The 57,671-nt window shown below is 40.0% G+C and carries 62 protein-coding genes (1 of these 62 running past the window's edge); 28 read left to right on the forward strand and 34 right to left on the reverse strand.

The annotated features are described in order from the left end of the window. Positions 1 to 159 precede the first annotated feature (159 nt). The 5 genes from AC1DSL_RS03870 (at position 160) to AC1DSL_RS03890 (ending at position 3,903) form a co-directional block, all read left to right on the forward strand. Positions 160 to 306: a hypothetical protein gene (locus AC1DSL_RS03870; RefSeq protein WP_477531230.1), complete on the forward strand. Its 147-nt coding sequence runs from the start codon at positions 160 to 162 to the stop codon at positions 304 to 306. Between the two features lie 148 nt (positions 307 to 454). After that, positions 455 to 1,381: a DUF1835 domain-containing protein gene (locus AC1DSL_RS03875; RefSeq protein ID WP_477531231.1), complete on the forward strand. Its 927-nt coding sequence runs from the start codon at positions 455 to 457 to the stop codon at positions 1,379 to 1,381. 214 nt (positions 1,382 to 1,595) lie between these two features. Further along, entirely contained in the window at positions 1,596 to 2,054 is a 459-nt protein-coding gene (locus AC1DSL_RS03880) for a putative iron-sulfur cluster-binding metallochaperone (RefSeq protein ID WP_477531232.1), read from the forward strand. 469 nt (positions 2,055 to 2,523) lie between these two features. Then, positions 2,524 to 2,646 carry a hypothetical protein gene (locus tag AC1DSL_RS03885; protein WP_477531233.1) on the forward strand — a complete coding sequence of 41 codons (123 nt, stop codon included), beginning with the start codon at positions 2,524 to 2,526 and terminating at the stop codon, positions 2,644 to 2,646. 12 nt (positions 2,647 to 2,658) lie between these two features. After that, on the forward strand, positions 2,659 to 3,903 hold the full coding sequence (locus AC1DSL_RS03890; RefSeq protein WP_477531234.1) for a helix-turn-helix domain-containing protein: 1,245 nt from the start codon (positions 2,659 to 2,661) through the stop codon (positions 3,901 to 3,903). Between the two features lie 268 nt (positions 3,904 to 4,171). Here AC1DSL_RS03890 and AC1DSL_RS03895 read toward each other — a convergent pair whose 3' ends face one another. Next, the gene (locus AC1DSL_RS03895; protein WP_477531235.1) at positions 4,172 to 7,900 is read right to left on the reverse strand and encodes a S8 family serine peptidase; all 3,729 of its coding nucleotides are present in this window, start codon (positions 7,898 to 7,900) and stop codon (positions 4,172 to 4,174) included. A 626-nt stretch (positions 7,901 to 8,526) separates the two neighbouring features. Here AC1DSL_RS03895 and AC1DSL_RS03900 point away from each other — a divergent pair. After that, positions 8,527 to 8,952 (forward strand): GNAT family N-acetyltransferase, encoded by a 426-nt coding sequence (locus tag AC1DSL_RS03900; RefSeq protein ID WP_477531236.1) that lies wholly within the window; start codon positions 8,527 to 8,529, stop codon positions 8,950 to 8,952. 119 nt (positions 8,953 to 9,071) lie between these two features. Here the strand turns inward: AC1DSL_RS03900 and AC1DSL_RS03905 are convergent, their stop codons facing one another. Further along, complete coding sequence (locus tag AC1DSL_RS03905; RefSeq protein ID WP_477531237.1) at positions 9,072 to 9,350, reverse strand: hypothetical protein; 279 nt, start codon at positions 9,348 to 9,350, stop codon at positions 9,072 to 9,074. 184 nt (positions 9,351 to 9,534) lie between these two features. Continuing rightward, complete coding sequence (locus AC1DSL_RS03910) at positions 9,535 to 10,068, reverse strand: helix-turn-helix domain-containing protein (RefSeq protein ID WP_477531238.1); 534 nt, start codon at positions 10,066 to 10,068, stop codon at positions 9,535 to 9,537. A 113-nt stretch (positions 10,069 to 10,181) separates the two neighbouring features. On the opposite strand from AC1DSL_RS03910, the gene AC1DSL_RS03915 reads away from it, so the two are divergent. The 9 genes from AC1DSL_RS03915 (at position 10,182) to AC1DSL_RS03955 (ending at position 17,581) form a co-directional block, all read left to right on the forward strand. Then, positions 10,182 to 10,508 (forward strand): TIGR04104 family putative zinc finger protein, encoded by a 327-nt coding sequence (locus AC1DSL_RS03915; RefSeq protein ID WP_477531239.1) that lies wholly within the window; start codon positions 10,182 to 10,184, stop codon positions 10,506 to 10,508. A gap of 130 nt (positions 10,509 to 10,638) precedes the next feature. After that, the gene (locus AC1DSL_RS03920; RefSeq protein ID WP_477531240.1) at positions 10,639 to 10,959 is read left to right on the forward strand and encodes a hypothetical protein; all 321 of its coding nucleotides are present in this window, start codon (positions 10,639 to 10,641) and stop codon (positions 10,957 to 10,959) included. Next, complete coding sequence (locus AC1DSL_RS03925) at positions 10,952 to 11,791, forward strand: lysostaphin resistance A-like protein (RefSeq protein ID WP_477531241.1); 840 nt, start codon at positions 10,952 to 10,954, stop codon at positions 11,789 to 11,791. The genes AC1DSL_RS03920 and AC1DSL_RS03925 overlap by 8 nt, the downstream gene beginning before the upstream one ends. A gap of 60 nt (positions 11,792 to 11,851) precedes the next feature. Beyond that, entirely contained in the window at positions 11,852 to 12,682 is an 831-nt protein-coding gene (locus AC1DSL_RS03930) for a lysostaphin resistance A-like protein (RefSeq protein ID WP_477531242.1), read from the forward strand. A 199-nt stretch (positions 12,683 to 12,881) separates the two neighbouring features. Further along, entirely contained in the window at positions 12,882 to 13,145 is a 264-nt protein-coding gene (locus AC1DSL_RS03935) for a hypothetical protein (protein WP_477531243.1), read from the forward strand. A gap of 397 nt (positions 13,146 to 13,542) precedes the next feature. Continuing rightward, complete coding sequence (locus tag AC1DSL_RS03940) at positions 13,543 to 15,051, forward strand: FTR1 family iron permease (protein ID WP_477531244.1); 1,509 nt, start codon at positions 13,543 to 13,545, stop codon at positions 15,049 to 15,051. Beyond that, the gene (locus AC1DSL_RS03945) at positions 15,041 to 15,460 is read left to right on the forward strand and encodes a hypothetical protein (protein WP_477531245.1); all 420 of its coding nucleotides are present in this window, start codon (positions 15,041 to 15,043) and stop codon (positions 15,458 to 15,460) included. The genes AC1DSL_RS03940 and AC1DSL_RS03945 overlap by 11 nt, the downstream gene beginning before the upstream one ends. Before the next feature lie 243 nt (positions 15,461 to 15,703). Next, entirely contained in the window at positions 15,704 to 16,918 is a 1,215-nt protein-coding gene (locus AC1DSL_RS03950) for an MFS transporter (RefSeq protein ID WP_477531246.1), read from the forward strand. A 66-nt stretch (positions 16,919 to 16,984) separates the two neighbouring features. Then, entirely contained in the window at positions 16,985 to 17,581 is a 597-nt protein-coding gene (locus AC1DSL_RS03955; RefSeq protein WP_477531247.1) for a tubby C-terminal domain-like protein, read from the forward strand. A gap of 250 nt (positions 17,582 to 17,831) precedes the next feature. Here AC1DSL_RS03955 and AC1DSL_RS03960 read toward each other — a convergent pair whose 3' ends face one another. The 4 genes from AC1DSL_RS03960 to AC1DSL_RS03975 form a co-directional block, all read right to left on the reverse strand. Beyond that, complete coding sequence (locus tag AC1DSL_RS03960) at positions 17,832 to 18,272, reverse strand: NUDIX hydrolase (RefSeq protein WP_477531248.1); 441 nt, start codon at positions 18,270 to 18,272, stop codon at positions 17,832 to 17,834. 257 nt (positions 18,273 to 18,529) lie between these two features. Further along, positions 18,530 to 18,814: a YiaA/YiaB family inner membrane protein gene (locus AC1DSL_RS03965; RefSeq protein WP_016428722.1), complete on the reverse strand. Its 285-nt coding sequence runs from the start codon at positions 18,812 to 18,814 to the stop codon at positions 18,530 to 18,532. A gap of 326 nt (positions 18,815 to 19,140) precedes the next feature. After that, positions 19,141 to 19,326, reverse strand: a complete 186-nt coding sequence (locus tag AC1DSL_RS03970; RefSeq protein WP_016428723.1) for an aspartyl-phosphate phosphatase Spo0E family protein — start codon at positions 19,324 to 19,326, stop codon at positions 19,141 to 19,143. Positions 19,327 to 19,631: 305 nt separating this feature from the next. After that, a complete protein-coding gene (locus AC1DSL_RS03975; protein ID WP_477531249.1) occupies positions 19,632 to 21,566 on the reverse strand; it encodes an endonuclease MutS2 in 1,935 nt (644 codons plus the stop codon). 608 nt (positions 21,567 to 22,174) lie between these two features. Here AC1DSL_RS03975 and AC1DSL_RS03980 point away from each other — a divergent pair. Together AC1DSL_RS03980 and AC1DSL_RS03985 are read left to right on the forward strand one after the other, a co-directional pair. Beyond that, the gene (locus AC1DSL_RS03980) at positions 22,175 to 23,362 is read left to right on the forward strand and encodes a CapA family protein (protein ID WP_477531250.1); all 1,188 of its coding nucleotides are present in this window, start codon (positions 22,175 to 22,177) and stop codon (positions 23,360 to 23,362) included. Between the two features lie 205 nt (positions 23,363 to 23,567). Further along, the gene (locus AC1DSL_RS03985) at positions 23,568 to 24,374 is read left to right on the forward strand and encodes a DUF2935 domain-containing protein (RefSeq protein ID WP_477531251.1); all 807 of its coding nucleotides are present in this window, start codon (positions 23,568 to 23,570) and stop codon (positions 24,372 to 24,374) included. 83 nt (positions 24,375 to 24,457) lie between these two features. Here the strand turns inward: AC1DSL_RS03985 and AC1DSL_RS03990 are convergent, their stop codons facing one another. Beyond that, entirely contained in the window at positions 24,458 to 24,745 is a 288-nt protein-coding gene (locus AC1DSL_RS03990) for a hypothetical protein (protein ID WP_477531301.1), read from the reverse strand. An 84-nt stretch (positions 24,746 to 24,829) separates the two neighbouring features. Further along, positions 24,830 to 25,654, reverse strand: coding sequence for a non-homologous end joining protein Ku (gene ku / locus AC1DSL_RS03995; RefSeq protein ID WP_477531252.1), 825 nt, complete (start codon positions 25,652 to 25,654; stop codon positions 24,830 to 24,832). 114 nt (positions 25,655 to 25,768) lie between these two features. Here ku and AC1DSL_RS04000 point away from each other — a divergent pair, with 114 nt between their 5' ends. Then, positions 25,769 to 27,613, forward strand: coding sequence for a DNA ligase D (locus tag AC1DSL_RS04000; protein ID WP_477531253.1), 1,845 nt, complete (start codon positions 25,769 to 25,771; stop codon positions 27,611 to 27,613). Between the two features lie 56 nt (positions 27,614 to 27,669). After that, on the forward strand, positions 27,670 to 27,894 hold the full coding sequence (locus AC1DSL_RS04005) for a hypothetical protein (RefSeq protein WP_016428730.1): 225 nt from the start codon (positions 27,670 to 27,672) through the stop codon (positions 27,892 to 27,894). 55 nt (positions 27,895 to 27,949) lie between these two features. On the opposite strand, the gene AC1DSL_RS04010 is transcribed toward AC1DSL_RS04005, so the two are convergent. Further along, positions 27,950 to 28,933 carry an ornithine cyclodeaminase family protein gene (locus AC1DSL_RS04010; RefSeq protein WP_477531254.1) on the reverse strand — a complete coding sequence of 328 codons (984 nt, stop codon included), beginning with the start codon at positions 28,931 to 28,933 and terminating at the stop codon, positions 27,950 to 27,952. Positions 28,934 to 29,020: 87 nt separating this feature from the next. Then, complete coding sequence (locus AC1DSL_RS04015; protein WP_477531255.1) at positions 29,021 to 30,325, reverse strand: MFS transporter; 1,305 nt, start codon at positions 30,323 to 30,325, stop codon at positions 29,021 to 29,023. A gap of 173 nt (positions 30,326 to 30,498) precedes the next feature. On the opposite strand from AC1DSL_RS04015, the gene AC1DSL_RS04020 reads away from it, so the two are divergent. After that, positions 30,499 to 31,014: a helix-turn-helix domain-containing protein gene (locus AC1DSL_RS04020; protein ID WP_477531256.1), complete on the forward strand. Its 516-nt coding sequence runs from the start codon at positions 30,499 to 30,501 to the stop codon at positions 31,012 to 31,014. A 144-nt stretch (positions 31,015 to 31,158) separates the two neighbouring features. Beyond that, complete coding sequence (locus AC1DSL_RS04025) at positions 31,159 to 32,073, forward strand: thermonuclease family protein (protein ID WP_477531257.1); 915 nt, start codon at positions 31,159 to 31,161, stop codon at positions 32,071 to 32,073. Positions 32,074 to 32,317: 244 nt separating this feature from the next. On the opposite strand, the gene AC1DSL_RS04030 is transcribed toward AC1DSL_RS04025, so the two are convergent. Continuing rightward, positions 32,318 to 33,505 carry a hypothetical protein gene (locus AC1DSL_RS04030; RefSeq protein WP_477531258.1) on the reverse strand — a complete coding sequence of 396 codons (1,188 nt, stop codon included), beginning with the start codon at positions 33,503 to 33,505 and terminating at the stop codon, positions 32,318 to 32,320. Positions 33,506 to 33,923: 418 nt separating this feature from the next. On the opposite strand from AC1DSL_RS04030, the gene AC1DSL_RS04035 reads away from it, so the two are divergent. Further along, positions 33,924 to 35,021 carry an MBL fold metallo-hydrolase gene (locus AC1DSL_RS04035; protein WP_477531259.1) on the forward strand — a complete coding sequence of 366 codons (1,098 nt, stop codon included), beginning with the start codon at positions 33,924 to 33,926 and terminating at the stop codon, positions 35,019 to 35,021. A 122-nt stretch (positions 35,022 to 35,143) separates the two neighbouring features. On the opposite strand, the gene AC1DSL_RS04040 is transcribed toward AC1DSL_RS04035, so the two are convergent. The 4 genes from AC1DSL_RS04040 to AC1DSL_RS04055 all read right to left on the reverse strand — a co-directional run bounded on the left by AC1DSL_RS04040 (position 35,144) and on the right by AC1DSL_RS04055 (position 36,616). After that, positions 35,144 to 35,425: a DUF6509 family protein gene (locus AC1DSL_RS04040; protein WP_016428737.1), complete on the reverse strand. Its 282-nt coding sequence runs from the start codon at positions 35,423 to 35,425 to the stop codon at positions 35,144 to 35,146. Positions 35,426 to 35,494: 69 nt separating this feature from the next. Beyond that, complete coding sequence (locus tag AC1DSL_RS04045; protein ID WP_477531260.1) at positions 35,495 to 35,806, reverse strand: VOC family protein; 312 nt, start codon at positions 35,804 to 35,806, stop codon at positions 35,495 to 35,497. 61 nt (positions 35,807 to 35,867) lie between these two features. After that, complete coding sequence (locus tag AC1DSL_RS04050) at positions 35,868 to 36,215, reverse strand: hypothetical protein (protein ID WP_477531261.1); 348 nt, start codon at positions 36,213 to 36,215, stop codon at positions 35,868 to 35,870. Between the two features lie 215 nt (positions 36,216 to 36,430). Further along, entirely contained in the window at positions 36,431 to 36,616 is a 186-nt protein-coding gene (locus tag AC1DSL_RS04055) for a hypothetical protein (RefSeq protein WP_477531262.1), read from the reverse strand. A gap of 135 nt (positions 36,617 to 36,751) precedes the next feature. On the opposite strand from AC1DSL_RS04055, the gene AC1DSL_RS04060 reads away from it, so the two are divergent. Beyond that, a complete protein-coding gene (locus AC1DSL_RS04060; RefSeq protein WP_477531263.1) occupies positions 36,752 to 37,048 on the forward strand; it encodes an MGMT family protein in 297 nt (98 codons plus the stop codon). Between the two features lie 46 nt (positions 37,049 to 37,094). Continuing rightward, a complete protein-coding gene (locus AC1DSL_RS04065) occupies positions 37,095 to 37,619 on the forward strand; it encodes a GrpB family protein (protein ID WP_477531264.1) in 525 nt (174 codons plus the stop codon). A gap of 176 nt (positions 37,620 to 37,795) precedes the next feature. Here AC1DSL_RS04065 and AC1DSL_RS04070 read toward each other — a convergent pair whose 3' ends face one another. From AC1DSL_RS04070 to AC1DSL_RS04080, 3 genes are all read right to left on the reverse strand, one after another. Beyond that, a complete protein-coding gene (locus AC1DSL_RS04070; protein ID WP_477531265.1) occupies positions 37,796 to 38,353 on the reverse strand; it encodes a M15 family metallopeptidase in 558 nt (185 codons plus the stop codon). A gap of 131 nt (positions 38,354 to 38,484) precedes the next feature. After that, complete coding sequence (locus tag AC1DSL_RS04075; RefSeq protein WP_477531266.1) at positions 38,485 to 39,432, reverse strand: ABC transporter permease; 948 nt, start codon at positions 39,430 to 39,432, stop codon at positions 38,485 to 38,487. After that, entirely contained in the window at positions 39,410 to 40,333 is a 924-nt protein-coding gene (locus AC1DSL_RS04080; RefSeq protein WP_477531267.1) for an ABC transporter ATP-binding protein, read from the reverse strand. The genes AC1DSL_RS04075 and AC1DSL_RS04080 overlap by 23 nt, the downstream gene beginning before the upstream one ends. A 191-nt stretch (positions 40,334 to 40,524) precedes the next feature. Between AC1DSL_RS04080 and AC1DSL_RS04085 the strand changes: the two genes are divergently transcribed. Beyond that, the gene (locus AC1DSL_RS04085; RefSeq protein WP_477531268.1) at positions 40,525 to 41,241 is read left to right on the forward strand and encodes a serine hydrolase; all 717 of its coding nucleotides are present in this window, start codon (positions 40,525 to 40,527) and stop codon (positions 41,239 to 41,241) included. A 29-nt stretch (positions 41,242 to 41,270) separates the two neighbouring features. Here AC1DSL_RS04085 and AC1DSL_RS04090 read toward each other — a convergent pair whose 3' ends face one another. After that, the gene (locus AC1DSL_RS04090; RefSeq protein WP_016428744.1) at positions 41,271 to 41,702 is read right to left on the reverse strand and encodes a YkvA family protein; all 432 of its coding nucleotides are present in this window, start codon (positions 41,700 to 41,702) and stop codon (positions 41,271 to 41,273) included. Between the two features lie 53 nt (positions 41,703 to 41,755). Continuing rightward, positions 41,756 to 42,490 (reverse strand): sulfite exporter TauE/SafE family protein, encoded by a 735-nt coding sequence (locus tag AC1DSL_RS04095; RefSeq protein WP_477531269.1) that lies wholly within the window; start codon positions 42,488 to 42,490, stop codon positions 41,756 to 41,758. A 113-nt stretch (positions 42,491 to 42,603) separates the two neighbouring features. Here AC1DSL_RS04095 and AC1DSL_RS04100 point away from each other — a divergent pair, with 113 nt between their 5' ends. Then, positions 42,604 to 43,119, forward strand: coding sequence for a GNAT family N-acetyltransferase (locus AC1DSL_RS04100; RefSeq protein WP_016428746.1), 516 nt, complete (start codon positions 42,604 to 42,606; stop codon positions 43,117 to 43,119). Between the two features lie 95 nt (positions 43,120 to 43,214). Here the strand turns inward: AC1DSL_RS04100 and AC1DSL_RS04105 are convergent, their stop codons facing one another. Next, complete coding sequence (locus tag AC1DSL_RS04105; protein WP_477531270.1) at positions 43,215 to 43,601, reverse strand: hypothetical protein; 387 nt, start codon at positions 43,599 to 43,601, stop codon at positions 43,215 to 43,217. A gap of 100 nt (positions 43,602 to 43,701) precedes the next feature. Here AC1DSL_RS04105 and AC1DSL_RS04110 point away from each other — a divergent pair, with 100 nt between their 5' ends. After that, the gene (locus tag AC1DSL_RS04110; protein ID WP_477531271.1) at positions 43,702 to 44,337 is read left to right on the forward strand and encodes a histidine phosphatase family protein; all 636 of its coding nucleotides are present in this window, start codon (positions 43,702 to 43,704) and stop codon (positions 44,335 to 44,337) included. Between the two features lie 191 nt (positions 44,338 to 44,528). Here AC1DSL_RS04110 and AC1DSL_RS04115 read toward each other — a convergent pair whose 3' ends face one another. From AC1DSL_RS04115 to AC1DSL_RS04125, 3 genes are all read right to left on the reverse strand, one after another. Beyond that, the gene (locus AC1DSL_RS04115; protein WP_477531272.1) at positions 44,529 to 44,981 is read right to left on the reverse strand and encodes a GNAT family N-acetyltransferase; all 453 of its coding nucleotides are present in this window, start codon (positions 44,979 to 44,981) and stop codon (positions 44,529 to 44,531) included. Between the two features lie 243 nt (positions 44,982 to 45,224). Then, a complete protein-coding gene (locus AC1DSL_RS04120; protein WP_477531273.1) occupies positions 45,225 to 45,689 on the reverse strand; it encodes a GNAT family N-acetyltransferase in 465 nt (154 codons plus the stop codon). After that, positions 45,690 to 45,941 (reverse strand): hypothetical protein, encoded by a 252-nt coding sequence (locus AC1DSL_RS04125; RefSeq protein WP_477531274.1) that lies wholly within the window; start codon positions 45,939 to 45,941, stop codon positions 45,690 to 45,692. 429 nt (positions 45,942 to 46,370) lie between these two features. Here AC1DSL_RS04125 and AC1DSL_RS04130 point away from each other — a divergent pair, with 429 nt between their 5' ends. Further along, positions 46,371 to 48,194, forward strand: a complete 1,824-nt coding sequence (locus tag AC1DSL_RS04130; protein WP_477531275.1) for a M28 family metallopeptidase — start codon at positions 46,371 to 46,373, stop codon at positions 48,192 to 48,194. Between the two features lie 264 nt (positions 48,195 to 48,458). On the opposite strand, the gene AC1DSL_RS04135 is transcribed toward AC1DSL_RS04130, so the two are convergent. The 9 genes from AC1DSL_RS04135 to AC1DSL_RS04175 form a co-directional block, all read right to left on the reverse strand. After that, on the reverse strand, positions 48,459 to 48,932 hold the full coding sequence (locus AC1DSL_RS04135) for an acyl-CoA thioesterase (protein ID WP_477531276.1): 474 nt from the start codon (positions 48,930 to 48,932) through the stop codon (positions 48,459 to 48,461). An 84-nt stretch (positions 48,933 to 49,016) separates the two neighbouring features. Then, positions 49,017 to 49,979: an ABC transporter ATP-binding protein gene (locus tag AC1DSL_RS04140; RefSeq protein ID WP_477531277.1), complete on the reverse strand. Its 963-nt coding sequence runs from the start codon at positions 49,977 to 49,979 to the stop codon at positions 49,017 to 49,019. Then, on the reverse strand, positions 49,976 to 50,917 hold the full coding sequence (locus AC1DSL_RS04145; protein ID WP_477531278.1) for a C40 family peptidase: 942 nt from the start codon (positions 50,915 to 50,917) through the stop codon (positions 49,976 to 49,978). The genes AC1DSL_RS04140 and AC1DSL_RS04145 overlap by 4 nt, the downstream gene beginning before the upstream one ends. A gap of 13 nt (positions 50,918 to 50,930) precedes the next feature. Beyond that, positions 50,931 to 52,034: a mandelate racemase/muconate lactonizing enzyme family protein gene (locus AC1DSL_RS04150; RefSeq protein WP_477531279.1), complete on the reverse strand. Its 1,104-nt coding sequence runs from the start codon at positions 52,032 to 52,034 to the stop codon at positions 50,931 to 50,933. Between the two features lie 18 nt (positions 52,035 to 52,052). Beyond that, positions 52,053 to 52,976 carry a S66 peptidase family protein gene (locus AC1DSL_RS04155; protein ID WP_477531280.1) on the reverse strand — a complete coding sequence of 308 codons (924 nt, stop codon included), beginning with the start codon at positions 52,974 to 52,976 and terminating at the stop codon, positions 52,053 to 52,055. Positions 52,977 to 53,259: 283 nt separating this feature from the next. Continuing rightward, positions 53,260 to 54,903: a peptide ABC transporter substrate-binding protein gene (locus AC1DSL_RS04160; RefSeq protein WP_477531281.1), complete on the reverse strand. Its 1,644-nt coding sequence runs from the start codon at positions 54,901 to 54,903 to the stop codon at positions 53,260 to 53,262. A 62-nt stretch (positions 54,904 to 54,965) separates the two neighbouring features. Beyond that, the gene (locus AC1DSL_RS04165) at positions 54,966 to 55,991 is read right to left on the reverse strand and encodes an ABC transporter ATP-binding protein (RefSeq protein ID WP_477531302.1); all 1,026 of its coding nucleotides are present in this window, start codon (positions 55,989 to 55,991) and stop codon (positions 54,966 to 54,968) included. A gap of 107 nt (positions 55,992 to 56,098) precedes the next feature. Beyond that, on the reverse strand, positions 56,099 to 57,052 hold the full coding sequence (locus tag AC1DSL_RS04170) for an ABC transporter permease (protein WP_477531282.1): 954 nt from the start codon (positions 57,050 to 57,052) through the stop codon (positions 56,099 to 56,101). Further along, positions 57,052 to 57,671 carry the 3' portion of an ABC transporter permease gene (locus AC1DSL_RS04175; RefSeq protein ID WP_477531283.1) on the reverse strand. 316 nt of this gene lie beyond the right edge of the window, so 620 of the gene's 936 nt are visible here — the last part of the coding sequence; its start codon lies off the right edge, out of view; it ends in the stop codon at positions 57,052 to 57,054. Before AC1DSL_RS04175 ends, AC1DSL_RS04170 begins: the two co-directional genes overlap by 1 nt.

Here is a 57,671-nt window from a genome sequence, read left to right on the forward strand (position 1 = left end):
TTTCTATTTTCACTGAAATATTGTGAAAAATTACACTTAAACTAACGGGTGCTTTACTTCAAGAAGGAGTAAAGCACTTTTTCTTATTGAACTAAAACGGGGCAGGTTCGTCCAATAAGTATATATATTAAGGATTGAAATATGAGGAAGTGAAATTCTGTGAATATTAATTGGTTAATTGAAGATATAGTTTTTGAAACAATGCTTGAAGCTGATGTATGGGCAGATTCATTGGTGAATGAAATTTATGGTAGAAACTTTAATGGTTATATTACAACGGATTATAAAATTGCTTTGAAATGGTGAATTTTTTAAAAGCAAATTAATCTAACTGAAGTCTTATACTGGTGCTTTACTTCAATAAGAAGGTTTGAGTAAAAATTTTAGAAGAAGATAAAATAAATTGAGTAATCAAGTGAAGGTCTAGTTACTATAAAGTACAGGGGTGCGGATATTGAAGAAGATAGAAGAATTGCAGAGATCGTTAATGACGGATGGAAATAAGAAAATAGATAAGATTCAAGCACAAACGGTACATATTATATTTGGTGAATCATCAGCTGGGAGCTTACGTGCTGCGTTTCGAAATACACCTTATGAAAAGACAGAGGAAATCATTGTATTACCAGATATTTTATCTGTTGGTCCAGTGAAAAATATACATACAAAAGAAGGAATGCAGGCACGTTTTCATTGGTTTAAAGAGCGTTACCGGGATGAGGGCAATGAGCGTGATGTTACTATGCTAAGAATGATTGATTCAGTGGATAGAATCAAAGCCATTCCACAAGTTCAGGATATTGTTATTTGGACTTGTAATAATGCACATGAACAAGCAGGCTTACGGATAGTCCTTGCACTGCTAAAAGGAAAGTTGAACACAATCTTTGTAATAAATACTTATACGGCTTTTCATAAATTGTATGATTTGCATCCATATGAAGAAGATTACCCGAAAGCAACTGGCGAACTTCCGAGTGAGAAATTATCCTTTATTTATGAACAATATAAGCAACATCCCCTAAAAGACATTGGACGAACAAGTTTATGCGAAGAAGGCAAGAACCTTCTTAATAATGACCAATCTTTACTTCGCACATGGGCAGACCACCAATTATGGCATTATAATGTGCTAACCAGAGATGATGACTTAATCATTACTTGTGCAAAAAGACTAAATGAAGAACTTGAGTACTCTGGTTTTATAAAGGCTGCACGTGTTATTGGCGAAGTTTTAGGGCAGATGGAGCAATATACAGGGGACGAATGGCTCGAATACCGCTTGCGTTGTTTAATCGAACTAGAAACTTTTGAATATGAAGGAAATTTGAAAGCAATGCGGTATTACGGAGTAAAGTTAAAAGAGGAATTTTCAGCATAATGTTTATAAAGAAACCTGAACAATAGGAGGATTACTGGAAATGTGGTTATGTCCTTCCTATCTTCAACTCCCATGAAAATTAAAATTACCGACAGCCAAAAAAAGACAACGAAAGTAGACGCAGCTCATTTGATTTTTTAAAAAGTGCAGCGCTTAAACTTGGATGTGCATTAGGATGCATTTGGTTTAGAGAGTTAAAAGGGAAGGTGTAGAAATGACTGATTGTTGTGCTTCAAAAGAACGAATTACTGAAAGTAATGATACTGAGTTTTGTCCATCTTGTAATACCAAAGGGAAAAAGCTGAAAATTATTACGTTGAAATCAATGCTTAAACCCTCAGTTTTAGATTCTTTGAATCCGAGTTTGACTCATTACTTTTGTTCAACGAAAGATTGTGATGTTGTCTATTTTGATACAGAGAAAAAATTGTACCTTAAGTCAGATGTAAAGGTATCTGTGCATCAAAAAGATGATTCTCCCACAGTACCAGTTTGCTATTGCTTTAGTTGGACAAAAGAGAAAATTAAGAAATATGAAGAACAAGAACTTTCTCCTAAACCTTTAGAACACATCCGAGTAAATGTAAAAGCAGACAGATGCGGGTGTGAGGTAAATAATCCTCAAGGAAGTTGCTGTATGGGGAATGTTACGAAATATATAAAAAGTCTTTAACTAGAGCAATATATTTTTTTACTATCGGGTGCTTTACTTCAAGTAGGAGTAAAGCATTTTTTGCATTTTTTCTTATTAAACTAATGGGCAGTTTAGTTGAAGAAAATGAGCAGAAAAACTGAATGGAAAAAGGGAAATAAGAGTGAAAATGTTGAGATATTAAAAAAAGCCAACAGATACTGTTGGCTTTTTGTCTGTCAATTTATGGTTGTATATCGCTACCGAAGTTATTGCTAAATGCTGTAATCTTTAAAACTAAAGATTTTCTGGTTGTAAAAAGAATAATAAACGATAAAAATATAGAGCCTACTACATATACTACTTCAATGCTAAAACGTTGTCCTAAGTTTCTTCATCAACTAATAATACAAGTTAAGTTAAAGAAGGACTATCCCCCTTTAATAGAGAATTGAAAAAGGAGAAAAACTAAATAGAAAAAGATGCCGTCATGGCTTAAGGAGCATTTAATTTGAACACACAAACTCATGCAACTTCACATGGAATGGCACATGAAAACATTTCTATATATACAAAATTGAGTGGACCTAATCCTAATCAAATTGTGTTAATAGATTGGGATGGAGACGCTTAGGGGATGGGAATCATGCTGGAAGGAAAGATAATCAAATTCTATCGCGAACAACAAGAAATGAAGCAAAAGGACCTAGGGGAAGGAATTTCCTCCAGTACTCATATCAGTAAAATAGAACGGGGGCTTACAGAAGTATCGGATGAAACTATTCTATTATTATCTCAAAGACTAGGAATTGATATGGAAAGGGAAGTGTTAAATTACAGGAGGGTGGAATCCTTATTAAAGGAGTGGCATGATGCCATTGTGAAGGAACTGCAGACAAAGGCGGATAGTATAAAAAGGCAGCTTGATGGAATTAACCTTTTATATATTCAGGATTTTTATCGATCCTACACCCTTGTGCTCACCAGATACTACTTGTCTATTAGCGAGTTTACATCAGCGCAGGCTCTAATAGAGGAGATGGATGTTTGGACAGGCTTATCTAATTATGAGGAAAATATGTTGTTGCACATAAAGGGGATTTTCCATCTGACCGTGAAGTATGACTATGTCAGTGCCATCTCTTTTCTAGGTCAAATCAGTCTGGAGCAATACTCCAATCAGGAATATTATTACGACTTAGCTGTTGCTTATAGTTCGCTCAATTCTCGCGTCCTAGCTTTTTTCAATGCGAATAAGGCACTGGCCTTCTTCACCAAAATTCGCAGCTTCTCCCGTATTATTAAAGCTGAAATGCTGATGCTCATCCAGCTCGAGCAATCGAATGATTACCGTTTTCTAAGCAGTGAATATCATAGATTGATAGATATGACAGGGGATTATGGGCTCGATCATCAAAAAGCGATGCTGCATCATAACCTAGGCTATCTGAATTTGCGGCACGGCTATTTCAAGCAGGCTGCTGAATATTACAAAAAGTCGATGGATGCACGCAATTCCTCCAATCCCAAGTATGTCGCCTCGCTGGAGGGGTACATAAACGCTTTGACGAAAGAAGGGAAGACGCCAAAGGAAAAGCTTCTAAAGCTTGTAGAAGAGGGACTTGTGTTATGCAGGAATTTATCGGCCCCCACCTTTCATCATCTCTTTACGATGCATTATCACTCCATTCTAGGTGAGGATGACCAGTATTATCACTATCTGGAGAACAAGGCATTTCCCCACTTTGACAAAATGGGCTATGTAATGGCGAAAGAGTTTTATGCGGTAAAATTATTTGACTACTACATGTCCAACAATGATATGGTCAATGCTAATCGTTATGCTGGAGCAATTGTGGAGAAGTTCAGAATAAATAATCAGTTTGTTTGATGGAGAGGTTACGTTTTTGTGGCTGAAGCTTTAAGTTTTGGTCAGAAAATGGGCTTGTAAAGAGGAAAAAACGCTCTGTTTTTATGTTTTTTGCATCGTTCGGGGGTGAAAAGAATGTTTGTGCTTCCTTCTGAGCTAGGATGGAGTGCTCAAAATATCTTATTCTAACAACCCTAATCATTTATCTTTTTCACATCGGGTCACACCTAACTAACCAAAAGAAAAGATGCCTGCTTTCTCTATATAAAGCAGGCATCTTCCACTAAAATTATCTTAATCCGTAAGCCTTGATGATCTCTTGGGTAATTTTGTTTCCTTCATCATCCCAAGCGCTTGCTCTGAGTGAAACGGATTTTGCGTTTATCGGATTTTGGATGGTTGCGGCATAAGCCTCGCCATCTTTTGTAAGCTTCACTTTTTTCCACGATTCGCCTTCATTGAATGAAACTTCCAAATTGGCATCCTTCACGTTTCCGTATCCTACTGCACCTTCTACTTTACCGACAGACAGCTCAAGGTTAGTAGGACGGTTTGCCAATGCATCCCCATTTACATCGGTGTCCACCTTGTAATCCAGAGTTAGGAATGGAAGATCGTATCTCCAATCCTCTGATGCTTCCGTCCAGAAGGTCCATTCAGTATGAGTGCGGACCGACGTATTCCAGCGATCTGCGTCACGTTTTGCGTCCGTAACAAAGCGGAATTGCGTACGTTCTTTTGGTGCGACATCTGTTGCATAGAGCGCTTGGCTTTTACCTTCCTTCACTAATGTATCACCCTTGTACAATTTAGATGTCTGATTTTTTACAGATATATTATAATCGTTAATACCGCCTGTGTTTCCTGTTCCTGCATCGGCCCAAGCAGGAACATTGATCATTAGATGATTGCCTTGGCGCTCAGGAGCCCAGTAACCTTCACCCAAGCTTGGACGGACAACTGGAGAGAACCAGTTCTCTGTTAATTTTTGTCCTTTTGTGTAAGTGGCCAATGGCTGACGGATCTGCCATTTCGAATCTAAGACAGTTGCCTCGTGATACCAGCCTGTGTCCTCTATTGCCGAAACATACTCAGTTCGGGCTCTTGGTAATGATATCTTTTGCAGGAAACCTACAGCTCCAAATGTATGCGGTCGCAAGTCGTATCGGAATTCTCCACCTGCTGTTTCAATGTGGGAATTATAGCGACTGTCGATTGTCGCTAGGTCTTTATTCTTCGGTGCATAGGTTAAATCCTTTGGTATAGAACCTTTATGGACATCCATAAGATCATATACATATGGAGAATCGATTGTTCCTTCTACTTGCAGTTTTACATCTCCTGAACGTACAGCTTTTACAAGCTTGTCGCCTTCTTTTTTGCTGATACCAGCAACGGCAATCGGGTTGACTGTGTACTCTGGAGTACCAGCAAATTTACTAAATTCTTTATCTTCATTGTTGACGATGATCAGTAGCTTTGCCCCGGCAGCAGCAGCAGCAGTAGCTTGTTGAGAAGGGGTTACTTCATCATTTCGATCGACCACAACAGCTTTACCTTTTGCTTTTAGGCGGTCGAAGTCAGCTGAACTTCCTTTTCCGGCATAGACAGTGGATAAGTTATACTTTCCATCCAATAATGCACTTCCGGCAAATGGAATATCATCCAGTTCCTTTCCATTAAAGTTAATGGTCAGAAGTGGTTTTGTTAGGCGCCAGCGAGTAAGCTGCTCAAAATATCCTTTTTTGACTTCTTTTGTTGGAACAGCGTACATCTTATCAATCCAAACCGGCATCAAATAGAGACTAGTCAGGGGCATATCACCAATTGTTCGGTGATATTCCATACGTTGGTAATTTGCCTCTGTTTTCTTCGGTACCTCTACAGATATTTCTTTTGCTTTTCTTGCATCGAGCTCCACTGTTTTTGGTCCATTCAGTTCCACTTCCGGGTCACCTACAAGGGCTACACCAGCGTGGTCTGTGTTCACGTCCACATCCATTAGGGACATGGCCGAATAGGTGCCTGGCGGCAGGCGAAGTTCTGATGAACCATTGACAGCATAAACAAACGGCTCCATTTTCTCGCTGGATATTGCCACATATGCAAGTCCAGCAGAGCCGTCACGGTCAGTTGCATTTAGAGTAAGAGTATAACGTTCCTCTTCCTTGACCATCGCCATAGTTGTGTGTACAACGGCTTTTCCGTTTGCTTTTGCTGTTAAAAATCCTTGATAACGGGAGCCTGTTTCACCAAGGGTGGAATCAAGTGTTACGTTCACGTCCGCTGTGCCATTGGCTGGAACAGTGATGGTATTTTCAGAAAGGTTTAACATACCAGATGGAGCTTCTTCACCCTTTGCATTTGTAAATGTCGCTTCCAACTCTACTGTGATGTCCTCGGCACTATCATTTGTATAGGTAACGACTTTTTCAACAGGGGCTGCTTGATCATGAGGCCATTTAAAGAAGCCGAATGATACGGAGCTAGTTGCTCTCAGCTGTGTTTCCAAGACTGCAGCTATATCAACTCGTCCTGTTCCCACCTGGTAAGGCTGGTAACCTTCAAGCTTCGTTGTTGTGTTCATCAATGCTTCTTTTAAAGCTTTTCCGTCCCATTCTGGATGTTTTTCGGCAAGGATAGCTGCTGCACCTGCGACATGTGGTGAAGCCATGGATGTACCATCTTTTCTAGAGTAATATCCACTGCCAGATGTAAATTGGGAACGGGCTGCAACAATACCTACACCAGGGGCAGATAAGTCAGGTTTTAGACCCATATCGCCATAGCGAGGCCCCATTGAAGAGAACCATGCAAGCCGATCCGATTTGTCCACAGCCCCGATAGTTAAAGCGGATTCTGCAGCACCAGGAGAGCCGATAGAGCCTTCTGCTCCATTATTACCGGCAGCGATAACAAATAGTGTTCCATTCTCTTCACTAAGTCTATTTACAGCTTGAGACATAGGGTCTGTGCCATCACCTGGCTCGCTGGTTCCAAGACTCATATTGACAATCTTTGCATTTTCAGATGCCCATTCCATTCCATCAATAATCCAAGAATCTTGTCCAAATCCTTGATCACTCAATACTTTCCCTACCAGTAAGCGTGCATCAGGAGCAACGCCTTTGGATTTCCCATCAGCTGCACCTGTTCCAAGCACAGTGGAGGCAACGTGTGTTCCGTGACCATTTCCGTCATTCACTTCTTCGCCAGGTACAAAGCTCACCGCTTCGTCCAATTGATCGACAAGGTCCGGGTGGCCAGGGTCAATTCCGGAGTCAAGCACGGCAACCTTGACGCCTTCACCTGTAAAGCCTGCTTCCCATGCTGTGTGTGCTCCAATTTGAGGGACACTTTGATGAAGGGCTGCTTCTACACGGCCATCCAGCCAAATTTTTTCTACTCCATATTTAAAGAGTGATGATTTTTCAGGTTCTTTATTGTCCCTTTGAACTGTGACATCTTCCCAGAATGTATCCGCTTTCATTTTGTCGGTAGTAAGTGCGGCACCATTAATACTTTCCAAATCCCGAACCTTCTTCGCTCCTTTTGGAGCAATGTTTTTGGAGAAAGATTTAGCCTTTGTCTCTTCGTATTCGACGATAACCGGCAATCCTGCCTGATTCTTGTCATCATACCCATATTCAATCAATTTCGTAATATTAAATAAGTCCTTATCCAGTTTTCCTGCTGCCAGGTAAGGCATGGTAGAGTTCGGGAATACGAAAGTATCCTCACCAAAGGTCAGGACCCTGACTCCATCCCCATCCTTATTAGCTGGCTCTACATTGATGATATATTTCCCGTTTTTAAGGGTAGAAACTTTTACGACATCACCAGTAATGAGCGTAATTACGTGATCACCGGTCCCATTATTACTCATTGCAACAGTTGATTTATCCAATACCGTCCCATTCCTAGATGCTCCAAGTGCGTTCACTTGAAAAATGGAGCCTGATAGCATAGAAGCGGCAATCGATCCAACTAGAAGCGTCTTCATGGTTAGCTTTTTCATTTACATTCTCCTATTCCATAAGGTAATTAGCGGATAATTCTAAGCTGAGAAAAATCATGGTGAGGTAAAAATAAGAAGTTATTCAGTCCCAAAAAGATTACTGAAAGAAGTAGACTGCTAGAATCAAAGCTTGTCTTCACCTCCTTAAAGGTTTGGTTCTATTTCTGAGGAAGCTCCTAATGGTAGTAAGTTCTCTAGATGAGGTAAATAAATAGGAAGGATTAGTTGAATTGTATAGTCATACAATATTATTGACAAATGGGGTTTTGAGAGGGACCTAAGAACTATATTAGAAGAAGGAAATCTGCAAATATTAGCTGAAATAACCGAAGGGATAAACCGAAATGTCTAAAAAAGGGGAAAAGAATTGGGGTTTTAATTAGTATAATCTAAGGTAATGAATTACATAAACGAATAAACTAAATTATCCATATTCAACTAACGGGTGCTTTAGTTGAATAGCATAATTCAAGTCAACAGTGATCTGTTGGCTTTTTCTGATGCATTCCGGACCATAATTCGCAGCATAATCTAGCGCTTTTTTATTGTCTGTGATAGCTTGTTAAACGGTGATACAATTGAATTATAAACACTAATTAATTGGTTTATAGGAGGTAATATTACAGATGGAAAACTTAAAACTTCATGTTGGATATGATAAAAAGGAAGCATTATATGTTAGAGAAAGTCTAATCAATTACAATAAGAAACAAGTTGCTTATACTGAAGAAGAAAAAATAAATATTATTATTAAAGATGACAATCACAACATATTAGGTGGAATATTAGGGAATATAGATTGGAAATGCTTTCACATTGAGATTCTTTGGATTGATGACGTGTTACGCGGAAAAGGTCAAGGAAAAGAGTTAATGAAGGAAGCAGAGAAAGTAGCTATAGAAAAAGGGTGTAATTTAATTAGATTGGAGACTTATAGTTTTCAAGCCCCTGATTTTTATAAAAAACTTGGTTATGAAGTTTTAGGTAAACTTGAAAACTATCCAGAAGGTTTTGACCATTATTATTTATTTAAAAGATTGAACAGTCTTTGATCTGAAAGTTAAATTCAACTTTCTTTTTAGGACCATGATGCGCATGAACTAACGGATGCTTTAGTAAATAAAGACAGTCAAAAAAATGCGCTTAGAGATACATTTCCAAGCGCATTTTTCTATACAACATCAACCAATATGAATGTCCATCGGTCCTCTTCAAGTTCTTCATCTTCGTAAGGGATAATCCCTTTTTCCATGGCAAGATGTTGATCCAACACTTCTTCCACTCCCCATTGTGTGCTGTGCCAAAAACTACCGAATTCGTCGATGTCACGGTATAGCATTGCCGCTTGTAAGTAAGAGAATGGCGAACCATCTCCTTGAATTAGACTCATCGGTTCAACTTGGTTGGTATCTTCGATGTTCCAGCCTTCCACTTTTCCGTATCCATCCATGCCCTCACAAAAGGATTCCCCTTTGAATGTCCATCCTCTTTTATTTGTAGTTGATAGTAGGGCTTCACGAGCACATTTTCCAAGTGATTGTGTTTTGTTAAGCCAAGTTCAGGATTTAGATTATAAGATGAAGGTGCTACAATATTTGGTTTTGTGTCATCTACTGTAAATTCGATTCGTTTGATTATCGTTTAATCCTTGCTTTCACTTCTGCCAATGTATACAGTTCCATTAAATCCTGTGTGGTGAGTTTAGAATATAGGGATGTAAGTTGGTCCAGGTATCGTTTTTTTTGTGATTTCCCTGGAAATAAATCTTCTATTGAAAGGTCATCTTGAGATGATGTCCCGTTCATGATATCTTCCCATTCAACATCTGTTCTACTTGAACTGGCGAAAGAGTTTAACTGAGAGTGAACTTGCTCTTCAGGATCATTCACGAAATTAAAAGGTGTGGCTGATTCGCTTATTTTGTACATTTCTTCTGACCATTCCAATTGCTTTAAAGGACTATTTATTAGTAATAAATCAGTTGAAATGTTGAATCGTTCAGCTATCGCGACAATCCAGTTTGCAGAAGGGACACTCTCACCGCTTTCCCAACTCTTGATACGGCTAGCGGAAGTACCGATGTCTTTCCCAAGTGCCAACATAGAAAGCCCGTGTTGAATGCGAATTTCTTTCAATCGTTCACCAAAATCTAGTGAATTGAATTCCAAAGTTCATCACCTCTTGAATGAATTATTAACTTTTAAGTTAAAAGTGTCAATAATTTTCATTTATAAGTAAAACGAAACCATTTCTCCCCCATTTGCGTATAAGAAAAAAAGAAGTGATCAGGTTGATTGAGGAGGGAAAAGACCTGGGGTTACAGAAATGCGTCAAATGCCATCATCGATTCAACTGGGGTAAAATATTTAAATCAAATATCTTTATGTATAAACCAATTCAATGCAGCCAATGCGGCACTGAACACCGGATTACTTTCCTTTCAAGAATTGTAGCAGCTGTAGTGCTTGTTCTACCGATGTACATTTTTGGTTTCTATTTAGGAAGGCAGTGGCATTTACCTTATGGCTACGCTTTTTTAATAGTAGTGTCACTAGGAATTATTTCTTTACTCATTCTTCCCTTTGTACAGAAGTATCGGCGCAGCTAACAAAAGACAAAAAACCATCCATGGCCATTACTGTGCCATGGATGGTTTTTTAAATTTTTTCACTGTAAATAAATGTTAGAATAAATCATATAAGGAAATTTCGAAATATATATATAAGGATGGTGTTCGGGTGAAAAAACGTATTGCGATAGCATTTCTTATAATTTCTATTGTGGGATTCATTTTCAGATTGCACGGTCTGCTTCATGAAAGGAAAGCGAAGGAATTGTCCGTTGCATTTATAGAAGAGACTTATGGAGGCGACTGCCTGAACGATATCAAGGCTAACATATATGGAGAAGAAGATGGCTACTATGCGGTTTATGTTCGTTCAAATGATAAAACCTTTTATCTGAAAATCAAATTGTCCATGTGGGGGCAAACAGAAGAAATCTTGGATGCTTCTGAATACAATCAGGTTTACTCTTGCGAGGAGGAATTGGATGTTTAAAGAAATGAAAATCCGGATTTTTGTTGTCTTATCGATTGTCTTTGCTCTCGCAGTGGAATGGATTTTATCCTTGTATGAGATTCCTGAAAACTACAAACGCATTATTTCAGATTTCGTTTCTTTTGAATTGGTTGCGTTGCTGTTCTTTGGCTATTACTTTTATCGGTATAAATCTCCGCTCCGGACTGTTGTTTCAGACAGAAATGTGGATACTTCATTCTTATCGGTGCTAGCAATTGCGCTTATTTTCAATACATTTTCACTTACAACGTTTTGGGCTTATTTAGTGATAGAAGATTCTTTCTTTCAATTAGACCCATTTATCATTGAACCCTCCAATGAAACTGTCCTATTTTTGATTGTCTCCATGGTGGTGACGACGGTAACGGGACCAATCGCAGAAGAATTCGTTTTTCGGGGACTTTTGTTGAACCGACTCATCAAGAAAACGAATATGTGGGCCGGTATCTTGATTTCGAGTTTGGCTTTTGCAGCAATCCATATGCAAGCCGAAAAGATGCTAGCTACTTTCATCTTTGGCATCCTTGCCTCACTGATTTATTTGAAGACAAAAAATTTATTCATTCCGATCTTGATTCACATCGTACATAACGGCTTCACTTTATTTCAAGAATTCTTCTTTCCTTCATGGATAGAAACCCTTTTCTTAGTCAGCACGGATGATTTATATGTGAACGTTGTCCTGAAAAGCACGTTTCTCGTGGTCAGTTTATTATTGTTGATTCTCATCATCATGTATCTTGCAAGAAGCATATACTCCGACAGACGAAAAAGAGATGTATTATCGCAGCCAGTAGGAGTTTCTCAATAATTCGAAACCATTTCCTCCCAGTTGCGTATAAGTAAGTAGAATTTGATTGGGGTTGAGCGAATGTTTGAAGAGATGAAGACGCGTCATTTGTTTGGTTTGACTATTTTGTTGATGGTGGTATTTGGATTTGGGGCTATTTTCCTTCCTTACAATGATGATAATTTTGTGGAAGCCGGAATTACGCTGATTTTGTATATAGCAGCACCCATTCTGTTTTTCCGATATCATTTCCGAAAACAAGGTCGATCTGTACGTGAAGTGGTATTCAAGGAAGGAACCGTTGAATGGCTACCTCGTTTATTTGGATTTGTTGCGATTTCCATTGCGTTTTCAATAAGTGTATTTTGGCTTCAATTGTTTGCCTTGTATCCTATTTTTCCTGGGTTTGTGGATTTTCTGTTGGAGCCCATTCCGATGCCGGAAAACCCGATTTATTTAGTGATTTCACTTGTCAGTATAGCCATTATTGGTCCCATTGCTGAGGAGTTTATCTTCCGTGGCGTTTTGTTGCATCGCATGATGAAGAAAACGTCGATGTGGGGCGGAATCCTCATTTCCAGTATTCTGTTTGGCCTGTTGCATGCAGATGTTGTCGGGGCATTTATCTTTGGAGTGATCGCTTCCTTGTTGTATTTGAAAACACACAATTTATTGATTCCGATTTTAATGCACATTATCAATAATTCGATTGCCGTGATCTGGATGTATGTCGCACCGACTTGGCCAAAGTGGGGCATTATGGAAAGCTCAGAACTGTATGATAAAGCCCTTCCGAATGCGATTGTGCTATTGATTAGTTCTGTATTAATTACGTGGGTGATTGTAAGTTTGGTTAAAAGTTTGCCGAAGAAAACAAATAAAGAAGAAGTGGAAGAAGAAATGGCTCAATGATGAAAGATAATCGAATAATCGTCCGAAAAAGAAAAAGACTGAATGTGGGGATTGACATAGTCCCTGGTACTTTCAGTTCTCTGGGATTCAAATGATTTGAAAAAAATGACTCCACAGACCGTTTTTCACAATATGTGCTTAAAGATATTCCAATCATTTTGTTTCAACATAATATCCTTATAAAGGATGGTGATCATTAATGACTTTTTGGAAAGCAGTTGCCGCATTCATTTCAGCGTGGCTCATTAGTAACTTCACGTATTTACTATTACCATTTTTCCAATACAAATTGTTCAGTGACGGTCAATTTGTTTGGGAATCCCTTTTCAAATTTGTTTTGGATATCGCTTTGTTCGTTGTTCTTTACGTCGGGATGTATTATTTGATTTCGTTCATCCAAAGTTGGCGGATGCGTGCCCGGTATGAAGCGGCTCAAAAAGAGCGGGCGAAGGAGAAACAATAGGTAGTTCAATGTTAATATCTTCATTATTTTATGTATAGGCATTTACTCGATTGGCATCAGACAACCATATATGAATTTCCCTTCAGGAGTATATACCCTTAATTTGGCCATCGTGATGGCACATATCTTTTTGAAAATCGAAAAGTTGTGAGCCATCACATTTAGTTTATTTAAGGCATCATTTTGTTTATTTTTTCCATTCAACCACTCCATTTTTCCCTCTATATTATAATCGTTCTTCTCCCCTTTTTTATTTCGACCTTATTCATATTTATTCTGTGATTGACAAGACATCTATATAGCCTTATAATTCGTAAGAATCTAATTGATAATGATTTTCATTATCGAATTAATCTTTCAATTAATTTAAATAACAATATAATGAGGAGACAAAATAATGCGATCTATACATTTTGCTCTAGTCTTCGTCCTTATCGGGCTGTTAATTTTTCCAACCAAAAGTTTTGCTACGAGCCCTGAAGATGACCTGCGCCAAGCAAACGTTCAAATTGATGAAGTCATAAAATCTGTTCAATTGGGCGACACTAAAACTGCCTCTGAACAATTTAAGAAATACACGGCTAATTGGATTTCTTTTGAATCAGGAATTAAAGAAAAATCTGAACAGGCTTACCATGATATAGAAGATAACATGGGACAAGTTCAGTTTGCTTTAGCTCAAGATCCGGTTAACTCGGAAAGTGTTCAAAAAACGCTTCAACAACTGAAAGAAACGAACACTAAATTTATTAATGGGCAATTCTCACAAACTTCAGTTGCGGATCAAGATGCTTCAAAAAATAATGGCGATGTTGCCAAACTGATTATGTTATTAAATCACTCTTTAGACAAAATTGATAACCAAGATATTGACGGTGCTAAATTAGATATAGAGGAATTCAGAAAATCTTGGTTGGACGTTGAAGGTGTAGTGCTCACTCAGTCTGCAACGGTCTACAAAAATGCAGAAAGTGATATGGTTACTTCATATTCCATGCTTTCAGCTAATCCGCCCGATGTAAAAGGGGCAAAAAAAACCATTGAAGAAATGAGAGATTATTTATCACCACTTGTTTCAAAAACTAGCTACACGATGTTAGATGCGACGACCATTCTGTTACGCGAAGGGTTAGAAGCTCTTTTAGTTGTCGTAGCGCTTATGGGCTTTTTAAAGAAATCCGGTCATTCGGACAAGAATAAATGGATTTGGGTAGGCGTGGGTTCTGGTATTGGCATCAGTCTGGTTCTTGGCATTTTGGTCAACTTCTTATTCTCAGCTGGCACATTTGGTCACAACAACTTCCTGATTGCTGGATGGACAGGTGTTTTTGCTGCTGTCATGCTCAGCTACATGAGCTATTGGCTTCATAGTAAATCGAGTATTTTAGAATGGAATCGCTATATCCAGAAGAAAAGTACGAAGGCACTCGATACTGGTAGTTTACTTTCAATTGCGATTTTAGCTTTTCTTGMTGTCTTCCGTGAAGGAACTGAGACTGTCTTATTCTATATCGGAATGGCATCTTCTATTGACTTAGGTTCCTTATTAGGTGGCATAGCGATTGGCCTAACTATATTATTGATTACATCGTACTTAATCTTAAAAGTAGGCTTAAAAATTCCGATGCGTCCATTTTTCATGGTGTCGAGTATATTAATGTTCTACTTGTGCTTTAAGTTTACGGGTATGGGCATTCATGGTTTACAATTAGCCGGGTTAATTCCAGCTACACAAGCTCCAATTCCAACGATTGACTTTTTTGCGATCTACTCAACTTGGGAGAGCTTTATCCCTCAAATGATTTTGTTAGTCGTTGCAGTTTTTGTAGCGTTTTTGGGTAAAATAAAACAAAAAACAATTCAATCAAGTATGAAAAAACAGGAGGAACTTAATAATGCAATCTAAAAAGTACGTATTCCCAATAATAATCGCAGCATCAATGGCTTTATCGGCTTGTGGAACAAATGATGAACAAACAAAAACTGATGATAACACCCAAACAGAAGAGACGACTTCACAAACATCGATTGCGGATGGAGCAAAAGAAATGAAAGCTGAAGTTGCCGATTTGAAAGTGCAATTAGAAGCAAATGATACTAAGAAAGCCGAAGCAAATGGCGAAAACTTAGAAGAAATTTGGGAGAGTTTTGAAGATGCAGTAAAAGAAAAAGACACGGACCTTTATGAACAAGTTGAAACACCCCTTCACATAATTGAAGCAGGAGTAAAAATTGACCCTCTTGATGTAGACACATTAAATAAAGCCGCTGACGATTTGGATAGTGTCCTTTCCGATGTTGAAAAAATAAAATAATATCAGAACAGCTTGCAATTTACTTCAACGTAGATTGCAAGCTGTTTTTTGTACGTGAACTCTACATATTCGKTGATTAGAAAAAACCCTCATGTTTGTTTTTAAAACATTTGAATGGGGTGCCTCCTAAATTTTAAACAGCGTCCCAAAAATTTTGTGTCTCGAAGTACTTGTTTTCTTTTTTTACAGGTTTATAATTCATAGAATATCGAACCTATTCTTTGAATTATAACGGAGATACTTATGCGACCATATAATGAAAAAATCAGCATTTATTATGGCATGGCTTCGACCATTGCGATGAATTTTTCGAACAACTTCTTTCCCATTTTTGCAATTACCATTTTGAGCGCCACCAACTACCAAGTGGGATTGATTAGTTCCCTTCCCCCGCTTGTCGCGTTGCTCATGACTATTCCAGCTGCCATTCTACTGAACCGAGCACATGAGCATAAGAAGCTAGTGGCGATGTCGGTTTTGTTTGCGAGGTTGATGTTCCTGCTGATTGTCATGCTCGTGTATTTGCCTTCTGAATCGATGCAGGCATGGGCTTTCCTTGCCATCATTGCACTAATGAGTGTGCCGAATACTGTGGCAAACATCGGCTCGCAAACCTTGATTAGCGGCATGATCGATGAATCCAGGCGTGGCCAATTTTTCAGTGACCGTAACCGGCTGTTGACGATGGTTGGGCTCGTTTCGACACTTATCATCGGCATTGTGATGAAAGATGAATCCGACAATGTGACAGCGTATCAAATCCTATTTGTCTTGGCATTTGGATTTGGACTTTTGGAAGCCTTCTTGTTGATGAAGCACGATGAAGCGCCTCCCCATGGGGGTGGCCCTTTGGAAAAGAAAAAGTTAATGGATTGGTCCATTTTCAAGCATGCTAATTACGTGTGGTTTTTAGTAGCAGCACTATTCTTCAACTTTGCGTGGCAAATGGCATGGGGGATTTTTAACATTTACCATGTGCGTGTGGTTGGTGCGACCATTTTTTGGATCAGTATGTTTTCTGTCGGAAATATGTTAATGCAAATTTTGACATTCCCGCTCTGGAAAAAATGGGCTGAGCGCAAATCGAATGTGCGTGTCTTCGTATGGGCCGCAATTGGGATGGCTTCGACGCCATTTATGACGGTACTATCGACGAACTTGTATTACTTAACACTCGTCCAGACGATGTCGGGCTTCTTCCTGTCAGGCGTCGTGTTGCTGCTGTTCAATTTATTGTTGGAACAGTCTCCTGAAGAATCACGTACGTATTGCATCACAACCTACAATGTCCTGCTTGCATTTATGGCGTTCCTTGCACCGCAAATCGGTATTTGGATGTTGAACAGTTGGGGTGTCGAGATGGCAATGTATCTAAACTCTGGACTGAGATTGTTGAGTGCCGCGCTGTTTTATGCCGTGTATGTCCGCTATGGAAGAACGCCTAAAACGATCACCTGATGTGGATGCAAATATAATTTTCAAGTAAAACACCGCTAATCCATCATTGAATTAGCGGTATTTTACATGTTGTGGTATGGAAGTTATTCAGATTCACAACGCCTTTATGAAAAAATTACTCAAATGACTTTCATTAATAGGAGAATTCAACGCTATACATACAAAGTGCCTGGAACTGTGTTCCTTTCTACAACAATGCCCATCAATCATGAGCTAGGCGGCACCAGTTTTGCGATGCAAAAGCAGCCCCATGGCTTTGTTGCCAAAATCGTCAACGATGCCCTGATCACTGGCTTGCCCTACTGTTATAAAATCGTAAATGAGTACGAGCAACCTTTATATAGTGTAGATTGTACATTTCCAGGCATTGGCTACACATTTACCGATCATGTATCATCACAGACCGTGTCGATAAAGAGCCATAGAGTGCAATTGATGGAAAAAGCCTATTCGATTACACTTGCCAACCACGAATATTATATTGAAAACGATTATACAGGTGTCGGTCACTTGAAATGCAACAATACACACGTTGCCACTGTTTCGAGACTTTCTGCGACTAAAATCTCAACAATTGATACCGTTGTCATTCAAGCAACGACACAGGAAATTGCAGTTATCGCGGCCGTACTATATCATACGTTTTACTATTTGGGTGCTTAATATTGGTTGTTGGATGGAGTTTTTCATTTTGATTTCTTTCCATACATTTATCGTTAACTAGTCCAATTAAAATAAATTCCTTACCACACGAATGATTAGTCTCGGGATAAAGGTGAGGATGCCTAAAATAATTTCAATTAGGATCGAATCTCGAATCTCCCTGTCCATCTGTCCATGTCTCTTAAAAACCATTTCTTTTTTCCTAGGATTATTCTTCATACTTATCCCCTCTGTATCTTTAATCATGACTTTAAAAATTTACTATTGTATGTTGTTGAGCTAATCTATCCGCAAGTTTGATATTGTCCTTCAAGTAACCCGGTACATCATGATGATTTACGATTTGTTCAGTGGTCATCCACAGAACGACGTCCACTTCATCTGGACTCTTAGCATACGCTTCTCCCGAATGGTGGTCGCAAAGAAATACAATATCTACTACATGGATGCCTGAATCCGTAACAAATGATGAGCTATTCACATACCGAAGATTTGAAACTTCAATGCCCACTTCTTCCGCAATTTCTCTTTTTAGTGTTCTTTCTAAAATATCTGATGAAACTCCTTCTATTTCTACCTTGCCCCCAACCAAAGACAGCGATCCACCCGCATGTTCTTCTTTTTCACTGCGTCTGATTAACAACCACTTTTCATCGTGATAAATTGCGCCCTCTACATTTACAATAAACACAAGTTCCCCTCCTCAGATTTCATCTATAAATCAATTTATTTTGCCTTATACTCACTTTTTAAAAGAATGTCCTCTGCAGGCAGTTGCATACATTCTATAAGGAATACATAAAGATATTAAACGATTCAAGATTAAATTAACGCACGTGTCTCTTTATACGTACTGAAAGTAAAAAAGTTCCAATTCAAGATTGTCTTTTCATTCCATCAAAAAACACCCCAAAATGGAGTGCAATTTGTTAACTATTTCAGTTTTCATTACGATTCTTTTGACCCACTTGGAATTCGTGTATTGTTAAATTGTCTTTCCTGTTCTGCCAGGATATCGTTATCTTCCGCATTATCACGTGTCACTTTTTGTGTTAGGATTGCACCCACTGCCACCAAGATCATGACTGCGATGTAATAGCCTTTTTCATTTAGTTGTAAATTATCCGCATTGTAAAGACCGATTGCGAACATGACTACACCTGCAAAGAATGTGAAATAAGCAAGCACGGTAAAAGCGACGGTATTGCGTCTTCTGTATTTCGTTGGATACATAGAACACCCTACTTTTCTCTTTATTTGTACTTCTTATTATATGATATGAGTGGAAATTCTAGGTATTTCGTAAGAAAAAAATGCATTTTCCCATTTTTCAGACCGTTATCGCTTTTTTACTAGAGTGAGACATATTATGGGCAACCCTGTATAGCTTAAAAAATAGTCTATTTGCGGTTTTTGGTTGTATTCGCGTTTCCAGCCTGTCTATTCGCGCTTTTGACACTTCTATTCGCGAATCTTATATTCGCAGCCCCATACAGAAAAAAAGCGAAGCAAAGTGACATAATCACCTTGCTTCGCACTCTTTATTGGCTAATCTTAAGCTAGACGACAAAATTGAACTGGTAAATCCCTTGATAGTGGTTGAGTAACTCATCCAACTCTTGACTGCACATGACGACGTTGGGATGACTCATACCCAAGTGCTTTGCTTTCTTATACATTTCTCTTTTTTTACTGTTGATTTGTTTCAACGTTACGTTCGTTTTACCTATCGTTGGCGTATTCATATTTCCCTTCCTCCATACCCATATGATTTTTGAGAGCACATAAGTTCTAGCGGTCAGTCAGAAAAGCGTTTTAAACACAGGGCTATGGTTGCGATAAGCTTGATTGAAGGGTTTTTCCTTCTTATTATTACCATTTACTTTACATTTTTATTATATAACGCAAATCCATGTAAATCAATATATGGTGTTAAATTTATTTTTCGACACTACATATTGTGAAAATAAATCATTTTTTTCATAAAATAAGCCACAAAAAGCTATGTGCTTTCTGTGGCTTATTTAGCATTAATATTGCATTTAGTTAATTACTCCTCACCCTCGAGACTTAACCCTTTAACATGCTTGCGATTGAGCTGTTTCTTCACTTTCCGATAATTTTTGGATTTGAAAATGATATCGTAATCATAGTTTTCAGGATACAGTTCACTTCCTTTAATGTGAAGCTGCAATCTTTTATGGTTAAAAGCTTTCTTTTCGCCTTTCATTTGCACGATGTAATTCCCATTGCTGTCAGGTCCTTTATATACAATTCCAGTCTCATTCGTAGCGGGAATCGTGACATTGTCTCCTTGTTCAAACTGCGCTACCTTTTCTTCAATGGCTTCCTTATTTTGTCGAGTTTTTCTGGCGTATTTATTTGTCGTGATTTGCTGCACATAATGAAGGTCCTTCAAATCAGCCTCACTGGCATCATGAGGGTATGACTGCTCTCCTTTATACGATATATCGTGTGCTTTTCTGATTAACTGCGGGTGCAATCCAAGCTTCAATGCAATATCAAACGCCTGGCTTTTCCCGCTTTGCCCTAATAACAAACGATACGTTGGTCGCAGTGTCTCGAGATTGAACTCCATCGAGCCATTCACAAACCCTTCTTTCCGGTCGGCAAAATCTTTCATTTCACTGTAATGGGTCGTTGCAAAGAGTGTTGCCCCTTTTTCAAACAATTGCTCCAAAATGACGATGGCCAACGCCATCCCTTCACTCGGATCCGTTCCAGAACCAAGCTCATCCAGCAGTACAAGTGATTGATTATCGGTTTTCTTTAAAATGTCGATAATGTTCAAAAGACGTGAACTGAATGTGCTTAAATTCGCTTCGATGCTCTGTCCATCGCCTATATCCACATAGATTCGATGGAAAATGTGGAGTGAACTTCCCTTTTCCGCTGGAATGAACAAACCTGTTTGTGCCATCATGGTCAGCAGTCCGATGGTTTTTAGCGTGACGGTTTTCCCGCCAGTATTCGGACCCGTAATGACCAGTGCCCGATCTTTTTCTCCGAAATGGATGGATAAAGGAACCGCATTCCCTTTCAGCATAGGGTGCCTCGCTCCATTCAAATGAATGTTATAGTCTTCATTCAACGTCGGACGTTCCCCATCAATGGAGACGCTGTACTTTGCTTTCGCAAAAATGATGTCATAATGATGCATCGTGTCCATAGCAATGTTGATTGCTAGTTCTTGTTCTAAGAATTTTTCGGTCAGTTCGTACAATATCTTCTCCACTTCATGCTCTTCTGAAATTCTCAAGTACTCGATCGACTCTTGCATTTCTTCCAGTTCTTTCGGCTCCATGAATAACGTAGCGCCTGATGCAGAGGAATCAATAACAGTCCCTTTTACTTTAGTTCGGTACTCCCTTTTGACGGCAAACACATAACGGCCATTTCTTTCGGAAACCATGGCTTCCTGCAAAAACTGCGCAAACGTTTTTGACTTCACCATCGTTTGTGCTCGTTCCTTCACCTTAGCCAGTTGCATGGATAACTGTCTTCGAACAGTTGAAAGTTCTTTCGTAGCATAATCGTCTACTTGACCGTGTCTCAAGCAGCGCGTAAGTTCAGCTTCCAACTCATTTAAATCCCCTATTGATTCCGCATACAAATGGATAGTAGGTGCTGCGTACTGTTTATCTTTCATAAAGCGCTTCAGTTTATTACAGTGATCCAGGAAAGAAAGGACACGAGTAAACTGATCAGCCCGAATGTACAATCCTTTCTTTGCCTGTTCGATGTATTGCTCCATATCACTTAATGTATGAATCGGCACACTGGCACTGATTTTCATAATTTGCAGTGCTTCATGCACCTCACCTAATCCATGTTCAATACTTTTCTTATTCGTGGTCGGTCGCAATCCCTCGATTGAGTTCTTCGCCCGCTCCGTAATCGCAAAGCTCCCTACTTCCTGTAAAATTTCCTGATATCCCAATACATCAATTGTTTGTTGATTCATTATTAAATCCTCCCTTTTTTCCAAATAAAAAAGCCGACATGAAAACACTCATGACGGCTTAGAAGATATTGCATGTAATGGAGCCCCTGATTTGTGCACTAAATCGGTTTTGGTTGACGAAAATCAAACAAATGACCGTTTATAGACACAAAAAAAGCGATGACAAATACATGCCATAGCTGGAAATTCCATTCTTCTTTGCTATGATGCTTGTTCTTAACAATTCTTGAAAAGCGCAACCTAAATAAACCAAGCATTTTCTTGGTTTTTGCTACTTTCAAGACCGTATTAAAATGACGGATTAGTTAAGAACTGCCACACTCATAAATAAACTCCTCTTTCGGATCTTTCTTTTACAAATTCAGAATATGCGAATTTCAGAATTTTGTCAATTATAGGAACCCGTTTCAGCAGGACTTTTCATCTATTTATAGAATAACCACATGACAAGATACTATTATTGAACTTTTCATTCTTCCAGCATATCAATCTTCATTGCTACATACGTATTATCGTCGCATTTTTTGTCAAAACTAGTTACTAATTTGCGATACATGTTGTTATCACTCTTTTTATATCGTAGCTAATGAATATTTTGGAGGAACGTCGTGAAAAAGTACTATTTATTAATCGCCTTATGTATGTTAATCGTTGGCTGTTCACATTTTTCTGCCCCTGAATTGCCAATCGACAGTATTCCGGTCGCCAATGCAATGGAAATTGAAATGGCAAAAAAACCTATAAAGCCAATCACAGTCAAAGCATTCAAAATTGAAAAACCCGTGGTAACAACCGCGAAACTTGTTGCAATTGGCGATATCCTGCTACATCAACCCGTATATAAAGATGCAAAAATGTCTGACGGAACATATGATTTTACGGCCATGTTCGAAAAAGTGAAGCCTTTTATCGAAAGTGCTGATATTGCAATTGCCAATCAAGAAACGATGATTGGGGGTCCGGAGCTGGGTCTTTCCAGTTACCCCAAGTTCAACAGTCCTTATGAGATTGGAGATGCGTTGAAGTACTCGGGAATCGATTTAGTGACCATCGCAAACAATCACACGCTGGATAGAGGAGAAAAAGCAATTCTTAACGCCATTGATTATTGGGATCAAATTGGGATGCCATATACGGGTGCTTTTAAATCGCCAGACGACCGGAATATGGTACGGACTGTCACGAAGAATGACATCACTTTCTCTTTCCTGTCCTATAGTTATGGCACAAATGGCATGCCAGTTCCTGAAGGCAAACCTTATTTGATTAATTTGATTGACTTGCCGTTAATTGAACAGGACGTAAAAAAGGCGAAAACCATTTCGGACGTGGTGGTCGTATCCATGCACTGGGGAAATGAATATGAAAAAACACCAAACGACAAACAAATTAATTTAGCCAATGAGCTTTCAAGCATGGGCGTTGATATTATCATTGGCCATCATCCTCACGTTCTTCAACCTGTTGATTGGATTGAACGGCCGGACGGAACGCGAACATTCGTCATGTATAGTTTAGGAAACTTTTTATCTAGCCAAGAGGGTTTGGAGAAATTGACAGGTGGCATTGGTGGCGTGGAAATAACGAAAGTCGTGGATTCGGAGAAAACGGTTATCAAGTTGGATCACCCTAGTTTCGTACCGACTTATGGTTACTACAAAAACAAGAGTGACTTCGAAGTCATCCCTATGCATTTGTTAACGGAATCTTATTTACCTGGCTATCAAACGCACTATGAGAACACCCAAAGACACATGAACGCATTAACGAATGAACTAACGTTTATTGAAAAATAATCGATAAATGAAAGAGGACGGCTCTATAGCCATCCTCTTTTTTGTGTTTTTTACCCTATGCCTTATCTTTGGATTCATTTTTCATCTAGCAGCTATCTTGATGCAACTCAGGATAGTTTGCAGCCTCAATTATTGTCTAAATTAAAGCATGTTTGACAAAGCCTGGCATACAATTATTTGTAGGCAAACGAACGGAGGCGAATTGATGTCGAACGAGTTTGTGGTAAGGTCATTAGACGAAATTCGATTTTGGGCAAGAATTATGAAAGAACATGCTCTATTTTTAAGTTTAGGATTTTCTGCAAATGATAAAAAGCTTATTGAGGAAGCTCTACAGTTCATTGCTGTCTTTGAAAGAATTGAAGAGCAGTTAGCCGGTTACTCGGTGCATACCGATCCACGACAGATTAAAGCTTTCAACACGCAGGTGTATCAAGCAGTTGCATCCATTTGGGCGTATAAACGAAAAGTATTAGGACTCATTCTTCGTTGTGAAATCACGTCAAATAACTACCCTTTACTGGTTGATCATACGAGTAGAGAAGCCGCTTATTTTGCTAATCGATTAAAAGATTTGAATGAAGGTAAATTACAGCCTTTACCCGAGGCCATCATTGAAGAAAATGTATTCTTCCTTAAAATTATGGCGGACCATGCGAAGTTTATCGGGCATTTATTAGACCCAAGCKAACGAAAATTGGTCGATCAGGCAAGAGAATTTAGCAACGATTTTGATCAGTTAATGTTCCAGGCAATTGACTTGGATAGTATGAGACCACAATCAGAAACGACCCCTCTACTCGATCATTTTTTAGATCAAAATCGGGTGTCCGTCGTTGCATTAAGAGACTTTAAGAAAACAGCCCGTGATTTAATTGAAGCATGCCGGATTAAGAGTGATATTCATCCTCTTTTAGCGGATCATGTTTTTAGAGAAGCCGAACGGTTTATTGAAATCATTGATATTTTCGAGGTAAGTCTTTCAAATCCTAAGCCCGAAGTCAGTTTATAAAGAAGCCGTCAGCTTTAACGGCTTCTTTTTGTTTTCTTTTTAGTTTAGATTATTCAGGCATCACGAATGCAAGATGACCCACATTATTTGAACGAGCGAAAAGTATCGATAAAGGTTTGCGGATTGCTGTGAATGTTGAATGGAAAAACGCCTTGATGGGTATGGAGGTATAAAATTCCCGCTTCTGAAGAAAAAGACTTGTAGGAAACATCCAGTACCTGATTGAGTGTAAATTTTGTTCTGGCTGTCGTCACGTTTTCAGATGTGATGGTTAGTTCATGATGCGTGGCAATTTTCTGTAGCTTGTAATAAAAGTCGATTTTTCGTTCTACTTCCGTGTAAACAATCATGGCGTGTTGTTCTTTATTCATCACCCGACAATCCTCCTTTGCTTTAATGGTACAGGAGATATGCCAGAAAAAGCAAAACATACAAAGGACCAGGTCCAATGTATGTTAAGACGTTTTTGCCGCTTTCTTCTTTCGGGGAGCCGGCCTCTTCTTTTTGGTTTTATCCAGTGACGCTTGAAGTGCAGACATTAAATCGGTCACATTTGAAGGTGCTGCAACTTGTTTCTCACTCGCCGTTACGGTCTTGTTGCCAGTTTTCTTCTCTTCAATCAATTCCATCAGTGCAGTACGGTAGTCATCCGTATATTTTTCGGGTTCAAACGTCGTCGTTAATTGCTCCACCAATAACAAGGCAGTATCAAGTTCTTTCTGAACGATAGCCGGTTCACTCGGGATATTTGGGACTTCCTTCGCACTTCGTACTTCATCTGGAAAATGAATCGTTTCCATAATCAAAATTTCGTCGTAAACTCGCACTACTGCTAGCTGTTCTTTTGAACGGATCATGATTTTGGCAACGCCAATTTTCCCAGATTCAGTTAATGCTTTTTGCAGAAGGGAATACGCTTTCCCTCCTCCCCCATCCGGCGCCATGTAGTAGCTTCTTTCAAAGTAAATGGGGTCGATTTCTTCCAATTTCACGAAATCAATAATTTCCACTGCTTTGTCTTCATTGTCCTTTTTCAATTTCTCCAGTTCATCGTCGTCCAACACCACAAATTTATTTTTCGAATACTCGTAAGCTTTAACAATGTCTTCGCTTTGTACTTCTTTTTTACAGCCGGCACATACCTTTTGGTAATTGATTGGCGTGTTGCACTCTTTGTGTAATTGTCGTAATTTAATATCCTTATTTTCTGTCGCAGCGTGAAGCTTAACTGGAATATTGACCAGTCCAAAGCTGATACTTCCTTTCCAAACAGTATGCATATTCGATTCACCACCTACATTTCTTTTTCTTACTATGCTTTTTTTGCCTATATTTATGTATCAGGTGCGGAAAATTACAAAAGCTAGGAAAAACAATCGAGAGTAGGATAAAAATTGAAGCCGATGCTTTTAACTGCTGCAACAGAAATTCCAACGGGAAAAGACTGGTTGTACGAAGTGAAATACGATGGCTTTCGTTGCCTTCTTGAATGGGTGGATGAAACGCCCACTCTCAAAAGCCGGAATGGCAAAGTGCTCAATCCGATGTTTCCTGAAATCATTGATTATTGTCAGGACATTTATGAGAATATCCGCTCCTTTTTGCCCTTGATGCTTGACGGAGAACTAGTTTATTTGGTGAATGACCAACAAAGTAACTTTTCCATTGTACAAATGAGAAGCCGTATGCGAACACAAAGCGTCATCAGTAAACATGCTCAGGAATTCCCTTGTCATTATGTTGCATTTGATTTGTTAACCTGCAAAGGCGAAACGCAACAAAGTGTTCCTTTTTCAGAGCGTAAGCAGCTTATGCGTAAGTTGTTTAAATCCCTCAATTTGCCACACTCCGTGGATTATCAGGATTTTGCACGAATTCAAATGGTTGAGGAAAACAAACACAGCAAGAAATTGTGGAATGAAGTAAAAGTAAGTAATGGTGAAGGTATCGTTGCCAAAGGAAAAATGAGCAAATGGCAAAGTGATAAACGCACCAGCAACTGGATGAAAATTAAAAACTGGAGATATGTCACGGTCATTTTATCCAAATACGATCACAACAATGGTTTTTTCCATGGATCCATTTATGGCAAAGGACAGTTGATTGAAGTTGTTACTTTTCGTCACGGGCTGAAAAAAGAAGAAATGAATACATTAAGGACGTTATTCGAATCAAATGGCACCTTAATTTCTTCGAATGTATGGGAACTTGAACCATCCATTTGCGTAGAAATTGCATGCATTGATTTCGATGGCAAACACCTAAGGGAACCGCGATTTCATGCATTCGTCTTTGACAAAGACTCTGCCGATTGCGATTGGAAACAAATGCAACGTCAGCTTTATCCTTTACCCGAAAATGTAAAAATCACGAATCCGGACAAGCCCGTGTGGCCATTATTAGGTTTGAACAAAGATGATTACTTACTTTACTTGCAACATGTCTCTCCCCATATGTTGCCTTTCTTGCAGGATAGACAACTGACCGTCATCCGCTTCCCGCATGGTGCTGAAGGAGAAAGTTTTTATCAAAAAAATGCACCTGATACATTTCCAGATTTTCTCGCGACCTCAGCAGGAGATGACATCACACATATGGTGTGCAATAACCTGGAATCCTTACTATGGCTTGGGAATCAGTTGGCATTGGAGTTACATATTCCTTTCCAGACAATAGGAACAGAAAAGCCGACAGAGATTGTGTTTGACTTGGACCCTCCATCCGTTCAAGAGTTTTCATTGGCCATAGAAGCCGCGCAGCGAATGAAAGCTATCTTTGATCAATTTGGTCTTGAATCCTTTGTGAAAACTTCTGGTCGCAAAGGTTTGCAAGTTTACATTCCTTTGCCTCTTGATCGTTTTTCTTATAACGAAACACGCGTGTTCACAAAATTTGTTTGTGATTTTTTATGCGAACAGGAACCTCAATGGTTTACAACAGAGCGCTTGATTAAGAACCGCCACAACAAATTGTATTTGGACTATGTGCAGCATCATGAAGGGAAAACCATCATCGCACCCTATTCTGCTAGAGGAACTGAAAAAGGTTTGATTGCCACACCGTTAACTTGGGATGAAGTACACGATTCCTTGAAACCTGATCTATTTTCCATACCCGCCGTTTTGGAACGCCTGAAAAACAAAGGGAATCCTTTTCGGAATTTCCGGGATACAGCTGACGAAATGAAGTTTGCCGATGTTCTGAGTCAACTGCAAGAATTAGTGGAAAATAAGGCATAACTCATTGAATTTTTTATTATCGGAGAAACTAAATACTAAAAATAAGGAGGATTCGGATGCAAATTGAAAATCCAATGATTACAGGTGCAGGACTACCTAGTGATCCACAACAAGCAATTGTGATCTATAATTGCGATTTCTGTAACGGGGAAATTTATGAAGAAGATATCTGCGTGGTGTACGAAGGGTTGATTTTTTGTAGTAGCGACCATCTGGGCGAACATTTGGTGAAACATGACCTTGCCGAAGAAATCACCGCACATACTGAAACTTCACATTGAATGGATTCAACAAAAGAGCATCGGCTTAGCCGATGCTCTTTTACTGTTATAAATATTAAACTTCTACAACCATTCCAATCCCCGCTTCTTTTGCTTTAGAATAGACGCCTTTTGCAACAGCAAGGTCGAAATAGGCAGCTCCTACGGATTTGAAGAAGGTGATTTCTTCTTGTACTTCTCTTCCCGACTTCGTTCCAACAACAAGTTCTCCGAGTTGGGCATGAACGTCTTCAAATGACCAGTTCCCACTATCTACAGCGTGCATCAATTCACCAGCTTCATCTTTTACGCCAGCCAAGTCGTCCACCACAATTTTGTCTGCACTTAACACTGTTGTTTCGTCCACTTCACGCATATGAGGCAAGTAGGAACCTACGCCATTTATATGGGTTCCTGGTTGTAAATCACATCCCATGAATACAGGTTCGTTTGATCGGGTGGCACAGCAAATAATGTCCGCATGCTTCACCGCTTTTGAAACATCAATTTCGATTTCAAAAGGCACGTTCACTCCAAATGTACGTAATTTCTCGCCAAATGCTTGCGCTTTTTCCGGTGTCCGATTAACCAAGATGATTTTTTCGATGGTACGAACCGCCAGCACGCCAAGTACTTGTTCAAAAGCCATTGCCCCTGTTCCGATGACTATTAGGATTCGGCTATCTTTTTTTGCCAATAAATCCGTTGCGATGCCACTAAGTGCACCTGTTCGCAGTCGTGTCAAATACGATGCGTTCATCATTGCGACATGCTCGCCATTGGTCGCATCGGAAAGTAGCACGACCCCTTGTGTGGTTGGCTTTCCTTCGGCCGGATTTCCTGGAAAAATCGTTACTACTTTGACCGCTGTTACTTCGCCAGCCATATCGGCGCTCGGCATATATAATGCGGATGCTTCGTGTTGAGGAAATTCGAGTACTGTGCGATGGGGGTTATTGATTTTCCCTGCTTCTATAGCCTTTAATACCGCTGCGATATCTTCAATGGCATCAACCATTTTATAGAGTTGTTGAATCTGATGTTCGTTGATGATTAACATGGTCTTCCTCCTAACAAAAAACATTACTTCCCACACTAATAAATGATTTCGTGTGGTGAGCTGAACATAAGAGAAAAAAAGAGCCGCTTACGCGCGACTCTCTTTTCCTACCACGATTCGTTTAGATTGTTGTCGACTGCGATCTTTCACAGCCCAAATTGCAACTAGTGAAATAAGTGCAGTGAACACGATGTAAAGTGCAACCGGTACATACGAATTATCAAAACGTGCTAGTAATGCCGTAGCAACAAGTGGAGCTGTACCACCCGCTAATGCTGCACCGATTTGATAGCCTAATGAAATGCCCGTATAGCGTACTTTTGCATCAAAGATTTCCGAAAACATCGTGCCAAGAACTGCTGTAATCGGTGCCCAAATGATTCCGAGTCCAATAACTGTTGCGATAATCAATAATGCAACTGACCCTTGTTGAATCATCCAGAAGTATGGGAAAGCAAAGAGTGCCATGCCGACCGTGCCAGCAACGTATAACTTTTTGCGTCCCACTTTATCCGATAAGTTCCCCATGATTGGGATTAATATCGTCGTAACGACGGTAGCAATCATAACGGCAGTTAATGTAGTTGTTCGTGTATATCCTAAATTTGTTGTTGCGTACGATACGACGAATGTGCTGAAAATATAGAAAGGTGCAGTTTCTACCACTTTCGCTCCAATAGCTATCAACACTTCACGCCAGTGGTATTTCAGTGTATCTGCAATCGGCAATTTTGGAATATCGCCAGATTCCTGCACTTTTTTGAATTCAGGTGTTTCATCAATGCCTTTACGAATCCATAAACCAAAAATAACTAATAAAGCACTTAAAATAAATGGCACACGCCAGCCCCAGGTCATGAATGACTCTTCAGGAAGTAACGTCATCACCCATAAAGCGATCGTTCCCATCAACATTCCGATGGTTACGCCCATTTGCGGGATACTACCAAACAATCCACGTTTTTCAGGGGGTGCATATTCTACTGCGAGTAAAAGTGCGCCTCCCCATTCCCCGCCGATTCCCAAACCTTGCACTAAGCGAAGTGTAATCAATAAGATAGGAGCCCAAACGCCTATTGCTTGGTAAGTTGGCAATAAGCCCATTCCAAACGTAGCAATCCCCATTAAGCTTAACGTTAAGACGAGTGTTTTCTTGCGTCCAATGCGGTCACCGATATGACTGAATATCACGCCGCCAAACGGACGGATGAAAAAAGCTAAAGCAAATGACGCATATGCTAATAAAAGTCCTACAGTCGGATCTTCATTAACGAAAAATAGTTGGTTGAAAACAAGTGCAGCAACTGTTCCGTATAAGAAATAGTCAAACCACTCTATTGAACTCCCTACTAAACTCGCAATCAAGATGCGACGGGTTTGTTTTTTATCCATCATAAATCCCCCTTATGTGAAATGAAAATTGAAGTGACACTTTAATTTATCTTCCGAGATTCATTTTAGACAGTTATAAATTTTCTGTCAATACTTTGTCACAATTTATATTTCATTGCTGTTTGAGTGATGTATTATGAGAGTAAGAGATTATGATGAAGCGAGGAATTCTTATGCCACAAGAATCAATTGGGGATACATTAAAAAGTCTTCGCAAAGAACGGAAAATGACGTTAAAGGCTTTGTCTGAACAAACCGGGGTATCCATTAGTTTTTTATCACAGGTGGAACGGGGAAAATCGAGTGTTACGCTTGAATCGCTAAAGAAAATTGCAGACGCATTAGGTGTAAATCCGAGTGTGTTTTTTGCAGAAGAACATTCACATGACAATTTGGCTATCCGAAGGGAGCGTTTTTATTACAAGGACTTATCTCATGGAGTTCGAGATGCTAGCTTTTCCCCTATTTTAGTCACACTTCAACCGGGAGAAAATGAAGGGAATGCATTTTCACACGGTGGACATGAATTTCTGTTCGTAGTGGAAGGCGTATTAACGGTCGAAATGGATGGCAATCGAACTGAACTTCGTGAACAAGAATCCACTTTATTCGATGCACGTAAGACACATTATTGGTTCAACCATACTGAAAACGATGTACGATTTTTGGTCGTATCATCGAAAAATTAACCAAACCTCCTCAGAAATCMAGAGGAGGTTTTTTGTGTAGCTTTTCGGTCAATTGGTATGGCAACACACTATGTTAAATATTATGTTTTATAGACGGAGGTTGTTGTTATACTAGAAAAGGAAATCTCGAGGAGGATATTAAAAGTGACTTTTAGTTTCAAAAATAAATTAACATGCTTGATTGTGGGTAGTGCCCTTATTTTTTCTGGTTGTGGCACGACAAGCATGGACGATGAGAAGTATGAGCCTGTTGTAAAAGAGACGACAGACGAAGATTCCGGTTCTGCAGATCAAGAAAGCGTCGTTGACGATAAGAAGCAAGACGACAAGCCTGCCGATAAAGTAACTACCATTAAGCCGGCGGAATCTAAGTCCGCTACGAAAATCATAACAGCACCTCAACAAGGTACGACGGATCAAATCCCTGTGACATTGGTCTCGACGACGGACGGCGATACGATTCGCGTGATGTATAAAGGCGTGGACGAACCGGTCCGTTACTTGTTAATCGATACACCGGAGACGAGTCACCCTCGTTTAGGAAAACAACCTTTCGGGCCCGAAGCCAAGGAGCGAAATCGTGCTCTCGTGAACAGCGGAAAGTTAACACTTGAATTTGATATTGGTGAGAAACGAGATAAATATGGACGTCTATTGGCTTATGTATATGTCGACGGCAAAAGTGTACAGGAAACATTGATCCGTGAAGGATTGGCACGCGTTGCATATGTCTATCCACCAAATACTCGTCATTTAAATCCTTACGAAGAAGCACAAAAAGAAGCTCAGTCGAAGAAAGCCGGATTTTGGGCAATTGAAGACTACGCCACCGATTCAGGATTTGCAAGCTCATCAACGACTTCTTCACAGAGCGGTTCAAGCAGCGATAACTCTTCTGGATCAAATAGTTCTGTGACTACCAATCCCGCAGGAACAACTGAGTGGTTCGATAACTGTACGCACCTCCGTACCAAGTATCCGAACGGAGTGCCGAGTGACCATCCGGCCTATCAACCGAAAATGGACCGTGATAAAGACCAATTTGCGTGTGAGCGTTAGGTTGAATAGTTGCGTGAGTTCAAGATATCCACTGTAATCTACGATTTGTGCAACCTGGAATGGGATTCTGTCTACCTGGACATCGATTCTGTCTACCTGGAACGCAATTCTGTCTACCTTGACATCGATTCTGTCTACCTGGAACGCAATTCTGTCTACCTTGACATCTAATATTTACTAATAACTCATTTCAACCTAAAAATGACCTTTCCATTCATTCGGAAAGGTCATTTTTGTTTGTCAATTATAGGAATCCAACGAATATTCCTGCCAATATAACGGAAACAATCGTCACGGTGATGAAGCCGGCAACCAACATTGGTGGCAACATGTGACTTGTTAATACTTCCCGTTCTCTTTCATCTTGAGTTAACGCATTGATGACTTCGTTAGTGATGATGTAGTCCGCCGGGAACCCGTATAGGGCCGTTAAAGATACGGCAAACGCCATTTCTTTGCTGACTTTTAACACCTTGCCCATGATGAACGAAAACACGTACATGCCGGCTACACCGATGACAATACAGCCAATCAACGGATAGATTAGATCAATCATCATATCTGGCGTCGCTGCTTTCAGGCCGTCCAAAATGAACAGCATTAACCCTAAAACGGCGAATCCGAATCCGTTCGCTTTTTTCAACGGGTGTTTTTCCAAGAATCCCACGCTTCTCGCGATTACTCCAAATAGTAAACAGAGAACAAATGGACTGATGGTCACAAATGGTGCAAGCCATGTAGATACTTGATACGCTAAAAATCCGACAAAAGCCAAGCGGAAAAATTTAAAGAATTCCGTATTGTATTTTTCAGGCATCCAGTTAAATAATTTCAATTCTCTTGAATGTGTTTCTTCATTTTCTTCCCCTACTTGCTTCAAACCAATTTCCCCATTGCGCAATTGTTGAAGCAAACGTTTTCCTTCTTTTTTCAACATGACTGATGTCAAAGGATACCCTGCGAACCCTTGCATCACGTAAATAACGATGGCGAAAACAGCTAAGCTTGGAAGTCCTGCCTCTGCGGCGCCTTCTGACATAATAAGTGCCGATACAAGCCCACCCACTAAAGGTGGAATGGCAACAATTATTGTTTCACTGCCGAATAGGAAAGTCCCGATTCCAAATAATCCAGCAATGATTCCTAGAATTCCTGCCAATGCAATCAAAATGGTTTTCCACTGGTTTATCAGTTCCTGCAAAGAAAGCAAGGTGCCCATATTGGTAATTAACAAGTAAATTAACATGACTGCTACAACTGATGGAATCCCTGATAACTCTACAATGTTTGAGGGAAAGAATGTCCAATAGCCGATTAAGAAAAGAACGGCACTGATAAAAATTGAAGGAACCCACGCTTTCGTGCGAATCGCGACTACATCCCCAATAAAAAGAATGAAAACTAAAATACTTAAAGCTAGCATCTGTGACATATTGATTCCCTACCCCCATTACTTTTCTCTTTCACTTCGTTGCACGAAGTAATGTGTACTACAGTAACACGATTCGAGATGATAAATATATAGAATAAATAGAATTTAAAGAATATTCATCTATTTATAGCAAATAACATGTATGTAAGCGGATAAATAATGTCTGAACGATTATTTATCGTCATTATGGATTTTGTGGGCTTGGGAATTAAATGGACACTGATACGATTAAATTTACATAAAAAAACTTCCTTACGTTTTGGAGGAAGTTGAATGTTTATCGATAACTAGACAGAATAATTAGAGTCAATAAATGCACTTAACCATTTCTCTTAAAATATGACTAATTTCTATATTTCTTTTATGCTACATATATCAGAAAAATTTTATAACCCATAACACATTTGAGGTGCCATTGATGAAAAAAACTTTATTCGGAGTGGCAGCATTTGCTACTGCTTCCACTCTCTTTTTGCAGCATTATCCGGCATTTGGGAAAGCTCCGAATGCCAAGAAGAAATTAACATTAATAGCATCCCCCAACTATGAAAAAAACAAATTCAAGAATATCTCATATACGACTATGTCTAATGATTTAAAAACCTTAGGCTCCATGATTAAAGATTATGTTCAAAAAAATCCTGATTTGACACCAGCACGATCGCTTCCGATGGAGAATTTCCAATGGAATTCTTTTCTTAATTCACAAGCAAGCGTGACATGGTTCGGACATTCGACTGTATTACTGAACCTTCATGGTAAAACCATCTTCATCGATCCTATGCTTGGTAGCTCTCCTTCCCCTTTTCCTCAGATCGGTGGAAAGAGATATAGTGAGAAATTGCCATTTGACATTAATGATATACCTTCTATCGATATCGTCCTTTACTCTCATGACCATTATGATCATTTGGATATAGATTCCGTTCAATTGCTGAAGCACAAAGTCGGGCAATTTATCGTCCCTCTTGGTGTCGGGAGTAGATTGGAAGGTTGGGGTGTAGCACCTGAAAAAATTAAAGAACTCGATTGGTGGGACACTTTTGACCATTTAGACATTGAATTTATCAGTACTCCGGCACGTCACTTCTCTGGCCGCAGTCTGTTCGATCACAATTCTACTTTATGGAGTTCTTGGGTCATTCGCAGTGGAGAAACGAGTATTTTTTATAGTGGGGATAGYGGGTACGATACGCATTTCAAAAAAATTGGCGAAAAGTATGGTCCATTTGATTTCACTATGATGGAATGTGGCCAGTATGACGATCGTTGGGAAAACATTCATATGAAACCCGAAGAAACGGCACAAGCCCATCTCGATTTAAATGGTAAATTGATGATGCCAATCCACTGGTCCGCTTTTACACTTGCGTTTCACGCATGGACCGATCCTATTGAGCGCGTCACAAAAGCTGCGAAAGCACGTGACGTAGCTATTACGACACCAAAAATTGGACAGTCTGTTGTAATTGGTTCTGATGACTATCCAGTTGCGAAATGGTGGAAGTTAGTATAATTATTTTTATCAGCAGTCTGGTTATCAGTTATCGATAACAGTAAAACATATTAATAAAAAACCCTTTTTCATCGCCTGATCTTATCTTCTGATAAGAACGAGCTTTGAAAAAGGGTTTTATTTTATGCCAATGTATTTTTGCAATACGCGAGAATTTCTGCTTCTTCATCATCTTCTAAAGCAAAATCCAAAACTTCATTTGAAGCTTTATCGGTAAAATGATACTGCACAATGCGATGTACATCTTCTTCGACAGCCAAAATGACACGCAATTCTAATCCGCCTTCTGTATATAACTCATCATCTTCATCAACTTCAACGGCAAGCAGAAACTCAAAACGGTCTCCAACAATAATGCCCGTAGGGTCGTTCATTTTTTCAACCATGTGATTTGTAATTTCCATGTGGCATTCTCCTTTGTCAGTTCATTGAACTTCCCTCATTGTATACTGACCTGTAGCCACTAAACAACTCTATCGATTATCTTTCCTATTCTTCCCACACATTAAAGACCATTCCGAATGGATCGCGGACATAACAATCTCGCCATTTTCCACTAAGTGCTGCTTTGCTTCATTTAGATCTTTCACAACGACTTCCATGACTGGTCCCAAATTTTCGCTTCCTGGTATTAGAAAGATCGAATTGTGATTCGTTTGGAATTCCACTTCCTCCACTTCACTTTTTGCAGGTTCTTTTAAACCTAAAACACTTTCGTAAAAGTGTTTTGCTTTTTCCAGGTCTTTCACTTGGAATCCGATGTTCTTGGACATTCTGTAATTCATCCGATCGCCCACCTATTTACTTTTTCCTTATATTATTGCTCCTATCATTAGAACTGGTTTTTTAGTCTTGATTTAAATTTATAAATTTTTCTAGAGGTATGTTTCCATATTCAAAACTCAACTTTTCTTTCAGAGTGTTATTTAAAGCGTTATCAATATCTTGAGTCTCAAAAGAAACAAACACATGGCAACGGGCAAGTGCAAGATGATCTGTTAATTGTTTAGCAAATTGGTCCAAGGGTTCAATATGTTCATCTTTAATATTATTTTTGGAAAATACTCGTACCGTTATTAGGTTTTCTCTAAAATCTTCTTCAATATCCGGGTATGGAGAAGGGTAATCTTGCTGAGTAGTTGCTCTATTTTCATCGACTAATATTATTCTGTAGATATCTTTATCGAGTGTCATATCCCATACCTCTAACTCTTTAAATCTTAAAACACGTTGGAAGCAATTTAGCACTTTATACCTCCTTTCAAATTTGAATAAGCCATTATTTCTTGTAAAATTCTTTTCTACCGATTGGCTGTTGAATCACATATGTATCTAGGTATGGCTAATTACTGCTAATAGCCTCTTTTTTATTTGCCCTCAAAGTCCTCAAGATATAAAGCCCTGTGACGTTAACTGTCTATATCCTCATCTTCGTCACCATAAAAGGCTATATAGTTTAGTCTAGCTATTTCCTCTATTGTAGGTGGTTTCCTTCCAAAATGTTTTACAGCTAATACTGATAATAGTTTAATTCGTTCCCCATTATCCATTTCTTCCATAGCTTTTAATACTTCCTCAGCAGTCATTTTTGACATAGCAGCTACCCCCAACTTTACATTAAATACTTAGTTACCCGTAATATACCATATTCAGTCGACATGATGAACGAGGTTTGATTACAATGAAAGTAGTTAGGGTAGAGCGGAAATGTCAAAGGAGGTAACAGCATCTTGCAACCATTCACGGCAGAAGTAGTTCGGATATTAAAAGAAATACCAGAGGGATACGTCGTTACCTACGGACAAGTCGCGCGCATGGCAGGAAGCCCCCGCGCAGCAAGACAAGTGGTTCGGATTTTACATACGATGAGTGAAAAACATGGCTTGCCATGGCACCGCGTAGTCAATGCACGTGGTGAAATTGCTGTGCCCAATGAAGAATCGAAAGAGTTGCAACGTATGTTACTTCAGGGTGAAGACGTTGCGTTCTTAAATGATGGACGGGTGGATTTGAGTGTTTTTGAGTAAACCTTTTCAGGAATCTATTAAATCGAGCTGTGCGGAGGGGAAATAAATGAAAGTTCGACTTACTGACTTCAGTGAAAACTGGGCATTTATGTTTCAAAAAGAAGTTCATATTTTAAGTGAAATTTTCGGGGTTGAAATCATTAAATTTGAACATTTCGGCAGTACTTCTGTTTATGGTCTAAAAGCAAAACCAGTAATCGATATGATGTGTATCGTAAAAGACATTCATCAAATTGATTCCTTTAATGAGAAAATGGATTCTCTAGGATACGATGTGGTCGGAGAATACGGTATTGATGGAAGAAGGTTATTCCGAAAAGGCGGAGAAAACAGAACTCATCATATTCATTTCTATCAATACGACAATCCACAAATATCTCGCCACTTAGTTTTCCGCGACTATCTGCGTTCTCATCCAGAAGAAGTGGTTAGATATAGTCACTTTAAAGAAGAGTTAGCTCAACAGTTTGAGAATACCAGCGAATATAGTCCGGCAAAAAATTTATTCGTCAAAGAAATGGAACAGAAAGCAATAAAATGGTTTGCTGAAAATGAGGATAAATTAACTTAAAGACTGCCTAAAAAAGAGTTGAAAATCATTTTTTTGATTTTCAACTCTTTTTATCAAGGAAATTGGAGTAGGTGGGAATTATTAGGAGGTTGTCGAAATAGTAAAGTAATTTTGGCTGTTTTATAGAACCTTAAAACCCTCCTCAAGACTATTGAGGAGGGCTTTAAGGTTCTATTTCATTTTTCCACCTTATCCTCTGGTCGCCAGCCATTTTTCAATTCGTTGATTGATAAGTCGAATGTATATTCTAAGTGCGGATAGTCTTTGAAGCCAGGCCAGTCTCCGCCCCATTCAAAGCCTAAGTCTTTGCCAATGCTTGCAACTTCGTACCAGTCCGCTTCCCCGTTGCCATTCAAATCACGCTGTAAATCGTAACTAATCGTCCCGTCACTGTTTTGCAGGACGAAATCGATGGCGAGCCCGTAGTTATGATAGCTTTCACCGCCGCGTGCATACGTGACGATGTCACCTTCAATCGAGCGTCCTTTTTCATAAAGGACATCTTGGGATTCGACGGAACGGAAGCTATCACTGATTAATATAGGAATGCCGATTTCCTCGGCTTTATCGATCAATTGATTGCTCTTTTCTGCCACGATGGGATGCAAGCCTTCCGGTAAAGGGCGTTCCTCTCGTTCTTCTCTAAATTCTAGTTCATGGTGGACCCAAACAAAGAAGAGTCCGCCGATGACGAGCCACAACACAATATTCAATACTGTCCATAATCGTTTCACACGAACTCCTCCTTTCCCACACACTGCTTTTCATCTTACGTAAATTCACCAGAGCTTTCAATGATTCGAACTGACAATTAGGCGAATGATTAAAAAAGTCGCTCCTCCGAAAAGGAACGACTCTACCATAATTAAGCTGTAACGTCTCTCTTTGTAAACGACCAATAGCTGATGAATAAGAACAATACGACATATACAGTCAACACGGCGGCTGACAATGGCCAGGTGATGCCTGAAATGAACATATTTCCTGTGATGTAACCAGTTAAGTCAGTATGCGTAAACATAATGTATTTCGTAATTTCGTATTTACGTAAGAAAAAGACAATATTTGGACCCATAAACAACAGAAAGATCGATAATCCGATGGCAAGTGAACTTGTACGGAAAACACTTCCAATCATAAATGCAAATGTAGTGAATACCATGATTCCGATATATTGTAAGCCATATAAGGTTAAAACCCGTCCCCAGTAAGATACTTCAACTACTTCCCCGCCACGAACATCCAACATCGCACCGCTTCCAGCATCAAAGAATATATACCCAGCAACTACGTTCGCAATTAAGGCAATGATGGATAATAATAATGCATAAAGCAATGATGTGATGTATTTGGACGTTAGGATTTTCCACCGTTTCACAGGTCTGCTTAACAACATTTTGATTGTTCCTTGAGAAAATTCGGATGCAACGATACTGGCTGCTGCAATGACTGAAAACATAAGTACCAAAGAAAGCAACTGATGGGAATCAATCATATTTTGTTGTCTATCACTCGGACTGAATGGTGCCACGTTTTCCGCTAAGCGGTATTCAGTGATGGCCAGTTCTTCTTTTAACTGTTTTTTAGTCTCTGCATCAAGATTTGGATTTGCCAGTTCAGCTGTTAAATTTTCTTGATTTACAGCAGCATCTTTTTCCCAAGTGGGTTGGTCTGGCTGTTGTACCGTGTGGTCAATCGCCCAATTAAAGATGCCTGTAATCCCGATTAATATGAGGACCAATAACCCAGCCATTATCCAAGTGGCTTTTTTATGCCACAGTTTCATCCATTCATTTCTTATGAGATTCAGCAATTTGGCCACCTCCAGTCATTTCGAGGAATTGATCTTCCAATGTTTTACGGAACGGTTGCACAGCGAACACTTGAAGATTTGCCGTGACCATCGCCTGAATGATGGAAGGGATCTGGTCCTGTTCAACTTTGACAATGAAGCCAGCCCCACTAACTTCAAGAGTTAATCCTTGTGTTGATAATAGTTCACTTGCCTGGTCAGCCGGTTGCGCCTCAATGTAATAATGAGCTTCTTCTTCTTGATTAATTTCACGGATATTAATAAGTTGTCCGTTTTGAATAATTGCGATTCGGTCACACATCAGTTCAATTTCTGAAAGCAAGTGACTCGATACGAATACTGACACGCCATCTTCAACAGCGATTTTACGCAAGTATGTACGAAATTCACGTATTCCGGCAGGATCCAGACCATTGGTTGGTTCATCCAAAATCAAAAACTTCGGACGATGCAGCAATGCTTGTGCAAGGCCTAGACGCTGACGCATACCCAGCGAATAAGTAGAAACCCTTTCATGAATACGATTTTGCATGCCTACTTGATCGACGACTTCAGCGATGCGTTCTTTTGAAATGGTTTTGTTCATGCGTGCGAAATGCAGTAAGTTTTTCCACCCCGACATGTACTTGTACATTTCCGGATTTTCGACGATTACCCCTACTTTGCTCATTGTTTCTTCGAAGTGGTCTGTCAGTGTTTGACCTTCCACTACTACTTCTCCGCTTGTCGGCCTCATTAAACCGGCCATCATGCGAATCGTCGTTGTTTTACCAGCACCATTCGGCCCCAGAAAACCCGTAATTTGACCAGGGAATAATTGCAGGTTCAAATTATCGATAATTTTCTTTTTGCCAATGGTTTTTGACAAGTTCTTTAATTCAACGATTGGTTGTTGTTCCACGCTTTTCACCTTCCTTAATATGAGACATCCTTCATACTTACTAAGACGAAATGACTAGTTAAAAAGTTCAATCCAATCTACGTCCATATTTATATATACGAAACACATGACTCTTAGTTTCATTTTTATTTCATTTTAAGGATTTATTTGGTAAAGTTTTTGAATTAAACTAGTAAAAAGGAGAGGTTCAGATGGGGTTAACATTATTTCCCGAGAAATATTGTTTACATATGGAGTATCCAGTTGGAGTCGTTCGTTATTCGAAAAATATTGATGAAATATTCAAATCAGCAAGCGTCATAAAGCTTCCTATTTTCTTATATGGTTTGCACCATGCAAAGGATTCAAATGAAGAGATGGAAGTATCCCCAGAAGCCATCGTGGATGGATCAGGCGTATTGCAAACACTTGTTACACAACCAAGATTCTTTACAGTTCGTGATTTACTTGCTCTCATGATGGTGGTTTCGGATAATACGGCAACTAACATACTAATCAGACGCTACGGGTTGAAACGGCTCAATTCTTATATACAACATCTCGGAATGACAAAAACCGTATTGGGTCGGGAAATGCGAGATCTGGTTGCTATTTCGGAGGGCCGGGACAATGTCACATGTGGTCGCGATATGGTGGCCTGCTTAAGACATATGGTCAGCTCACACGCTTTTCACGACATGCTTCAAATCCTTGAAAAGCAGCAATTTCAGAATAAAGTTCCAGCTGGTGTCAAAAGCGATCAATTTGTTTTCTTCAACAAAACAGGCGAATTGGATGATGTCGAGCATGATGTGGGCTTATTTATGTACAAAGGCCAAGTGGGGTTGTTTGTCGGTTTAACTGAGGGCAGTAATTCTAGTGGACGTACATTGTTACAAGAGTTTGGACATATGTTAGACGAATTGTAAAAGAGCGAACCGTCAACGGTCCGCTCTTTTTATTTTTTAGGCAACATAAGGTCTTCTATACTATTGTCAGTTGTTCCAAACCAGGATTTCATTTTCTCGTATGCCTGTTGTTTCGTTGGTTCATCTATATGGGAAATCACTTGATATAAAGCATAAGCAATTACACTTGCATCATCTACCAAACCGACAACTGGAATGAAATCTGGAAGTACGTCTGCCGGGAAGATTAGGTAGCCAAGTGCTCCCGCAATGGTCAGCTTAGCAGATTTCGGCACCGCTGGATTTTGAGCTGTGAAATAAAGCAATAAGCTTGTGTACACTGTTTTTTCTCCTGCTTTTTTGCCATACTTCACAATTTTATTCCAAAATTTTTCTTCATCATAATGCTCATGTGAGCTCTCTATTTGCTCTTGTGGATCCACATTTTTTACCCAATTCTCTTGAATATCTTGCTTGTTCATGTCATCACTCCTTTTTATCAGTATGTCGGTTTGAAAGAAAGTTTTCAATGATACTATAGGATGTTTTCAACAACCAATTGCAAAATGAGTAAAGCAGTCACGACACGTAAGATAGGCTTTACGTATTGAGGTTTTATTTTCTCTGCGATACGGACTCCAAGCTGAGCTCCGGTAATAGACCCCGCCATCAAAGCAAGGGTCAGTGGCCAAATAATAGCTCCAGATGTAATATAACTGATTGCTGCGCCGAAACAGCTTGAAAAAGTAGCCAGCCTGACCAATCCCACTGATTTCACATACGCAATGTTCAAGTAGCTGAACAAATATAGCATTAACGTGCCTTGTCCCGGACCAAAAAGCCCGTCATAAATTCCAATACCAAACAGCCCTGGTCCACTGACCTTTGTTAATTTCAATGGTTCTTCGCCTGTGAAATTACCTTTGCCAATAAATGAAGTAACAAATGCAAATACCAGAAGAAAAATCGCCAATACATACAAATAGTTTGCGGATAGCTGTGAAGCAATAAATCCCCCGGTCACGCCTCCACCCAAACTGATTGGGATTAGCCAAAGAGAATCCTTCAACGAGATTTGTTTACGTTTATACAATGTAAAGAAACTTGAGAATGAACTTACCGTGTTGGATACTTTATTTGCCCCAATAGCTGAATGAATCGGCATGCCGAGCAACAACATCGTTGGCAAACTGATAAGGCCCCCGCCACCTGCCAATGTGCCGATTGTCGTTGCGGTTACCCCTATAAAATACAATAGAAAATAATCCAACTTAATCACCTGTCTTTCTTATTAACTGTATTGTACTTCGTGTCTCGAATTAAGAAAATGACGATGATATAATGAAGTACAATAAGAAAAACTTATGACAAGGAGAATATTCGATGTTTATTGGCTCTAAAATTCGTTTGACTGCAATGAGAAAAGAAGATTTGCCAACGTATCGACTGTGGAATGGCTTGGAATCTTTTGGACGTTTTTATAATGCCTTTCCCATTCGTGAAGAATCAGAAAAAAATGCAGAACAGTTAATGGACCATTCTGATCGTAGTTTTCGCTTTGCCATTCGACCGATTGATTCGGAGCAATTTTTAGGTGTTTGTGCCATCGAAGATATTTTATGGTCGCATCGTGTAGGCTGGCTGTCCATAGCTCTTGGGCCAGAATTTCACGGCAAAGGATTTGGGAAAGAAGCCATGCAATTGTTGATGAATTATGGTTTCAATGAACTGAATCTTCATCGTTTGCAGCTGACGGTATTCGGCTATAACGTAGGTGCCATCAAACTTTATGAATCTCTTGGTTTTAAGCCCGAAGGAACGTTCCGAGAGTTTTTACAACGTAACGGGAAGCGTCATGACATGTACTTATATGGTTTGCTTGTTTCTGAATTTCACTAAATTGTAATTAAAGAGTATTATTTATTAAAAAATAATTTTATCAAATTTATTAAGCTAAAAGAAAAGGATGCCCTCTGAGAAAGGCATCCTTTTTTCTATACTTTTGATTGAGTAAGACGTTGATATAAATTACGCATGATTGCACTCACAGTTAAAATAAACAAAATAATCAAGGTAATTTGAAGGACCATGATCATCCAGTCAGGAAATGACAGAATACCTGCACCGATTAAATGATTCAAACTCATGAAAATCAGTACTAGTGCAACAATAGAACCCGCCAATATACCGAAGAGTGCGAGTAATTGTACAAAGGACAATTGCTTAATATATTTTCTCAAACGGATGATTTGCATGAGGATTACCAGTATGAACAACATGAAGGATAATCCATCAGAACCTATGTAGATGGAATTAACGATGTAGAAAACTAAGATAATGCTGATAATGATGTTTTGGTATTTATCGAAGATTGCTAGCATGTATGTTTCGCTCCTTTATATGTACTACGCAAAATCTGATAAAAAGTTTCACATTTGGTAAAATAAGAGATATATTCGATTAAAAGAAATGAGGAATTGGATGCTAACCCTATATATTACACGCCATGGACAAACAGAATGGAACGTTCAATCGCGCATGCAAGGCTGGGCAGACTCACCTTTAACTAACATAGGAATGGCAGCCGCTTCTCAACTAGGGACGCGTCTTAATGATGTTCCACTCGACGCTGTATACAGTAGTACAAGTGGACGTACGGTTCATACAGCTCAACTCATTATTGGGGAACGTAACATTCCTCTTATTCAAAAAGAAGATTTACGTGAAATCCATGTGGGTGAATGGCAAGGAATGCTATCTTCGGATATTGACCGTGAATATGCGGAGCAAGTCAAAACCTATTATGAACGCCCGAGCCAATATGAATCGACTTCCGGGGAAAGTTTTCACATGTTGAAAGAACGTGTATTACGTGCAGTGGAAGAAATTGCTGCAGCTCACCCGAATGGTCACGTCCTAATTGTCACGCATGGCGTCGTTAAGAAATGCTTGATTAATCACTTCAGTCGAGCTGATCTTGATTTATTGTGGGATCCACCTTTCATTTACGGAACGAGTCTGACAGTGTTAGAAATCGATACTGATAGACGCGAATTGACTATGATTGGCGACATGTCCCATGCAGAAGAAGCGAAGGGACCTTTAATGGTTCAATAAAGTAGTAAATATGCTGACTGTGCTCTAATATTTTCACTAAAATAACATCTTCCCACCGAACGCCCGTATTTGGGATTAATTTATCTCACAGGTGAATCACTTAGGTGATTCACCTTAATTTCCCCGGTTATTTGATAAGTCGAACTATCCTTCTTTTATTGAAGAATCGCTATAGATAGGTACGAGCTAATTTATAAACTCTTTTCCATAAATACGCTATTTGGGTCCTCCTTGTAATCGGAAAACGGGTCACAATAGTTGAACCCAAACCTTGCATAAAGTCTTCTTGCCGGATCGAAAGAATCCATTGATCCCGTTTCCAAACTTAACTTCCGATAGCCACGTCGTGTGGCTTCTTCAATTATGTGATGAAGTAGTCGTTTTGCAACCCCCTTGCGAAGATGGAATGAAGAGGTTCGCATTGATTTGATCTCTCCATGCTGACCATCAATTTCTTTAAGTGCCCCACATCCAACCAATTCGTTTCCTTCCCATGCACTCCAAAATGTAATATCTTGTTGTTGCAACTGCTCAAGATTGAGAGCATGTATACTTTCTGGTGGTGAATGCAGTGTCATACCATGATGCTCGTTTATCAATTTAGTAATTTCAGAGCCCGATAAATCATCTATTTTAATATCCATCATTAGACCTCCGTATTTTTTAATTCCCTTTTTTACTATCCTGACCACTTCAGTTTAGCTTGCCTGATTATGTGGAAGAAGTGAAGTGGTCAGGCTATCTTTATTCTTATAGAAGAATGTAGGAACCAAACTTATTGTGTAAGGAACTATTTATAGAGCACCAAATAGCTAGGATAGAGCATTGCCCCCTTGTACACCTGTCTTGATTCTAGGACTTTTTCGCTTATAGTATTAAAAGGATTTTTATATTGACTTCGCCATGACTATATTGGTGATTTCGTAGCCCATCTTCTCGTATAAGCCCCGCGCGACCTGGTTGTGACCAAAAACATGAAGGCCAATTTTGCACATTCCTAGTTCTTTCGCTATTGTTTCAATTTCTCTCATTGCTTCCTTGCCATATCCTTTTCCTTGATATTCATCTAAAATACTAAAATCATAAATATAACCTTCATCTGCTTTTTCAGGAGATTTTTGTGCCAACCATATCATTCCGACTATTTGTTGATCATGGAAGATAGAAAATATGTAATTCCCTTTCGATTTTTCACCATCAGGCAACAGACGGTTAAATTCATTTTTGGAAAGCTCGGATGCTTCCGCTTCGCTCCAATTCCCTGAAGCTACTTTGTCTTTAGCATAGTCCTCTACTGCAATTTCAAGGTATTGCTGAAAATCCTCTTGTCTCATAGGTTTTAATGTGACCATTTATTTCCCTCCCAGTTGTGGTGATTCGTCGTTATTCATCTCTTCTAACAATCGCTTCTTTTTCAAAATGAAGATCTCTCGGATAAATGCTCCGATTACTCCAGACAGAAAGACGATAGCGATCAAGTTGACTACTTTTACAACTGTAGATGGTGTGTACATGACTTGTAAGCATTGGCTAATGACAAATAGACTGTACGCCACGCACTTTATTATTAAGAATTTAGGTGTTACTTCTTTTCGCATCTTCATCCTGTAATTCCCCCTTCAAAACTGAATGATGTTAATGCATATTTTACCTATAAATTCCATAAGAATCACATTTATTCCTTCTTTACTTAAACACGTCAAGTATGAAAGCCGTATACTTGTGGGTCTCACGCTTCTCGCTCTGCGGCTTGCTAGTCGAAATTGTACTCTCTCGTTTTTCATTAAATTTCACCCGCAATTGGATTGTTGGTCCTTTGTTTATTGTTATATCATTATCCTTGCTTGTGCGACATTAAAAGTTGTAATTACTCCGCTAATTGATGTGCAAATTGCAGTGCCTTCAATCTACATCAATTTCTAATTAGCAGTAAACTTTATATTTTGCAGGTAAAAATGGATATTGTTGGTATAATAAATAAGTGAATATTTAGAGTTTTTATTAATTGTATAGTAAATAAGGAGGTTAAACACATGAAATATGCGAAAGGTATTTTACCGCTAATCCTCGTCTCCATCCTAGTATTATTGAGTGGATGCAAGGATGAACCTTTAGCTGTACTATCAGAAGAAAAACTAGACGAAGAGATTGCTTATTGGTCCTCGGAGAAGTTTAAGGGGAGACAAACCGGCACTCAAGGAAATATTAATGCAAGAAATGAGATATCGAAGCAATTTAAAAAAATCGACTTAGAGCCACTATCATCAAAAGACTATTTTATGCCGTTTTCCATGGTTTTTAATGATCCGAATGAAGCACAGACAACCTTGGTTGTCCACCTAAAGGATGGGCAGACGAAGGAGTTTAGTTATGGAACGGATTGGATGCACAAGATTTCTAGTGGTATTAGTGTAGAACTGCCTATACGCATTGTCGATGGTGACAAAGAAATAAGCGAAGAAGTAAGCAACCAAAATATACTCGTAACAGAAGAGATAATTACTCCGATGGAAGATGTAAGAGCACAGTTTGTTAAAACAGAAACTTTCAAGAAAACAATATTTAGTTATGGCGCAAAGGGTTCAGTGTTTCAAATATCGGAGTCCTTTTATACATATTTACAAACAAATGAAAAAGAAGTCGACAAAGTTCAATTAATTTATTTCAACGCACCATCTACTCAAATAACTGCTCATAACGTAGTAGGTAAAATTCCTGGAGATGGTAAAAAAGTCGGCAAACAAGCAATTGTTATCTCCGCTCACTTTGACCATGTAGGAACAACTGGGGAGTTAACTTTCCAGGGAAGTGTAGATAATGCAACCGGACTTACAGGATTAATGAATCTAGCCTCCATGTTGAAGGAAGACTCAAAAGAAAAATCTTTTTCTTCTGATATTATTTTTGCTGCCTTTAACGCAGAAGAAAGCAACTTGATAGGAAGTTCATCTCTAGTGGAAGCCATCGCACCTGACTATGATTCCATCATAAATATTAATTTGGATTGCATTGGCATTAAAGATGGTGGGAAAATCAGCTTTGTCGGAGAAACTATAGGTAGTAGTCTACTAAGTGAAGAGCTGGAAAATATCGCTCTCTATCAAGACACCGAGAGTACTATTATTCTTGAGGAATTTGCTACCCTGACTAGTGACCATGTGTCCTTTCTAAGAGCCAATTATCAAGCCATCAATATTTCCCAGGAACGCTACGATAAAATCCATACAATTGAAGATACACCTGAGTATACAGACAGCAAGCCTTTAAAATCAGCCATTGAAATTGTACAGGCGTTCGTAAATAATAATCACGATATTAAATTTGAGACCAATGACCAGGCAACATCAACACCTTCCACCCAAGATAAAAAAGTAAGATACAAAGAAATGACCCTAGAAGAAATCAGTGCCATTCAGTCCACTTTTAAAGATCAGTCGTTCAAACTAGTGGAAGCAGCAGAACTATACACTTTAATTAATCCTGAATCCTTAAATTCCGAGACAGAGATGGCAGACAGTAATTATGAATTCTCCTCCAATCATCTAGTTATTCAGAAAGACAATAAGAACTATTTTCTTCAAGTTCTCTCTTCTGAAGGACTTTCATTCGAGGAAGGCAATAAAAACATTGAAACATCGGGAAGTTGGCAGTTTGCCGCCGATGAAGATAAATTATACAATGTTGCCATATCCACAATTGCAGTGGATGATCAGCTTTTCAGTATAATTGCTCAAAGTTTCAATCAAAAAACGCAAAAATCCTATGATTCTTACACCAAAGAAGAGATTGAAGGCCTGATCGCTACTTTTGACGAAGAGCTTGTAGTAAGAACCTTGTTAAAGATGCAGGCTAAATAGCAAAAAGAAACACCTGTTGGCTTATGTATTTCATTAGCCTACAGGTGGAAAATTAGATCCCTTGTTCAACTAACTTGTGCTTTAGTTGAACAAGACTTATAAATATTTAGTGCTAAAACTCAGCCTCTTAGCTGGTGTTTTGGTGTTCGATATTAACCATAAAAAAGCACCGCAAAATGCGGTGCTTTTTTGCTTTGTTTGAGGCTCGATTTTGAGTTTTGCACCTCTGAAGAGAAACCGTAACTGTAAGCCACCGCTTTCTTTCTATAATTTCATTTGAATTCGTTGTTTCCGATGTTCTCTTCTTGCAGGACCTGATTCAAATAGGCGGTGTTCGTTTTCAGTTTCAGGCAGTATTCCTGGGACAGGCATTGGAATTCCATTTTCTACCGCTACAAACGTCAAGAATGACTCCGTCGTTAACTTTGTTTCTCCCGTCAACAAGTTCATCGATTGCACACGTACATACACTTCCATGGAAGTGCGGCCAGTTGAGCTCACGATTGCTTCCATCTCCAACACATCCCCAACTCGAGCAGATGATAGAAAATCTACTGAATCGATTGAAGCCGTGACAACAGGCTTATTGCAATGTTTCATTGCAGTAATAGCACCTATTTCATCTATAAAAGATAAAACTCTACCCCCGAAAATCGTTTCGTGGTGATTCGTATCGGGCGGTAAAACCAAATGTGTTTGGATTGTTCGCGACTGGCTCATGGGTACTGTATTTGTCATGATGTTCTCCCCTTCATTGCTGGATAGTCTCATCATACAAAACACTACTGCGAATGAAAAGTTTCAAGCTTTATACAATCGCAGTTACTCATACAAGTGACATGCCACAAAATGGCCTGGTTCCTGTTCTTGCCAAGCGGGTTTAACATTCGCACAGACTTCCATCGCCATCGGGCAACGCGTTCTGAACACACAGCCTGAAGGTGGATTGATTGGACTCGGCAATTCCCCTTCGAGCAAAATACGTTCGCGTGATTCTTCAATGTCCGGATCTGGAATCGGAATAGCGGATAACAACGCTTGCGTATATGGATGAAGTGGATTTGCATACAGTTGTTCACTCGTCGTCAATTCAACCATATGTCCCAAGTACATTACACCAATACGGTCCGAGATGTATTTGACCATCGACAAGTCATGCGCAATGAACAAGTACGTTAAGCCTTTTTCGCTTTGCAGTTTTTGCAGTAGCTTAACGACTTGGGCTTGTACAGATACATCGAGTGCCGAAATTGGTTCGTCGGCAATGATGAAGTCTGGATCAAGTGCCAGCGCACGCGCGATGCCGATTCGTTGACGTTGTCCTCCCGAGAATTCATGCGGATAACGGTTGGCGTGGTCGCGATTGAGTCCAACATCCTCCAATAACTGATAAACCCGTCGTTGCATATCTTCTTTTCTCTTATGTAACCCATGGACTTCCATCGGTTCTGCAATGATTTCAAAAACAGTTGAACGAGGATTAAGTGATGCATACGGATCTTGGAAAATCATTTGCATGTTGCGCAAAAATGCATAGCGATCGTTTTCGCCCATCGTATGTACATTTTTCCCACCGTACGTTACTTCCCCTTCCGTCTGATTATATAAACCCATAATCGTCCGTCCTGCAGTTGATTTGCCACAGCCTGATTCACCAACAAGTCCGAATGTTTCTCCTTGGTAAATTTCAAAACTGATTCCGTCCACAGCTTTTAATGTTTGATTCTTGCCGATATCAAAATGGCGTTTCAGATCTTTTACTTCAAGCAATACTTGACCAGTCATGACGCTTCCCCCTCAGCTCTTGCGTAGCGTCTTACGGCGCACAATTCTTTTACGAACTTTGTTCCTTCAAGTTCTATTACTTCAATGTGTTGTCCAGTTGAAGGCGAATGAATCATTTGCCCGTTGCCTGTGTAAATGCCGACGTGCCGAACATTGCTTGACCCTACGTTCGCAAAGAACAATAAATCGCCAATCTCCCACTGAGTCATGTTGACCATATCCACTTCTTCACCATTTCTTGCTTGATCATCCGCATCCCGAGGGATGAAATAACCATGCGCTTTCAACATATTGTAGCTAAACCCTGAACAATCGTAGCCGTACGAAGACATTCCGCCCCAGAAGTATGGAAGCTCCAAAAATCGCATGGCACTCGCCACTACGTCATCCCCTGAACGTTCAATGAAAGCTTCAATTCCTGGCCCATGCTCGATTTCTTCGCTTGAAATAAGGGCTTCACCATGAGGTGTTGAAACTAAAGTAAATTGTTCATTATTATCGAGTATAGGAAGAATCGTGTTGAAAGGAACCACCAGCAAAGGCTTTAAATCTTTCGTCCAAAGTTGCGCTCTGGGCTGTGTCACTTTGGCAAAGCCGAAATCTGAGATGCGTTCCATTTCTTTTAATTGAGCAACGGGTATCCATCCCGGATAGCCACGGCCGTCCTTTTTGGAAGGTTGCCATGTGCAGATTACTTTTGCCCAGTCACCAACGATTTCTTCAATCAATACAGGTTCCCCGTAAAGTACTTGTGTTTGCACGCGGTTACCGTTGCACAAATCAAGCAAATCCTCATACTTCATTGCTTCCTGCCATTTTGTGAAACGGACTGGGTTTTCAAGCCCGTGGGTGTCTTGAGTACGTGCAGACTCAGGCGAAGTCCATACTGTCGCCACCGCTACCGAACAAGCCCAAGTCGTGGATGATTGAACTAGCAAATGAAAATCCCCCTTACCCTTTACGATGAAATCGTTTATTCATTAAATCTGTATGTATTCCGAGCCCTGACTCTCGAGAGAAACGAATATGTCGGCCGTCATAAACAATGCCACCTTCGACGATATCTTCTGCAAGCATCAACGGCGCATCAAAATCAAAGCGGGTCACGTTTGGCTGGCTTGCAGCAAAATGAGCCGCTGCGGAAATTCCGAGTTTCGTCTCGATCATGCTCCCAGTCATGCATTCCACTCCATAACTTTCAGCTAAGGCATTGATTTTCAACGCTTGATAAATGCCACCAGCTTTCATCAGTTTGATATTGATTAAATCCGCTGCTCTAAGCTGAAGAACGCGTATTGCGTCTTTCGGTGTGAAAATACTTTCATCCGCCATAATTGGCGTATGTGTATGCAAGGTCACATACTGAAAACCTTCGATATCATTCGCTTTCACGGGCTGCTCGATGAGTTCGATTTCAAGCCCGGCATCTTCCATCTGCCCAATTGCTCGGACCGCTTCTTTCGCTTCCCAGCCTTGATTAGCGTCCAGTCTAAGCTTCGTTTCATAACCGATTTTTTCACGGATCGCACGAATTCGTTCAACGTCTTTCTCGATATCATCGATGCCTACTTTTATCTTCAATACATTAAATCCTTTTTTTACATAACGAGCTGCGTCTTCAGCCATTTCTTCCGCATCATTGACACTGACCGTGAAATCCGTTTCGAGTGTATCTCGGTATCCACCAAGCAATGTGACAAGCGGAAGCCCTGCAAGTTGGCCAAGCAAATCATGAAGGGCCATATCAAGTGCTGCTTTAGCACTTGAATTCCCTACCATGGAGCGATGCAATTTTTGGAATACCCGCTCCGAATGATGTAAATCAAGTCCAATCAGTTGGGGGCCTATCACATGATCGATAGCAAACTGAATACTCCCAAGCGAATCACCTGTGATGACGTGGGTAGGGGGTGCTTCCCCCCAACCGACATTTCCATCTTCAGTTGTAATTTTCACAAATATGGATTCAGCAATCGTCACGGTACGAAGTGCGGTTTTAAACGGTTTTGTGAGCGGTACTGCAACCGAAAAGGCTTCAATTGAATGTAGAATCATGGTAGTTTCCCCTCCCGATTATTTAACTCCTGGTAAGATGGTCAATGTTTTGGCATCGCCATCGAGTCTTGCTTCCACTCCTAGTGGAACGGCAAAGTGTGGTTCACAATGACCGATTTTAAAACCAGATACGACTGGTTTTCCTAAATCACCCAAGTAATGTTCCAATACTTCACCAAGTGTCAATGTCGTTTTTCGTTTTTTAGGTACTGCTCGGGCAAAATCCCCAACTACGATGCCAACTGCATCTTGAAGTTTCCCAGCCAATCGTAATTGATTCAACATGCTGTCTACTTTATATGGTTCTTCATCCACGTCTTCAATCAACAGTAACTTGCCACGAGTATCGATTTCATATTTAGAGCCCAGTGCACTCACTAGCAATGAAAGATTCCCACCGACAAGTTCCCCTTGTGCATTCCCACAACCTAATGTGGTCAATGGAGAAATATCTTCGGTATAATGCAGTTCGATTGGTTCGAACAGCTGATTGAACATACGTGCGGACAAATCATGGAACGTATCTTTCCCTACATCAGATGCAAGCATCGGTCCATGGAATGTCACCACATTGGCGAATTGGCCGATTGTTGTATGGAGGAAAGTGATATCGCTATAACCCCATAAGATTTTCGGTTGTTCCGCCATTAATTGAAAGTCAATTCGGTCAGCGTAACGCCCTGCCCCGTATCCTCCTCCTGCACAAATGATCCCTTTTATGCTTGGATCAGCAAGCATAGCTTGTAAATCTTCCAGACGTTCATCATCGGTACCAGCCAAATAGCCGTGAACGTTCTCTACATGTTTGCCCATTTTGACGTTTAATCCCAGTTGTTCTAAAAATGTGAGCGAGCGTTGCAAGCTTTCTAAGTTGGGAGGACTTGACGGGGCTATAATGCCAATCGTATCCCCTTTTTGTAATCGTGTTGGTCGTATGCGCATGCGTATATTGCTCCTCTCTTCTATTTTCAAAAAAAGTTATTCGCCTAAGTATAACTTCTTTTGAAAACAGAAGGGTGCAGCGCCAGATTGAGACGCCGCAACTTCTTGTTTTTATGTCTTAAAAGTATAAATTTATGGGTATTTATTTCTTTCGAAATCAGTTGTGTCTAGCTCCGCAGGCCAGACCGCACCTCCGTTTCACTGTCTCATTCGAAAACAGGTTTTCGATTCGACAGTTCCAACGTCGGAGTCGGTCTATCATGGCCTGCTCCGCTTTTCTATATTATTCCGCTTTTTTGTCTACCCATTTAAGGTCTAGGTAACCTACTGGGTGACGCACAATTCCAGAAACGCTTGGTTTTTGCAATGCCACTTGGTTATAGAAGTGGATTGGGAAAATCGGCATTTCTTTCATTAATACTTTCTCAGCATTCATCAATAACTGCCAGCGAGCTTCTGCATCTGTTTCTGTTTTTGCATCGGCAATCAGTTTATCGAATTCTGCATTTGCCCAACCAGTACGGTTCATTGATGAACCTGTAACGAAGCTTTCAATCGCGTTCACTGGATCTGCATAGTCGTGTAAGAATGAAGAACGGGACAATTGGTATTTCAATTCTTTTTGTTCAGAAGAGAATACACTTCCTTCTACATTCGCTAATTCCACGTCCACGCCTAAAACTTCTTTAAACTGCGCTTGCAAAGCAACCGCAATGTTTTGATGTGTATCTGAAGTTGAGTACGTTAAAGTAACAGTCGGTAATTTATCGTAGCCTTCTTCTTTCATACCTTCTTCTAACAATTTCTTCGCTTCTTCAGCGTTGAATTCTACTAAATTGCCAACCGTGTCACGGAATTCAGAACCGTCCGGACCTTGGAAGCCGTAAGAAACGAAACCATGCGCTGGTTTTTCACCGTTTTTCGTTACGAATTCAACAATCTCTTCTTGGTTGACTGCTGTTGCGAAAGCTTTACGAATTTTTTCGTTCGTGAAAGGCTCCATTGTTGTGTTGAAACGATAGAAATAAGTACCTGCCTGGTCTTGAATTGATACTTCTTCGCTGTCCATTAAATCAGCAGCCAATTCAGATGGAACGTCAGATACATCTAGTTCATTCGCTTGGTACATTTGGTACTCTGTATTGGAGTCGTTGACCATTGCCCACTCTACTTTATCTAGCTTCACAGTTTTAGCATCCCAATACTCTGGGTTTTTCTCAAATACCATTTTCACATCATGTTCCCATGATGCTAATTGGAATGGACCGTTTCCTACGAATGATTCTGATTCAGTGAACCATTGTGCGTTTTCTGTTGCCACTTTTTCATTGATTGGGAAAAAGCTTGGGTTTGTAATGATATTCAAAAATGCATCAGTTGGTGCAGTTAATTTTACTTCAAATGTTTTTTCATCCAATGCCTTCATTGCTACGTCTTCAATCTTACCTTCACCTGTGTTGAATGCTTCTGCACCTTCGATGAAGTAACCAAGGAAAGCCGCTGGTGAAGCTGTGTTCGGATCCAACATGCGTGTCCAGCCATATACGAAGTCTTTAGCAGTAACTGCGTCTCCATTAGACCATTTTGCATCTTCACGAATGTGGAATGTATATGTCAAACCATCTTCAGATACTTCAATTTTTTCAGCCGTTGCTTCTTCTGGCTGATGGTCTTCGCCTAAACGAGTTAACCCTTCCATCAAGTTGTTCAATGCATTCCAAGAAACAGCATCAAAGCCGACCGATGGATCGAATGATGTTGGCTCGGTGCCGTTGTTCAAGTAAAGCACTTTTTCTTCAGCTGTTTCTGTTTCTTTGTCGTCTTCGCCTTTGTCAGCTGGCTTTTCGCCTGCATCATTATTCGCTGTACATGCTGATAGTACAAGTGCGAATACGGCTGTCAGTAAAAACAAGAGCCATTTCTTCATGTGTGTTTTCCCCCTTGGAATTGTGTTCATGCTTTATGATTATGCACCTAAGTGCGTTCATCCTATTTTTGAGCTGTTTCCATAAACGCTTGTGCACGTTCGTCCTGTAACCAACAATCGACGCGATGAGTAGCTGTTTTAACCGTTGTGTCTGGATGTACGTGTTCACAAACTTCCATTGCAAATGGACATCTCGCTGTAAATGCACACCCTTTAGGCGGCGCAAATAAATCAGGTGGTGTCCCTTCAATTGGCTGCAGTTCTTCAGCAATCAAGTCGAGACGCGGAACCGAATTGAGCAAGCCTTGCGTATACGGATGCTGTGGCGTATAGAAAATCTCACGCTTCGTACCGAGTTCAATGATTTTGCCAGCATACATCACCGCAATACGATCTGCGATTTTTGCTACAACTCCCAGGTCATGAGTGATCAGAACAATCGATACTCCTGTTTTTGCTTGAATTTCTTCAAACAATTCGAGGATTTGCGCTTGAATCGTTACATCTAGTGCAGTTGTCGGTTCATCCGCGATTAATAACTCCGGTTCGCAAATGAGCGCAATGGCAATAACAATCCGTTGACGCATTCCGCCTGAAAACTGGTGAGGATACTGTTTTAAACGTTCTTGCGGATTTGGGATACCCACTAAGCGAAGCATGGCTAGCGCTTTTTCTTTCGCTTCCGCCTTGCTTGCTTTGGTATGTGTGAGCACACCCTCCATCAACTGCTCGCCAATGGTAAGTGTCGGATTGAGCGCCGTCATCGGATCTTGGAAAATCATTGAGATGTCGACACCCTGTATTTTGCGAAGTTCTTTTTTCGTCATATTCGTAAGATTGACATCTTTGAACATCACTTTGCCATCTGAAATACGCCCCGGTGGCTGTGGAATAAGCCCCATAATGGCATTGGATGTCACGGATTTTCCGCAACCCGATTCGCCTACAATTGCAAGCGTCTCTCCTTTTTGGAGAGCAAAGGACACACCACGGACGGCATGTACATTTCCACCATATGTTTTGAATGACACATGTAAATTGTCTACGGACAAAATGATGTCGTCGGTTATGACTTTTTTACGTTTCATTTTTTGCGTGTGCGCCGTCACAACCGCTTGTTGAGTACGACCGACTTCCGCGCGTCTTTCTCTCGCCAATTCCCGGGCGTTTTCTAGTTGCTGTTCGTTCATATGTGTCACCCCCTTAACTTCGGATCAAGTGCGTCTTGTAGTCCGTCACCAAGGACGTTAAATGCAAACATGGTTAATGAAATGAAGAATGCCGGGAAGAATAGTCTCCACCAGTGACCTGATAGGATAACTGGCAAGGCATCATTTGCCATAACACCCCAACTTGCAAATGGGGCTTGAATACCGAGTCCAAGGAAACTCAGGAAGGCTTCCGCGAAAATTGCACTCGGAACCGTCAAGGTCATTTGGACAATGATTGGACCCATGGTGTTCGGCAATAAGTTTCGTCGAATGATTCGTGGTGTTTTTGCTCCAAATGATTTGGACGCTGTCACGAATTCATAGTTTTTGATTTGCAGTACTTGTCCCCTTACAATTCGGGCCATTCCGACCCATCCGGTAACGGTCAGAGCGACAATAATTGTCGTCAAACTTGGACCCATAACAACCAATAATAAAATAACAACTAATAAATGCGGCAAGCCATACAGGACTTCAATGATACGCATCATTATGGCATCCGTACGTCCGCCTTTGTAGCCACTGAAACCGCCATAAATCACACCGATAAAGAAGTCAATCAATGCTGCGGCAAGTCCCACAAACAATGAAATACGAGCGCCATACCAGGTACGTGTAAATACATCGCGTCCCATTTCATCCGTCCCAAACCAGTGTTCACTTGAAGGTGCTTTGTTTTGGTTCGGCAAATCCATGCCATCCACGGGATGCGGAGAGAAAATCGGACCAAAAATCGCAAGTAACGTCAAAAGAACTAAGAAAATTAAACCCGTCATTGCAAGCTTATTTGTGCGAAGTCGACGCCATGCATCTTTCCAATAGGATAATGAAGGTCGAACAACGGCTTCCGCTTCGACTAAATCTCTATCTTTCTTACGGAACCATTCATCAGGTACTTGGTTGGGTGATACGGGTGTCGATTCGTGGTTGATAGTCATCACGCATCCCCCTCTTTCTTATGCAATTTAATACGTGGATCTAGGAATCCATAAACCAAATCGACAATGAATAACATAACTACGAGAATCGTGCTGTAGAATACGGTCGTTCCCATAATGACCGGATAATCCCGGTTGTTGATACTCTCAACGAAGTATTTTCCCATCCCGGGAATTGCAAATATTTTCTCGATGACGAACGTTCCTGTCAGAATCCCAGCAAGCATCGTCCCCATAATTGTGACAACTGGCATTAAGGCATTGCGTAACGCATGTCGTGCAACGATACGAAACGGTGACAATCCTTTTGCTCTCGCCATTTTTATGTAATCCTGCGTCAATACTTCAAGCATCGACGAACGCGTTAAACGTGCAATGATGGCCATTGGACCCGTAGCAAGAGCGAGCACTGGAAGTACCATATGCATCGGGCTCGACCAGGTGGCTGGTGGGAAAATATTATAATCTACTGCCAGTTTTTGAATAAGCAATGTAGCCAGTACGAAGCTTGGTACGGAAATTCCGATTACCGCAAATGTCATTGCAAAGTAATCAATAATCCCGTTATGACGCAGTGCTGCAAAGGTTCCGAGTAAAACACCCGAAATTACTGCTACCA

The sequence above is a fragment of the Paenisporosarcina sp. P4_D4 genome (assembly GCF_056401835.1).

Excerpts from the sequence above, each read along its gene's own strand:
- AC1DSL_RS04015 (WP_477531255.1), bottom strand. The coding sequence starts at position 30,325 with ATGGATAAAAAACAAACCCGTCGCATCTTGATTGCGAGTTTAGTAGGG.
- AC1DSL_RS04160 (WP_477531281.1), bottom strand. The coding sequence starts at position 54,903 with ATGAAGAAATGGCTCTTGTTTTTACTGACAGCCGTATTCGCACTTGTA.
- AC1DSL_RS04140 (WP_477531277.1), bottom strand. The coding sequence starts at position 49,979 with ATGACTGGTCAAGTATTGCTTGAAGTAAAAGATCTGAAACGCCATTTT.
- AC1DSL_RS03900 (WP_477531236.1), top strand. The coding sequence starts at position 8,527 with ATGGAAAACTTAAAACTTCATGTTGGATATGATAAAAAGGAAGCATTA.
- AC1DSL_RS04150 (WP_477531279.1), bottom strand. The coding sequence starts at position 52,034 with ATGATTCTACATTCAATTGAAGCCTTTTCGGTTGCAGTACCGCTCACA.
- AC1DSL_RS04045 (WP_477531260.1), bottom strand. The coding sequence starts at position 35,806 with ATGAATTACAGAATGTCCAAGAACATCGGATTCCAAGTGAAAGACCTG.
- AC1DSL_RS04130 (WP_477531275.1), top strand. The coding sequence starts at position 46,371 with ATGAAATATGCGAAAGGTATTTTACCGCTAATCCTCGTCTCCATCCTA.
- AC1DSL_RS03895 (WP_477531235.1), bottom strand. The coding sequence starts at position 7,900 with ATGAAAAAGCTAACCATGAAGACGCTTCTAGTTGGATCGATTGCCGCT.
- AC1DSL_RS03990 (WP_477531301.1), bottom strand. The coding sequence starts at position 24,745 with ATGAATAAAGAACAACACGCCATGATTGTTTACACGGAAGTAGAACGA.
- AC1DSL_RS04030 (WP_477531258.1), bottom strand. The coding sequence starts at position 33,505 with ATGTCACAGATGCTAGCTTTAAGTATTTTAGTTTTCATTCTTTTTATT.
- AC1DSL_RS04065 (WP_477531264.1), top strand. The coding sequence starts at position 37,095 with ATGAAAGTTCGACTTACTGACTTCAGTGAAAACTGGGCATTTATGTTT.
- AC1DSL_RS03935 (WP_477531243.1), top strand. The coding sequence starts at position 12,882 with ATGACTTTTTGGAAAGCAGTTGCCGCATTCATTTCAGCGTGGCTCATT.
- AC1DSL_RS04040 (WP_016428737.1), bottom strand. The coding sequence starts at position 35,425 with ATGGAAATTACAAATCACATGGTTGAAAAAATGAACGACCCTACGGGC.
- AC1DSL_RS04020 (WP_477531256.1), top strand. The coding sequence starts at position 30,499 with ATGCCACAAGAATCAATTGGGGATACATTAAAAAGTCTTCGCAAAGAA.
- AC1DSL_RS04170 (WP_477531282.1), bottom strand. The coding sequence starts at position 57,052 with ATGACTATCAACCACGAATCGACACCCGTATCACCCAACCAAGTACCT.
- AC1DSL_RS04165 (WP_477531302.1), bottom strand. The coding sequence starts at position 55,991 with ATGAAACGTAAAAAAGTCATAACCGACGACATCATTTTGTCCGTAGAC.
- AC1DSL_RS03950 (WP_477531246.1), top strand. The coding sequence starts at position 15,704 with ATGCGACCATATAATGAAAAAATCAGCATTTATTATGGCATGGCTTCG.
- AC1DSL_RS03975 (WP_477531249.1), bottom strand. The coding sequence starts at position 21,566 with ATGAATCAACAAACAATTGATGTATTGGGATATCAGGAAATTTTACAG.
- AC1DSL_RS03925 (WP_477531241.1), top strand. The coding sequence starts at position 10,952 with ATGTTTAAAGAAATGAAAATCCGGATTTTTGTTGTCTTATCGATTGTC.
- ku (WP_477531252.1), bottom strand. The coding sequence starts at position 25,654 with ATGCATACTGTTTGGAAAGGAAGTATCAGCTTTGGACTGGTCAATATT.
- AC1DSL_RS03965 (WP_016428722.1), bottom strand. The coding sequence starts at position 18,814 with ATGTATCCAACGAAATACAGAAGACGCAATACCGTCGCTTTTACCGTG.
- AC1DSL_RS04010 (WP_477531254.1), bottom strand. The coding sequence starts at position 28,933 with ATGTTAATCATCAACGAACATCAGATTCAACAACTCTATAAAATGGTT.
- AC1DSL_RS03930 (WP_477531242.1), top strand. The coding sequence starts at position 11,852 with ATGTTTGAAGAGATGAAGACGCGTCATTTGTTTGGTTTGACTATTTTG.
- AC1DSL_RS04055 (WP_477531262.1), bottom strand. The coding sequence starts at position 36,616 with ATGTCAAAAATGACTGCTGAGGAAGTATTAAAAGCTATGGAAGAAATG.
- AC1DSL_RS03890 (WP_477531234.1), top strand. The coding sequence starts at position 2,659 with ATGCTGGAAGGAAAGATAATCAAATTCTATCGCGAACAACAAGAAATG.
- AC1DSL_RS04120 (WP_477531273.1), bottom strand. The coding sequence starts at position 45,689 with ATGGTCACATTAAAACCTATGAGACAAGAGGATTTTCAGCAATACCTT.
- AC1DSL_RS03945 (WP_477531245.1), top strand. The coding sequence starts at position 15,041 with ATGCAATCTAAAAAGTACGTATTCCCAATAATAATCGCAGCATCAATG.
- AC1DSL_RS03905 (WP_477531237.1), bottom strand. The coding sequence starts at position 9,350 with ATGGATGGATACGGAAAAGTGGAAGGCTGGAACATCGAAGATACCAAC.
- AC1DSL_RS03955 (WP_477531247.1), top strand. The coding sequence starts at position 16,985 with ATGTTGTGGTATGGAAGTTATTCAGATTCACAACGCCTTTATGAAAAA.
- AC1DSL_RS04110 (WP_477531271.1), top strand. The coding sequence starts at position 43,702 with ATGCTAACCCTATATATTACACGCCATGGACAAACAGAATGGAACGTT.
- AC1DSL_RS03880 (WP_477531232.1), top strand. The coding sequence starts at position 1,596 with ATGACTGATTGTTGTGCTTCAAAAGAACGAATTACTGAAAGTAATGAT.
- AC1DSL_RS04090 (WP_016428744.1), bottom strand. The coding sequence starts at position 41,702 with ATGAACAAGCAAGATATTCAAGAGAATTGGGTAAAAAATGTGGATCCA.
- AC1DSL_RS04100 (WP_016428746.1), top strand. The coding sequence starts at position 42,604 with ATGTTTATTGGCTCTAAAATTCGTTTGACTGCAATGAGAAAAGAAGAT.
- AC1DSL_RS03970 (WP_016428723.1), bottom strand. The coding sequence starts at position 19,326 with ATGAATACGCCAACGATAGGTAAAACGAACGTAACGTTGAAACAAATC.
- AC1DSL_RS04085 (WP_477531268.1), top strand. The coding sequence starts at position 40,525 with ATGGGGTTAACATTATTTCCCGAGAAATATTGTTTACATATGGAGTAT.
- AC1DSL_RS04155 (WP_477531280.1), bottom strand. The coding sequence starts at position 52,976 with ATGCGCATACGACCAACACGATTACAAAAAGGGGATACGATTGGCATT.
- AC1DSL_RS04005 (WP_016428730.1), top strand. The coding sequence starts at position 27,670 with ATGCAAATTGAAAATCCAATGATTACAGGTGCAGGACTACCTAGTGAT.
- AC1DSL_RS04105 (WP_477531270.1), bottom strand. The coding sequence starts at position 43,601 with ATGCTAGCAATCTTCGATAAATACCAAAACATCATTATCAGCATTATC.
- AC1DSL_RS04125 (WP_477531274.1), bottom strand. The coding sequence starts at position 45,941 with ATGAAGATGCGAAAAGAAGTAACACCTAAATTCTTAATAATAAAGTGC.
- AC1DSL_RS04115 (WP_477531272.1), bottom strand. The coding sequence starts at position 44,981 with ATGGATATTAAAATAGATGATTTATCGGGCTCTGAAATTACTAAATTG.
- AC1DSL_RS04050 (WP_477531261.1), bottom strand. The coding sequence starts at position 36,215 with ATGACACTCGATAAAGATATCTACAGAATAATATTAGTCGATGAAAAT.
- AC1DSL_RS04135 (WP_477531276.1), bottom strand. The coding sequence starts at position 48,932 with ATGACAAATACAGTACCCATGAGCCAGTCGCGAACAATCCAAACACAT.